We start from the raw sequence: 55,791 nt of genomic DNA, 5'->3' as shown, positions 1-55,791 counted from the left end.
CGTGCCCGTCCTCATCGGCGTCGCGGTGCGCTTCCGGCCCAACGCCGAGAGCGGCCCGCCGTTCCTCACGGCGATCAGCGAGAACGGCCTGTTCGTGTCGTTCACCGCGCTCACGGTGTCGGTGCCCCTGTTCCTGCCGCTCACCGTCGGAGTGGTGGCGGGCGACACGATCGCCGGGGAGGCGAGCCTCGGCACCCTCCGCTACCTGCTGGTCGCTCCGACGACCCGCGTGCGCGTGCTGCTCGTGAAGTACGCGGCCGCGGCGGTGTTCGCGATCGCGGCACCGCTCGTCGTGCTGCTCGCGGGCATCGCCGTCGGGGCGCTGCTGTTCCCCATCCGCGACGTCACGCTGCTGTCCGGGGTGACGGTGGATGCCGGCGGCTTCGCGGTCCGCTGTGCCCTGCTCGTCGTCTATGTCGCCGTGTCGCTGCTGGGGCTGAGTGCGATCGGGCTGTTCCTGTCGACCCTGACCACGGTTCCGGTCGGGGCGATGGCGGCGACGATCGTCCTCGCCGCGGCATCCCAGATCCTCGACTCGCTTCCCCAGCTGGACTGGCTGCACCCGTGGCTGTTCAGCCACTGGTGGTTCGGCTTCGCCGACTTCCTGCGCGAGCCGATCGTCTGGGACTCGTTCCAGAGCAACGCCCTGCTGCAGCTCGGCTACGTGGCCCTCTTCGGCGCTCTCGCCTACGGCCGCCTCTCGACGAAGGACATCCTCACCTGACCCGTCCGGCGCCCGGCGGAAGAGCTGAGTTCCGAGAGATGTCGGGATTCCGAGACGCCCGCTTCGCAGGCTCGTCAATCACCGGAAGGTGCGCATCGAAACCCGCGAGGCCCGCGCGACATGCGCTGGGTCGGGAGGCCGGGCCGCCGCGTCGGGCCGGCCGGACTGCCCACGACGCGCGCCGCAGCAGCGGCGGCGGGCCGAACTAGCACTGTGGAGACGAGGGGAATCGATCCCCGGGCACGGCCGTCACGCCGCTGCGCGGCGCGCCGGAACCGGCGCCGGGGGCCCACCCAGCGTCGGGTTTGCTCATCCCACGCCGTCAGAACGACCGAAGGCGCCGTCCTGACGGACGGCGCCTTCGCTCGTGGAGACGAGGGGAATCGAACCCCTAACCCCCTGCTTGCAAAGCAGGTGCTCTGCCAATTGAGCTACGTCCCCGAGACGGGGTCGGGATCGGGTTCGTTCCCGAAGTCTTGCGTGGGGCTACCAGGACTTGAACCTGGGACCTCTTCGTTATCAGCGAAGCGCTCTAACCGCCTGAGCTATAGCCCCGTTTTCGGCCTGATCGACATTACCGCATGCAGGCCGGTACGGCGAATCGAGCCGGGCGCCGCGGGCGGGCCGGCCCGGCTCCCCTACTGGTTGGTGAAGCCGACGAGCAGGCCGCCGCTGATCCGGACGCTCAGGTTGTAGAGCACCGCGGAGATCGCGCCGAGCGCCGTGCCGACGATGACGTTGAGCAGCGCGATGACGACCGAGAAGCCGAGCACCTGCGGAAGCCCGAACGTTGCCGTGAGGCTGAAGCTGGTGTCGCCCGAGATCTCGCCGAACAGGCCGCTCAGCCGGTCGAAGATGCCGGTCTGGGCGAGCACCATCCAGATGAGGGCGGTGCCCACGATCAGGACGATGCCGAGGGCGACCGCCACCAGGAACGACAGCTTGACCGCCGACCAGAAGTCCACGTAGACGAGCTTCAAGCGAACCTGCTTGGTTCCCCCGCTCACCGGGCGCGACGTCTTCCGTGCCAGCTTCTCCGCGACACTACTCATCCCCTGACTCGCCCTTCTCGGCTTCGACGTCGGCGGGCTCTGCGTCATCGGCAGCGGTCCCGTTCGCGTCTAGATTACGTTCACTGTTCTTCGCAACCGCGATGATTTTGTCCTCGTCGCCGAATCGGGCGAAGACGACCCCCATCGTGTCACGGCCCTTCGCCGGAACCTCGGAGACCGCCGACCGCACGACCTTGCCGCCGGCGAGCACGACGAGCACCTCGTCGTTGTCCTCGACGATCAGCGCGCCCGCCAGGTCGCCGCGGGACTCCTCGAGCTTCGCCACCTTGATGCCGAGCCCTCCGCGGTTCTGCACGCGGTACTGGTCCACGGAGGTGCGCTTGGCGTAGCCGCCCTCGGTCACGATGAACACGTACGCGGAGTCGGAGTTGCCGTTCAGCACCGAGGCGCTCAGCAGCTCGTCCTCGCCGCGGAAGTGCATGCCGATCACGCCGGAGGTGCTGCGGCCCATCGGGCGGAGCGCGTCGTCGGTCGCCGTGAAGCGGATCGACATGCCCTTGCGGGAGACGAGCAGCAGGTCGGAGTCCTCGTTCACGAGCAGCGCCGAGACGAGCTCGTCGCCCTCGCGCACGTTGATGGCGATGATGCCGCCCGTGCGGTTCGTGTCGTACTCGGGAAGGGCCGTCTTCTTGATGAGGCCCTGACGGGTGGCGAGCACGAGGTACTGGGCGACGCCGTAGTCGCGGATGTCGAGGACCTCCGCGATCTCCTCGTCCGGCTGCAGCGCGAGCAGGTTGGCGACGTGCTGACCCTTGGCGTCGCGACCGCCCTCCTGCACCTCGTACGCCTTCGCGCGGTAGACGCGGCCCTTGTTGGTGAAGAACAGCAGCCAGTGGTGCGTGGTGGTGACGAAGAAGTGGTCGACGACGTCGTCCGCGCGCAGCTGGGCGCCGCGCACCCCGCGGCCGCCCCGGTGCTGCTGACGGTAGTTGTCGCTGCGGGTGCGCTTGATGTAGCCGCCGCGGGTGACCGTGACGACCATCTCCTCCTCGGGAATGAGGTCCTCGACGCTCATGCCGCCGCCGTACCCGAGCAGGATCTCGGTGCGCCGCTCGTCGCCGAACTTCTCGACGATCTCGGCGAGCTCCTCGCTGATGATCTCCCGCTGCCGGCTGGGCGTCGCGAGGATGTGCTTGTACTCCGCGATGAGCCGCTCGAGCTCGGCGGCCTGCTCGATGATCCGCTGGCGCTCGAGGGCCGCGAGGCGGCGCAGCTGGAGGCCGAGGATGGCGGTGGCCTGCACCTCGTCGACGTCGAGCAGCTCGATGAGGCCCTCGCGCGCGTCCTCGACCGTGGGCGAGCGACGGATGAGGGCGATGACCTCGTCCAGCATGTCCAGCGCCTTGAGGTAGCCGCGGAGGATGTGCGCATCCGCCTCGGCCTTGCGCAGCCGGAACGCGGTGCGCCGGACGATGACCTCGATCTGGTGCTCCACCCACAGCGAGATGAAGCCGTCGAGCGGCAGGGTGCGGGGCACCCCGTCGACGATCGCCAGCATGTTGGCGCCGAAGTTCTCCTGCAGCTGGGTGTGCTTGTACAGGTTGTTCAGCACGACCTTCGCGACCGCGTCGCGCTTCAGCACGACGACGAGGCGCTGACCGGTGCGGCCGGAGCTCTCGTCGCGGATGTCGGCGATGCCGGCGATCTTGCCGTCCTTGACGAGCTCCGCGATCTTCACCGCGAGGTTGTCGGGGTTCACCTGGTACGGCAGCTCGGTGACGACGAGGCAGGTCCGGCCCTGGATCTCCTCGACGTTGACGACCGCGCGCATGGTGATCGAGCCGCGACCGGTCCGGTACGCGTCCTCGATGCCGTTGGTGCCGAGGATCTGGGCACCGGTCGGGAAGTCGGGGCCCTTGATGCGCTGCAGCAGGGCCGCGAGCAGCTCCTCGCGGCTCGCGTCCGGGTTCTCGAGCAGCCACTGGGCGCCGGCCGCGACCTCACGGAGGTTGTGCGGCGGGATGTTGGTGGCCATGCCGACCGCGATGCCGACCGAGCCGTTGACGAGCAGGTTCGGGAAGCGGCTCGGCAGGACGACCGGCTCCTGCGTCTTGCCGTCGTAGTTGTCCTGGAAGTCGACCGTGTCCTCGTCGATGTCCCGGACCATCTCGAGGGCGAGCGGCGCCATCTTCGTCTCGGTGTACCGGGCGGCGGCGGCGCCGTCGTTGCCGGGCGAGCCGAAGTTGCCCTGACCGAGCGCGAGCGGGTAGCGGAGACTCCACGGCTGGACGAGCCGGACCAGGGCGTCGTAGATGGCGCTGTCACCGTGCGGGTGGTACTGGCCCATCACCTCGCCGACGACGCGCGCGCACTTGCTGAACGAGCGGTCCGGGCGGTAGCCGCCGTCGAACATGGCGTAGACGACGCGGCGGTGCACCGGCTTCAGGCCGTCCCGCACGTCGGGCAGCGCCCGACCCACGATCACGCTCATCGCGTAGTCGAGGTACGACCTCTGCATCTCGAGCTGGAGGTCGACCTGCTCGATCTTGTCCGTCATGGTGTCCGTTCTTTGCTCTGTTTGCGTCGTCCGCGGTTCTCGTCTCAGAGAACGTCATCGGGTTTCGAGACGCGGCGCTGCACGCGCCGCTCCTCAACCACCGGGGTCCTCGACATTTGATCCACCGGATCAAATGTCGAGGAAACGAACGTCCTTCGCGTTGCGCTGGATGAAGCTGCGGCGGGACTCGACGTCCTCACCCATCAGCGTCGAGAAGATCTCGTCGGCGGCCGCGGCGTCCTCCACCGTCACCTGGCGGAGGGTGCGGGTCGCGGGATCCATGGTGGTCTCCCACAGCTCCTTGTAGTCCATCTCGCCGAGGCCCTTGTAGCGCTGGATCCCGTTCTCCTTGGGGATGCGCTTGCCGTTCTTCTGGCCGTCCTCGAGGAGGGCGTCGCGCTCACGGTCGCTGTACACGTAGTCGTGCGGAGCGTTCGTCCACTTGAGGCGGTACAGCGGCGGCTGCGCGAGGTAGACGTAGCCCATCTCGATGAGGCCGCGCATGTAGCGGAACAGCAGGGTGAGCAGCAGCGTGGTGATGTGCTGGCCGTCGACGTCGGCGTCGGCCATCAGGATGATCTTGTGATACCGCGCCTTCTCGGCGTTGAAGTCCTCGCCGATGCCGGTGCCGAAGGCGGTGATCATCGACTGGACCTCGGCGTTCGCGAGCGCACGGTCGAGGCGCGCCTTCTCCACGTTCAGGATCTTGCCGCGAAGCGGGAGGATCGCCTGGTGGATCGGGTCGCGGCCGGTGCCCGCGGAGCCGCCGGCCGAGTCGCCCTCGACGAGGAAGATCTCGGAGACGACCGGGTCCTTGCTCTGGCAGTCCTTGAGCTTGCCGGGCATGCCGCCGCCCTCGAGGAGGCCCTTCCGCCGCGCGGTCTCGCGCGCCTTCCGGGCCGCCATGCGAGCGGTGGCCGCCTGCAGCGCCTTGCGGATGATCTCCTTGGCCTGCGCGGGGTTCCGCTCGAACCAGTCGCCGAGCTGATCGCCCGCCACGCGCTGCACGAACGCCTTGGCCTCCGTGTTGCCGAGCTTCGTCTTCGTCTGGCCCTCGAACTGCGGCTCGCCGAGCTTCACGGAGATGACGGCGGTGAGGCCCTCGCGGACGTCGTCACCGGAGAGGTTGTCGTCCTTCTCCTTGAGGATGCCCTTCTCGCGCGCGTAGCGGTTGACGAGGGTGGTCAGCGCCGCGCGGAAGCCCTCCTCGTGGGTGCCGCCCTCGTGGGTGTTGATGGTGTTCGCGTAGGTGTGGACGCTCTCGGTGTAGGCGGTCGTCCACTGCATCGCGATCTCGAGCGAGATCTTGCGGTCCTTGTCCTCCTGCTCGAACGCGATGATGTCGGGGTTCACGACCTCGGCGCGCTTGGAGGAGTTGAGGTACTGCACGTAGTCGACGAGGCCGTTCTCGTAGAAGAAGACGTGGGACAGCGGCGCCGTCTCCTCGCCCTCCTCGGCGATGCCCTGATCCGGGTCGGTGTCGTCGGCGGCGGTCCGGCGCTCGTCCGTCAGCGAGATGCGCAGCCCCTTGTTGAGGAACGCCATCTGCTGGAAGCGGGTGCGCAGCGTCTCGTAGTCGAACTCGACGGTCTCGAAGATCTCGTCGTTCGGCCAGAAGGTGATCGTCGTGCCCGTCTCGGTCGACTCCTCCCCCTTCTCCAGGGGAGCGGTGGGTACCCCCGACCGGAAGCTCTGACGCCAGACGAAGCCCTGGCGGCGCACCTCGACGTCCAGCCGGGTGGACAGCGCGTTGACGACGGAGCTGCCGACGCCGTGCAGGCCGCCGGACACCGCGTAGCCGCCGCCGCCGAACTTGCCGCCGGCGTGAAGCACGGTGAGCACGACCTCGACGGTGGAGCGCTTCTCGACCGGGTGGATGTCCACCGGGATGCCGCGCCCGTTGTCGACGACCGTGACGGCGCCGTCGCGCCGGATGAAGACCTGGATGTCGTCGCAGTAGCCGGCGAGGGCCTCGTCGACGGAGTTGTCGACGATCTCGTAGACGAGGTGGTGGAGACCGCGCGGACCCGTCGAGCCGATGTACATGCCCGGACGCTTCCGCACCGCTTCGAGACCCTCGAGCACCTGGATGGCGCTGGCGCCGTAACTGTCGTCCGGCATCGGCTGTGTCGTGTCTGTCATATATGAGGTCCTGGCTCCCGCCGGTAGAGCCTTGATTCTATCAGTTGGCGGGTGCCGGAATCGGGCCTCTGACGGGCGTTTGAAGCGACGGTGACCAGATTTGCCCGCTCAGCCGTAGGTATCGCGTGGACCGCGCCCTGGAACCGATCTGGGGCCACGTTTCCAGTTGGGGGCCCCCGGTCCGGAAAAGGCGATGTTCTGGATGCCCGCCTCCGGGAACCTCTGCGCGATGCGCGTGAGGATCTCGGTGCGCATGAGCCGGAGCTGGGTCGCCCAGGCGGTCGAGTCGCACTTCACCCGCAGCAGGCCGTCCTCCACGCCGGTCGGCTCGGAGTGCGCCGCCGTCTCCGGTCCGGCGATCTCCTGCCAGGCGGCGATGAGCTCCGACTGGGAGAGGACGGTGTCCCAGCCGAGCGAGGAGGTCAGCCCGGACAGGGCGTCGCCCAGCTTGGCCGGGTCCCGCCCGACCCCGAAGGGCTGGGATTCCCCCTCGTCCTGCGTGCGGCGCCGGCGCTTCGTGCGGGGACCCGCCGCAGGACCGCCGAACGCGACCCGGAGACGCAGATAGACGGACCGCGCCTCCTCGACGACCGAGTCGTCGTCGTTCATCCGTCGGTGCCCGCCTGCTCGAGGATGCGGCCGGCCTGGATGCGCACCATGCTGCCGTGAAGGATCTCCGGGACGTCCTCGGCGACGGCGGAGGTGATGAGCACCTGCTCGTAGTCCTGGATGGCGGCGGCCAGTCGCCGGCGGCGCGGAGCATCGAGCTCCGCGAACACGTCGTCGAGGATCAGCACAGGGTCCCCCGCACTCGCCTCGGCCCGCAGCAGCTCGGCGGAGGCAAGCTTCAGGGAGAGCGCGAACGACCAGGACTCGCCGTGGCTCGCGTAGCCGCGAGCCGGGAGCCCGTTCAGCTCGAACACGATGTCGTCCCTGTGCGGCCCTACGAGCGTGAGCCCGCGCTCGAGCTCCTTGGGGCGTGCGGCGGCGAGCGACTCGGCGAAGTGCGTGCGGATCTGCTCGATCGGCAGCGTCTCGTCCGTCCGCTCCGTGCCCTCCTCGTCGGCGTCCGGTCGCTGGGACAGGATGCTGAGCTGGCTGGCGAGCCGCGGGCGATGGTCGGCGCCGACGATGCCCTCGTATGCCGCGGCGACGTGCGGCCGGAGGTCGTCGACGAGCGAGAGTCGGGCGGCGATGATCTGCGAGCCGAAGTCGATGAGCCGCTCGTCCCACAGGTCGAGGGTCGAGAGCGCCTTCGCGCCGGTCGCCCTCGCGGTCTTCAGCAGCGTGTTGCGCTGGCGCAGGGCGCGGTCGTAGTCGGAGAGCACGCCGGCGAGGCGCGGGGTGCGCAGTACGAGGAGCTCGTCGGCGAACCGGCGCCGGCCCGAGGGGTCGCCCCGGACCAGCGCCATGTCCTCGGGGGCGAAGAGCACGCTCGAGAAGTAGCGCGGCAGATCGCGCACCTTGGCGGGGGACCGGCCGACCTGGGCCTTGTTCGCCGATGCCGCGTTGATCTGCAGCTCGACGAGGAACTCACGGTCGCCGTTGCCGAGCAGGGCGCGGACGATCGCGCTCGTCGCCCCGCGCCGCACGAGTGCGAGATCGCTCGACACGCGATGCGAGCCGAGGGTGCTCAGGTAGCCGAGCGCCTCGACGAGGTTCGTCTTGCCCTGCCCGTTGCTCCCGACGAGGACGTTGACCCCGTCCGCCAAGACGAGGTCGGCGTTCTCGTAGTTCCGGAAGTCGACGAGGTTCAGGCGCCGGACGTGCATCTCCCGGAGGCGTCTAGCCGTCGGCGGTGCGCTTGACGGCGTGGCCGCCGAACTGCTGACGCAGGGCCGCGACCGCCTTCATCGCCTTGGAGTCGTCCTGGCGCGACACGAAGCGCGCGAAGATCGACGCGGAGATCGTGGGCACCGGCACCGAGTGGTTGAGCGCGTCCTCGATCGTCCATCGGCCCTCGCCGGAGTCGCCGACGTAGCCCTCGATTTCGGCCAGCTCCGGGTCCGCGTCGAGCGCGCGCACCATCAGCTCGAGCAGCCAGGACCGCACGACCGTGCCGCGCTGCCACGCCTTGAAGGTTCCCGGGACGTCCTTGATGAGGTCCTCGCGGGCCTCGAGCAGCTCGTAGCCCTCGGCGTATGCCTGCATGAGCGCGTACTCGATGCCGTTGTGCACCATCTTCGCGTAGTGCCCGGCGCCGACCGGCCCGACGTGGACGAAGCCCTCCTCGCGGGGGCCCTCCGGGCGCAGCGCGTCGAAGATCGGCATCGCGCGCGCGATGTCCTCATCGGCGCCGCCCACCATGAGGCCGTAGCCGTTCTGCAGTCCCCAGACGCCGCCGGAGACGCCGCAGTCGACGTAGGCGATGCCCGCCTCGGCGAGCAGCGCCTCGTGGGCGAAGTCGTCGGTGAACTTGGAGTTTCCGCCGTCGATGACGAGGTCGCCCTTCGAGAGCACCCCGGCGAGGTCCTTCACGACGGAGTCGGTGATCTTGCCGGCCGGCACCATGACCCACACGATGCGGGGGCCCTCGAGCGCGGCCGCGAGGTCACCGAGCGTTGCGACATCCGAGACGTCGGGGTTCGTGTCGTAGCCGACGACGTCGATGCCGGCGTTGCGCAGGCGGGCGCGCATGTTGTTGCCCATGCGGCCGAGGCCGACGAGACCGATCTGCATGTGGGGATACCTCCGGGATCAGCGCAGCAGCAGGTTGGGCTGCAGCAGGTAGCGGTAGTCGTCCGACGCCGCCTTGTCCTTGCTCGACTGGCTGGTGATGAGCACCGGGCCCGGCTTGTTGGGGTTCTCCGTCTTCGTGAAGGCGATCCGGACGAACTCCGAGTGCACCGCGCCGAGGCCGTCGAGCAGGAACTGGGGCTTCAGGGAGACCACGGTGTCCGTCCCGTTGAGCAGAGCTTCGATGTTCTCGGAGGCCTGGGCCTGCTCGGACCCGATCGCCTCGAGGGTGAGCCCGTCGAGGTCGAAGCTGTAGCGCAGCGCCGCCTCACGCTCGAGCACGAGCTGCACGCGCCGGGTCGCCTCGACGAGCTCCGCGGTGTTGATCACCGCGTAGTTCTCGACGTTCTCCGGGAAGAGCCGCTTCACCGGCGGGAAGTTGCCCTTGATGAGCAGCGACGTCACGGTGCGCTTCTCGGAGCTGAAGGCGATCAGCTCGCGGTCCTCGCCGCCCGTGATCGAGATCGAGATGGTGCCGGTCGAGCCGAAGGTGCGGCCGATCTCCTGCAGGGTGCGGGCGGGCACGAGCGCGGTGAGCGTCGGCTGGTCCTCGTTCGCCGGCTCCCACTGGATGCCGCGCACGGCGACGCGGTAGCGGTCGGTCGCCACGAGGCTGAGGCTGTGGTCCGAGATCTCCAGCTGGACGCCGGTGATGACGGGAGTGACGTCGTCGCGGGATGCGGCCACTGCCACCTGCGCGACGGCCTGCGAGAAGGCGTCGGCCGGGACGCTGCCGGTCGGCTCTCCCACGGTGGGCAGGTTCGGGTACTCCTCCACGGGCATGCTCAGCAGCGTGAAGCGGGCGGACCCGGCGCGGACGACGATGCGCGCGTCCTCGGAGAACACCTCCACGGGAGCGGAGGCGGGCAGCCGGCTCGCGATGTCGGCGAGGAGACGGCCTGATACCAGTGCCCGTCCCGGCTCATTGACCTCGGCGGCGATCTCAGTGCGCGCGGACACCTCGTAGTCGAAGGACGACAGCGTCAGCCCCGACTCCGACGCCTCCAGCAGCACGCCGGAGAGGATCGGGAGGGTGGTCCGCTGCGGCAGGAGCTTGACGGCGAACGACACGGCCTCGCTGAACACGTCCCTGTTCGCTGAAAACCTCACGGATGATCCCCTGTCTGTAATTACAGTCGCTCCGATGCTAGCGGGTGCCCTGCTCGCCAGCCGATGCGGTGCTCCGCCCGACGGCTCGGTCCGGGCCCTGCCTCCGACGCTCCTCCCCAAGAGGTTGTCGGACGAGGAAGAGAAGAAAGGATCTTTAACACTCTTAACGGGTGTGGAAGATGTGAGTAACCGGCCGGAGCCCAGTCATCGAGCGGGAACTACAACCGTGGAAGATGTGTGACCCGTGTGGGGGTCACCGGGGAAGGCGTGAGCAGTTCGAGCACCGGCCGAGGGCTTCTCCCACAGGCCCTGCTCAGTTGTCCCCATGCCGAGCGCGTGTCGTCCCCGGGTTCTCCACAGATTCCTCACATTCTGTGCAGAACCCCGGTGATACCACTCGACCTGGAAGGGTCTTAGGTCCCAGTTCTCCCCACAGCTGTGGACAACCAGTGGATAAGAAGCGGTGGAAAGCCAGTTCTCCACATGTGGAAACCGCATGTTGATGGGCGACGGGGATCGGAGCGATCCATTAACAGGGTGGACAACCTGTGGACAACTGGTTCGCCTCGGGGTGTGTCGTTCCGAGGATCCGGACGGCGCGGTGTTAACCGCGCGTCGAAGGTCGACCGGGGCGAGGTGGGATCGTGCCGGATAAGTGCCGGCCGCTGCTCCGTATCGATCGCGTCGCACCCGCCGCGCCCTGTTTGGAGGCATTGAGGGGGCAAGGAGGGCCAGGACGCCTTGAGGGTCGCTCCTGAGCCCGCAACAGGTCTCGGCGCCCGCCTGGACGCCGCACGCCGCTGAGAGCGCCTCGAAGCGGCAGGAACGCGCCTCTGCCTCACCGAGCGCGCCTCGAAACACCGAACGCACCCTGGGCCCAGGGTGCGCTCGGTGTTTCGGGGTGCTTCGGCGGCGGGGCAAGGCGCATTCGGGGAACAAGGGGCAGCTCACGCGGGGGCAGGGGCCTCGACAGGCCGGCGGCGCCTATCGCGAGTAGGGAGCCGCCGGCGAGTGCACCTCGAGCCGTGCCGAACGCACCTCCGTCCCGCCGAACGCACCTCCGTCCCGCCGAGCGCGCCTCTAGACACCGAGCGCACCCTGGGCACGGGGTGCGCTCGGTGCTTCGGGGTGCTCTCGGCGGACGCAGGGCGCGTTCGGCGCACGACGGAGACTGTGCGAGCGTGCCCTCCGTCCTGAGAACGCGACAGGAGCGCCGTACGCGACGACGCACCTGCGCTCTCCCCAGCCCGCCCAAGCCGCGTTCCTGGGATCGCGACCTGCAGCCGATCCCAGGAAGGCGCACAGCGGCGACGCACTCCTGTGGAGAACGCCCACTCAGGCGCCCAGACGCCACCGGATCACATGAACTCCGGCACAGGAAGCGAGGGCGCACCCCTCCCGGCTCACGTTCCTACCCGGCGGAATCAGCCCCGCGAGTACCGGTGGTTCTGCTTGATCCGGCTCGTCAGCTCGGTGACCTGGTTGTAGATGGAGCGGCGCTCCTTCATGAGCTCGCTGATCTTCTTGTTCGCGTACATCACCGTCGTGTGGTCGCGGTTGCCGAACAGCTGGCCGATCTTCGGCAGCGACAGGTTGGTGAGCTCGCGGCACAGGTACATGGCGATCTGGCGGGCGGTGGCGATCGCCTGCGACCGGGACGAGCCGTACAGGTCGTCGACGCTGAGCTTGAAGTAGTCCGCGGTGTGATTGATGATGTCGACCGGCGCGATGACGTTGTCCTCGTCGAGCGTGATCAGGTCCTTGAGGACCGTCTGCACGAGGGCCATGTCGACGGGCGTCCGGTTGAGGCTCGCGAACGCGGTGACCCGGATGAGGGTGCCCTCGAGCTCCCGGATGTTGCTCGACACCTTCGACGCCATGAACTCGAGGATGTCGTCCGGCACCTGCAGCTTCTCGTTCTGCGCGCGCTTGCGGAGGATCGCGATGCGCGTCTCGAGGTCGGGCGCCTGCACGTCGGTGATGAGGCCCCACTCGAAGCGGGAGCGCATCCGGTCCTCGAAGCCGGTCAGCTGCTTCGGCTGCAGATCGCTCGTGATGACGACCTGCTTGTTGTGGTCGTGCAGGGTGTTGAAGGTGTGGAAGAAGGCCTCCTGTGTGGAGTCCTTGCCCTGCAGGAACTGGATGTCGTCGATGAGCAGGATGTCGATGTCGCGGTAGCGGGCCTGGAACAGGGACGAGCGGTTCTGCGCGATGGAGTTGATGAAGTCGTTGGTGAACTCCTCGGAGCTCACGTAGCGCACACGGATGCCCGGGTAGAGGCTGATCGCGTAGTGGCCGATCGCGTGCAGGAGGTGAGTCTTGCCGAGCCCCGACTCCCCGTAGATGAACAGGGGGTTGTAGGCCTTGGCCGGCGTCTCGGCCACCGCGACCGCGGCGGCGTGGGCGAACCGGTTGGAGGCGCCGATGACGAAGTTGTCGAAGCTGTACTTCGGGTTGAGCCGGGTGTCGCTGCGGCCACCGGAGCCTGCCTCGGTCACCGACGGGACGGGCGCCTCGATGTACGGCTCCGCCGGCAGCGGCTCGCTGACCGTGGCGACGGGCTCGTCCTCGATGTCCGGGTTGACGACGACGGCGAAGTTCGCGATGTCGAGCGACGGGTCGAGCGAGCCGATCGCGCCGAGGAGAGGCTGGCGCATCCGCTGCTCGAGCATGCCGCGCGTGAAGTCGTTCGGCACCTCCAGATACATGGTGCCCGCCATCACGCCCTTCGGCTCGACGAGTCCGAGGAAGCCGCGCAGCTGCGGGGTGATCCTCTCGTCCGAGCCGAGAGCGCTGAGCACGGAGTCCCAGATCTCTTTCGTCTGGGTTGCGACCTCTGCCATTGCGCCTCAGCAAGCTCCCGTAGCAACCAGGACGTGGACGTCCTCGCTCCCCATGGGGGAGCCGCGCCGCCGACGGTACGGGGTTGGCCGGGCGGCTGGGTGCTCAACGTATTCTTCGAGGGGAGTTGGATCAAATCCCCCACTCAGAATATCGCCGTCGGGGCCGGCGTCCCGGCTTTCCCCACCGGAGGCTCGTTTGACCGGGGCCCCCGAGGCGCGTATTTTTAACCAGTTGCCCGCGGCCTCGAGCCGCGCAGTGCCGGCCGCCTCCTGCGCCGACACGCCCATCTTCTTCCACGGAGCATTTCCATGAGCAAGCGAACCTTCCAGCCGAACAACCGCCGTCGCGCCAAGGTGCACGGCTTCCGTCTGCGCATGCGCACCCGCGCCGGCCGCGCGATCCTCTCCGCGCGCCGCGCCAAGGGGCGCACCGAGCTCTCCGCGTAGTTGCTCTCCCGCGCTCACCGCGTCGTGAGCGGGGCGGACTACCGCAGGATCGTGCGGAAGGGCCGCCGCGTGACCGGACGCACCACCATCGCCTACCTCGACAAGGTCGTGCCGGGCGAGGACGCCCGCTTCGGCTTCATCGTGAGCAAGGCGGTCGGTGGCGCGGTCGAGCGCAATCGTGTCCGTCGCCGGCTCAAGGCGGCCTGCTACTCGCTGCTTCCTGAGGCGCCGACGCGCGCGGTCGTCATCCGCGCCCTGCCGTCGGCGGCGCGTGCGGACTGGAACGAGCTGCGCGCCGAGGTGGCTGCCGCCGTACTTCCCCGCGCATGAGCGCCCTCCGCGCGCTGCTCCTGCTGCCCCGCAACCTCGCGGTGGTGCTGCTGCGCGCGTACCGTGCTGTGATCTCGCCGCTCTACGGCGAGGTCTGCCGGTACTACCCGTCGTGCTCGCGCTACGGGCTCGAGGCCGTGCAGGAGCACGGTGTCGTCGTGGGCGGCGCCCTGACCGCGGCACGCATCTGCCGGTGCCACCCGTGGGCGGCCGGCGGTGTGGACGATGTGCCGCGTCGGCGCGTCCAGCGCTACCGCCTCACGGATTTCGGATTCGTCGTCCCGCTCCCCTCCGGGGCCGGGACATTCGTTACTGATAAGGGAAAGGCCTGACCAGGTGGACATTTTCGGAGCGATCCTCTGGCCCATCAAGTGGGTGATCGAGCTCATCCTGGTCGGCTTCCACGGCCTCTGGAGCAGCGTCGGCCTCAGCGCCGACGCCGGCGTCACCTGGGTGCTGTCGATCGTCGGGCTCGTGCTCGTCGTGCGCGCCGCGCTCATCCCCATCTTCGTGCGGCAGATCAAGAGCCAGCGGAAGATGCTGGAGGTCGCGCCGCAGCTCAAGAAGATCCAGGACAAGTACCGCGGCAAGACCGACCAGTTCTCGCGTGAGGCGATGTCCCGCGAGACCATGGAGCTCTACCGGCGGACCGGCACGAACCCGCTGAGCTCCTGCCTGCCGCTGCTCATCCAGATGCCGATCTTCTTCGGCCTCTTCTCGGTGCTCAACGACGCGCAGCACGACAAGGCGGGCGTTCAGTTCCTGACCCGCGACCTCGCGGACTCCTTCGCCAACTCCGAGCTGTTCGGCGCTCCCCTGCGCGCGACCTTCATCGGCGAGTGGAACCTGATGGTCTCCGGCAGCGCGTTCAACGGTTGGGTCATGACGATCGCCGCGGTCATGGTGCTCCTGATGACCGCCTCGCAGTTCGTGACGCAGCTGCAGATCATGGCGAAGAACATGTCGCCCGAGGCCAAGAACAGCCCGATGTTCCGTCAGCAGAAGATCCTGCTGTACATCCTCCCGCTGGTCTTCGCCTTCTCCGGCGTCGCCTTCCCGCTCGGCGTCATGTTCTACTGGCTGACCTCCAACATCTGGACGATGGTTCAGCAGTTCATCGTCATCCGGAACATGCCCACGCCCGGCAGTGAGGCCGCGAAGGCGCGTGAGGCGCGCCTGGCGAAGAAGGGCAAGCTCACCATCGAGGCGCCCAAGCCGGCCGCCGAGGGGGCGACGGACACCGCCGTGAAGCGTCAGTCCACCCAGCGCCAGCAGCCCGTCAGCAAGAACCGAGCGAAGAAGTCCGGGAGCAAGTCGTGACCGACGTCGAGACCACCACCAGCACCGCCCCCGACGAAGGGGACATCGCCGCGGACTACATCGAGGAGCTCCTCGACATCTGCGACCTCGATGGAGATATCGATATCGAGTCGGACGGTGAGCGGACGCAGGTGTCGGTGACCGCGTCCAGCGACAGCAACCTCCGCGTGCTCGCGACGCCGGACGTCGTCGCCGCTCTGCAGGAGCTCACCCGCCTGGCCGTCCAGGCCAAGACCGGAGAGTTCTCCCGACTCATCCTCGACGTGGGGGGCAGCCGCGAGGCCCGCCAGCGAGAGCTGGCCGAGCGCGTGGATGCCGCGCTCGCCACCCTCGAGAAGGGTGCCAGCCGCTACGAGTTCGAGCCGATGTCGTCCTACGAGCGCAAGCTCGTGCACGACCTCGCTTCCGAGCGCGGCCTCGTCTCGCACTCCGAGGGTGAGGGCAAGGACCGCCACACGGTTCTCACCCGCGACTGATGGTTCCACGTGAAACATCCGTGGAGGTCGAGCCCGAGATCGCAGCCGAGCTCTTCGGCGATCGGATCGAACTCGCGCGCGCCTTCACCGACGACCTCGCCCGCCGTGGCGAGGAGCTGGGCCTGATCGGCCCTCTGGAGCTGCCGCGGCTCTGGACCCGGCACATCGTCAACTCGGCGCTCCTCGCTCCCCTGCTGTCGGGCCGGGTCGGCGACGTCGGCAGCGGGGCAGGACTCCCGGGGATCCCCCTCGCGATCGCCCGACCGGACGTCTCCCTGGTGCTCATCGAGCCGATGGAGCGCCGCGTCGCCTGGCTTGAGGAGCAGCGCGACCGGCTGGGCCTCGACAACGTCCAGGTCGTGCGCGCCCGGGCGGAAGAGGCGCCGTTCGAGCGATCCCTCGATCAGTCGACGGCCCGCGCTGTCGGCGCGCTCAGCAAGCTCATCCCCCTCACCGCCCGCCTCGTCCGCGCCGGTGGCGAGCTGCTCCTGCTCAAGGGGGCGGCGGTCCAGGACGAGGCTCGCAAGGCGGAGAAGACCATCGCCAAGTGGCGGCTCACGGATGTTCGAGTGGAAGAGCTCGGCACCGGTATGGCGACGGAGGGCACGCGTGTCTTCCGGGCTACAGTGAACTGAGCCGGCGGCGACTGCCCCCTCTCCCCTGGCCCTCCCGGTACTTCCCTCGGAAGGTTCCACGTGAAACATCACGATGCACCCGCGGCCCCCGCGGACTTCGACAGCACCACTCCCCTCGCCCGTGAACTGGCAGACCTCACCCGTCGCCGGCATCAGGTCGAGATCACGAAGCTGCCGAAGCCCCCGCAGACGCGGGTCTTCACCGTCGCCAACCAGAAAGGCGGCGTCGGCAAGACCACCACCGCCGTCAACCTGTCGGCCGCTCTCGCGCGGCACGGCGCTCGGGTGCTCGTGATCGACCTCGATCCGCAGGGCAACGCGTCGACCGCGCTGGGCGTGGAGCACCGCGCTGAGACCGCGAGCGTCTACGACGTCGTCGTCGGCGAGACGCCGATGGCGGACGTCGTGCAGCCCAGCCCCGAGTTCGGCGGTCTCTTCTGCGTGCCGGCCACCATCCACCTGGCCGGCGCGGAGATCGAACTCGTATCCCTGGTTGCGCGCGAGCAGCGCCTGCGCACTGCACTTAACGAGTTCCTCGAGGCCTCGACGCCGCGGTTCGACTACGTCTTCATCGACTGCCCGCCCTCGCTCGGTCTGCTCACCATCAATGCGTTCGTGGCCGCGCGCGAGGTGCTGATCCCGATCCAGTGCGAGTACTACGCGCTGGAGGGCCTCAGCCAGCTGCTGCGCAACATCGAGCTGATCGAGAAGCACCTCAATCCGAAGCTGCGCGTGTCCACGATCCTCCTGACCATGTTCGACGGCCGCACCAACCTGGCTCAGCAGGTGGCCCAGGATGTGCGCTCGCACTTCCCTGCGGAGACGCTCGACACTCTCATCCCCCGCTCCGTGCGCATCTCCGAGGCGCCGAGCTACGGGCAGAGCGTCATCAGCTACGACACCAACTCACCCGGCTCGCTCTCCTACCTGGAGGCAGCCGCCGAGATCGCACGACGAGGAGCATGATGGCGACGCCCAAGAGAACCGGTCTGGGACGCGGAATCGGCGCACTCATCCCCGTGGCGGAGGAGGGCGGCGGTCCCCGGCCCGTCGACGTCTTCTTCCCCGAGCCTGCGCGGGAGGCGGAAGACGATCTCGTCGCGGTCCCCGGCGCCCGACTCGCGAGCATCGAGCTCGACCAGATCGTGCCCAACCCGCACCAGCCCCGCAAGGAGTTCGACCAGGAGGCCCTCGACGAGCTCGTCATCTCGATCCGGGAGAACGGCGTCCTGCAGCCCATCGTCGTGCGTCCGGCGCCCGACGGCTCCGAGGCCAAGTACGAGCTCGTCATGGGCGAGCGCCGTCTGCGCGCGAGCAGAAGGGCTGGTCTGAGCACGATTCCGGCCGTCGTCAAGGAGACCTCCGACGATGCGATGCTGCAGAACGCCCTCCTCGAGAACCTCAACCGTTCGCAGCTCAACCCGCTCGAGGAGGCGTCGGCCTACCAGCAGCTGCTCTCCGACTTCGGCATCACGCACGAGCAGCTCGCCACTCGGATCGGCCGCTCGCGACCGCAGATCAGCAACACCATCCGGCTGCTCAAGCTCCCATCCCCCGTCGCCAGCCGCGTCGCGTCGGGCGTCCTCACCGCCGGTCACGCCCGCGCGATCCTCTCGCTGACCGACGAGGAAGAGATGCAGCGCCTCGCCGACAAGATCGTGAACGAGGACCTCTCGGTGCGCGCCGCCGAGACAGTCGTCAGCCAGTCCACGAAGCCGCGGCGCACCAAGCCGGCGTCCGGACGCCGCCACGAGGGCCTGGATGAGATCGCCGGCCGCCTCGGCGACCGGCTGAACACGCGTGTCAAGGTCAATCTGGGTGCCAGCAAGGGCCAGATCGTCATCGACTTCGCTACCATCGCCGACCTCAACCGGATCCTGAGTGAGATCGGCGACGAGGGGTTCGCGGGAGCCTGATCCCTGCTGTTTCACGTGAAACAGCGCCAGGGTGCGAGTCGAGCGGCCTCGGACCCATCGTCTAGACAGCTCGGCGACGCTCCTCGTGCTCTTGAGGTCGACGTCTGCGCGTGGGTGACCGCGCCATGTTGTCGGCCTGCCGGTGTTTCACGTGAAACAAAGCGAGCCGACGGAGGTCCGTTGCGGATTGCGCTCCGCGCTCGAGTCTGTTCTGTTCGTTCCAGTAGCAAGTGGCCGGTGGTTGAGGTGCGAGCGTAGCGAGCCTCGAAACCACCACCACGGGCGGACCCACTCGTGGGGCTCGCCGATATGCCGTTGGTCGTCGAACAACTCCGACCGGGTCGAGGACGTGCCGCGGGGTGTCGCTCCGCGTGGTGGTTTCGAGACGGCCGCTGCGCGGCCTCCTCAACCACCGGAGCTTGTGCTGCTCGTACCGTGACCGCGGAGCCGGTGGTTGAGGTGCGAGCGGAGCGAGCCTCGAAACCACCACCAGGGGCGCGCGGATGCGCTCGGCGCACGGCTTGTCGTAGGTCGTGCGTGAGAATCGACGGATCAGGGCACACGCCGCTTCGCCGACCCCGCGTGTTGGTTTCGAGACGGCCGCTGCGCGCCCTCGTCAATCAGCGGTGACTGTCCTACTCGGACTGTGCCAGAGGGGCCGGTGGTTGAGGGGCGAGCGGAGCGAGCCCCGAAACCACCACCGTAGGGGCTGGCCTAGGGTGCGGATGGCTAGTGCTCCCTGAATCCATCTCCGCGTACCTCGGACATCGAGGCATAGCGGCCACGCTGACGGCGCCGTCAGGGTTTCACGTGAAACAGCACCGCCCGGACTTCGCGTCCCTTTGTTTCGCGTGAAACAGCACAGCACTCAGGCGGGCTGGTCCGCGGTTTCCATCGCATGGCGGGCAATCGACTCGTAGACCTCGCCCAGCGTCTCGCCCTCGGCCTCAACTGCGAGGGGAAGCAGCGAAGTTTCCGTGAGGCCGGGGATGACGTCGACCTCGAGGAACCACGCGCGGTCCTCGCCATCGATGATCATGTCCGTGCGGGAGTAGTGCCGCAGTCCGAGCGCGCGATGCGCCAGCAGAGCCAGCTCTGCGGCGTTGCGTGCGCCGGCCTCGGAGATGCGGGCGGGGGCGAAGAAGCGCGTCTCCCCCGCGTTGTACCGCGCCGCGAAGTCGTAGTCGCCCGCTACGGGCACGATCTCGACCGCGGGCAGGGCGCGGGGTCCATGGCCTGTGTCTACGACTCCCACGGCCACCTCGGTGCCTGCGATGTGGTGTTCGACGAGGACGTCGTCGCCGTAGGTGTACGCGTCCACCATCGCGCGCGGCAGGGCGTCGGTCTCACGCACGATGCCGACTCCCTGCGCCGAGCCGCCGCGGGAGGGCTTCACCACGAGCGGCAGCGGGAACGAGCTCCGCAGCATCTCGAGGACGGCAGGAGCGCCGAGCTCGCGGAACGTGTCGCGCGAGAGCGCGATGCCGTGCGGTGTCACTCCCCCGGCGTTGGCGACGAGCGTCTTCGCGACCGGCTTGTCCCAGGCGAGCCGCGCGGCACGGTGGTCGGACCCGACGAAGCGCGTACCCGACGACTCGAGCAGGGCCAGCAGCGCTCCGTCCTCACCGCTCGCTCCGTGCAGCGCGGGCCAGACGATGTCCCACTCGCCGGTCGCCAGCGAGCCGAGCAGCTGTGCATCCGGTTCGCGGACGGTGACCCTCCAGCCTCGCTCCAGCAGCGCGTCCGCGACACGGCGGCCGGACCGGAGGGACACGTCACGTTCGTGCGAGATGCCGCCGGCGAGGACGAGGACGGAAGGGGATTCGCTGGTCATGTGATCCTTTCGGGACTCAGTCGAGGTCCGGCGGTGGCGCGGTGACGTGACGCTCGGGGCGGGACGAGCGCAGAGGCCCGGTTCCCGAGAAGGTGTCGAGCAGATCCAGCTCTCCGCCGACCACGGTCGCTAGACGGCGCACCCCTGTGCGGATGCTGGCGGGCGTGGGATGGCAGAACGAGAGCCGCATGTGGTCCTGCCCCGTCCCGTCCGCGTAGAAGGCCGTACCGGGCGTGTAGGCGACCAGCTCGGTCACCGCGCGGGGCAGCATCTGCTTCGCATCGAGCTCGGGGGGCAGTGTCACCCAGACGTAGAAGCCGCCGTCCGGCCTCGTCCAGCTCAGTTCCGGGAGGTGCTCCCCCAGAGCGGACAGCATGGCGTCCCGGCGCTCCCGGTACACGTCTCGGAAGGTGGCGATCTGGCCCCGCCAGTCCGCAGTCTCCAGGTACTGGTTGACGACGAGCTGCGAGAAGGAGCTGGGCGACAGAACGGCGGACTCGGCCGCCAGCACGAGCTTCTCCCGTATGGCGTGCGGTGCCAGCGCCCAGCCGACGCGGAAGCCCGGCGCCAGGGTCTTCGAGAACGAGCCGAGGTAGACGACACCGTCCTCGTCGAGCGTGCGGATCGGCGGCGGCGGCGGAGCGTCGAAGTAGAGCAGCCCGTACGGGTTGTCCTCGACCACGAGCACTCCGCTGCTGCGGCAGATCTCGAGGATCTCGGCTCGGCGCGGACCGCTGAGGGTGATGCCGGCCGGATTGTGGAAATCGGGAATCGTGTAGAGGAACTTGATGGTGCGGCCCGCGGCCCGCTCGCGGGCGATCGCCTCCCGCAGCGCCTCCGGGATGAGCCCGTCGTCGTCCATCGCCACGTGCACCGTGCGCGCCTGGTACGAGCGGAAGACGCCGATGGCGCCGACGTAGCTGGGCGACTCGGCCAGGACGACGTCACCCGGGTCGAGGAACAGCTTGGCGACCAGATCGATGGCCTGTTGCGAGCCCGTGGTCGTCACGACGTCGTCGACGCTCGCCCGGATGCCCTCCTCGCCCATCACCTCGAGGATGTGCTCGCGCAGCGCGGGCACGCCCTGACCGGATCCGTACTGCAGCGCGGTGGCGCCCTGGTTGGTCATCACCGCATCAAAGGCGCTTCTGATCAGGTTATCCGGCAGAGCCGACACGTACGGCATGCCCCCGGCCAGCGACACGACCTCGGGACGCGATGCGACGGCGAACAGTGCCCGGACCTCGGATGCCGAGAGGCCCGAGGTGCGCTCCGCATAGAGCTCGTACCAGGGGTCGAGGTTGTTGCCGTTGCCGCTGAGTGGTGACACTGATCCTTCTTCCCGGGTGCAGTCCCGTGGGTTCAACGATAGTGAGAACGAAAAAAGGACCCGCCCGGCCGTGCCGAGCGGGTCCTTGGAAGAGTCCGGTCGGTCAGGCCAGGAATGCGGCCAGCTCGGACTCGAGTGCGGGCTTCGGCTTCGCGCCGATGACGGACTTGACGACCTCACCACCGCGGTACACCTTCATCGCCGGGATGGAGGTGATGTGGTACTTCGCAGCCGTCTCCGGGTTGTCGTCGACGTTGAGCTTGACGATCTCGATCTTGTCGCCGTTCTCCTCGGCGATCTTCTCGAGCACGGGGCCAACGGCGCGGCACGGAGCGCACCACTCGGCCCAGAAGTCGACGAGGACCGGCTTGTCCGAGTTCAGGACGTCCTGCTCGAACGTCGCGTCGGTGACCTGCTTCAGGTTGGACATGTTTCTCCTTGGAACGAGCGCCAGTGTATCGGCGCACAGCGGCGGGGCGGCGCGGGCCGCCTCAGGGAAGGTTGACGAGCTCTCCGTCGGCGTCGACCGTGCTGCCGGCGACCGGGGCGGATCCCTCCTCGACGCTGCCCTTCGCGGGCGCCAGGAGCGCCTCCGGAAGGGATGCGAGGTAGTGCTCCGCGTCGAGGGCGGCCACGGTCCCGGACGCGGCAGCCGTGATGGCCTGCCGGTACGTGGGGTCGATGACGTCGCCCGCGGCGAAGACGCCGGGGAGGTTCGTGCGGGAGCTGCGGCCCTCGACGGCGAGGGTCCCCTCCAGGGTGAGATCGATCTGCCCGTGGAACAGGTGGACGCGCGGGTCGTTGCCGACGGCGATGAACAGGCCCGTCAGCTCGAGCTCGCGCTCCTCGCCCGTGATGGTGTCGCGCAGGGTGACGCTCTCCACGGCGGTCTCGCCGGAGATGGCCGCCACCTCGCTGTTCCAGAGGAACTCGATCTTCGGGTTGTCGAAGGCCCGCTGCTGCATGATCTTCGACGCCCGCAGGCTGTCCCGGCGGTGGATGATGTACACCTTGTCCGCGAACCGCGTGAGGAAGGTCGCCTCCTCCATCGCGGAGTCACCGCCGCCCACGACGGCGACGACGCGCTTGCGGAAGAAGGCGCCGTCGCAGGTGGCGCACCAGGAGACGCCGTAGCCGCTGAGGCGGTCCTCGTCGGGCAGTCCGAGCTTGCGGTAGGCCGATCCGGTCGCCACGACGACGGACAGCGCCTCGTGCACCTCGCCGGAGCCGAGGGTGACCCGCTTCACGTCACCGGTCAGGTCGACCTCGGTGACGTCGTCGTAGACGACCTCCGTGCCGAAGCGCTCGGCCTGCAGACGGAACTTGTCCATCAGGTCGGGGCCCATGATGCCCTCGGGGAAGCCGGGGAAGTTCTCGACCTCGGTCGTGTTCATCAGCTCGCCGCCGGCCTCGACCGAGCTGGCGATGAGCAGCGGCTCCAGCTCCGCGCGGGCCGCGTAGATGGCGGCCGTGTAACCCGCAGGACCGGATCCGATGATGATCATCTGACGCACTGGAAATGCTCCTGACTTCGCCGACGACGGGCTCTCCGCGCCGCTCCCGAGTCAACACATCCTAGCCTCGGGCTATTCCGCGGCCCGGAGCGTCAGCCCCGTTTCAGCCGCGCGATGATGCGGGCCAGAACGGGCATGAGATCGGGCGAGCGGAGCAGCACGAGCGCACCGCCGTACACCGACGTCATGGCCGCGGCGATGGCCGCCAGGGAGAGGATGGCGGGCAGCTTCCCGGAGAGCGCGAAGCCGTCCTCGACGGTGCCGCCGAGCAGGAACAGCAGCGCGGCGCCGACGGCGCCCGCCGGCACCACCGCACCGAGGTCGATGAGGAGCGAGCGACCCACGCCGCGCGCCGCCCCCCGCCCGATCCGGCGGGCGAGGAGCCACGAGGCGAGGAGCAGCTGCAGGGTGCCGGCGACCGACACCGCGGTCGCGATGCCGACGCCGATCCACTCCGCCGGCAGCAGTCCGCTCAGGAGGACGCCGGTGATGACGACGACCACCTGGGCCATCGTGAAGGCGAAGGGGGTCCGGGTGTCGGCCAGGGCGTAGAACGAGCGCTGGACGACGAACAGGAGGCAGAAGGGCACGAGCCCGATCACGTACGCGGTGATCACCGCCGCCATGATCTGCACCTCGGCGAACGGGGTGTTGAACACGCGCGCGAACGGGAGTGATACCACCACGAGGACCGCGGTCGCGAGCACCATCGCCAGGGTCACCGAGCGCATGGCGATCGAGATGTCCGACTTGAGGGCCGGGGTGTCGCCGTGCGTCGCGTGCTCGCTCATCCGCGTGTAGAAGGCGGTCACGAGCGACACCGTGATCACGGAGTGCGGAAGCATGAAGATGAGCCAGGCGTTGCCGAGCGCCGCCGGCCCCGCGCCCTCCGCGGTGCCGAGCGTCGCCACGTTGGTCTGGATGATCCCGGCGATCTGCCCGGCGACGAGCATGCCGAACGTCCACCCGGCCGCCCTGCCCACGTGGCCGAGGCCGACTCCGCGCCACGCGAAGTCCGGGCGGAAGCGCAGGCCGACGCGGCGCCAGAAGAAGAACAGCAGGATCGCCTGCGCGGCGAGACCCAGCGTGCCGCCGCCGGCGAAGAGCGCGATCATCCCGGGCGTCCAGTCGCTCCCGGTGCGGTCCGCGTCGGCGCCGAACACCGCCACGAAGGTCAGCACGGAGGCGATCCCGACGAGGTTGTTCGCGACGGGAGCCCAGGTGAACGGCCCGAACGCCTTGCGGGCGTTGAGCACCTCGCCGAGCAGCGCGTACATTCCGAGGAAGAACACCTGCGGCAGCGACCAGAACGCGAACGCGGTGGCGAGGCCGAGGTCCAGCTTGTCGGTCGCGAACAGCCGCACGAGCAGCGGTGCCGCGAGGGTCGCGAGCGTCGCGACGAGGAGGAAGCCGGTCAGCCCGAGGGTGACGAGCTTGTTCACGTACGCGTTGCCGCCGTCCGGGGCGGTGCTCGCCCGCACGATCTGCGGCACGAGGATCGCGCTCAGCAGGCCCCCGCCGATGATGGCGTAGATGCTGTTCGGCACGGCGGTGGAGACCGCGTACGCGTCGGCGCTCACGCTCGCGACGTTGCCGATCGCGTCGGCGATCACGATCGCCTTGACGAAGCCGAGCACCCGCGAGACGACCGTGCCCGACGCCAGCAGCGCACTCGCCCGGCCGATCCCGCTCATTCGGCTCCCTCTCGCGACGCCCTGCGGCGTCGGCGGATGTTTCGCCACAGCCCGAACCCGAACAGCGCGACGACGAGACCGATGACGACGCCCGTGCCGACGGCCTCCCACTCGGCCTGGACGTCCAGGTCGATCGTGGCGGGGTCGCCCACCTGCACGCCGGTCGGGCTCCAGGCCGTGACGGTCAGCGTGACCCGTCCGTTGGCGATGGACCGGGCCGGAAGGCTGACCCGCTGGCTGGACAGCGCGTCGATCGTGGCCGTGGCGGGGTCCACCAGCAGGCGCCCGTTGCTGGGCCTGCCCTCGAGGCGGATGGTGACCGGGAAGTCGAGATCGTTCTGCACGAAGACCGGCACCGGCACCTCGGGGCTCACCACGAAGACGCTGGTCTGGGTGATGCGCACGGAGTGCAGCACGCGGTCGTACGAGGCGTGCAGGTCCGCCGCGGCGGTCTGCCAGGCCTCCGGTGCGTCCAGCCACTGCGCGGAGAGGACCGCGAGGAGGCGCAGCCGCTCCCGCCCGGTGAGCAGCTCGGGGCGCTCCAGCACCGACGAGAAGCGGGCGATGGCGGCGTCGTCCTGCAGCAGCTGCGCGGCCGTCGGCACGCGCCCGTCCGCCGCCTGGTCGCCGCGGACGGCCAGCTCCGTCCCGGACCCCGCGATCGCGTCGAGCCGGAGGGGGGCGACCCACGGCAGGGTGCGGAGAGCGGTCAGCGCCGCCGCGGTGGAGGCCGTCGACTCCGGCCAGGCGCGGTCGAGCCCGACGAGGACCGCGGCGCCGGGCTCGGCATCCTCCGCGGTGGCGGCGAGCAGGGCGATCGCGTCCGCCAGTGCGGCTCGGCCCGCAGCCTCGCCCGAGGAGAACGCCGCCTCGGACACGGCGTCCGAGAGCCGGCTGTCGAGCACGAGCGCGGTGCTCCCCTCGAGGGATCCGCTCACCGGCAGGGGATCGGGGGTGTCGGCGAGGGAGGAGCTCGGCACGATGGCGCGGGTCAGCCCGGATGCGGCATAGAAGGGCAGGTCGCCGGGCAGCACCCGTGTCGGCCAGGCGAGGTCGGTGGTCGTGTAGTCCCAGCGGAGGAGGTCGTCGCCCGTCGGCAGAGCGCCGGGCTCCGCATCGGTGGGCGTGGGGGACGGGGTCGCCGTGCCGGACGAGGAGGGCGAGGGCGAGGGCGGCGTCTCCTCCGCGATCGGGCCGTTCGCGAAGACGTCGCGGTCGAGGGACGACTCGAACGACCCCGGCCCGAGGACCGACGGTGCGCCGGCCGCGCGTTCGAGCGCGACATCCGAGTCTGCATAGCTGAGCGGGAATACGACGTTGTCGACCGTTCGCAGCTCGTTCAACCAGTCCACGGCGCTGTCCGGGGCATCCGTCCCGAGCGCGCGGATCGAGGCGAGGATCCGCGGGTCGAGTGCGATGGCGTCCGCGGAGCCGCGCACGGCGTCGAGCTTCCGGCGCAGCACTCCCCCGGCCGATGTGTAGGCCTCGAGCGAGTCGGCGTCGAGCAGCCCTTCGGAGATGCCCGGCGTCGTGAACGGCACCACCGTCGAGACCGCGATCGGCGCCGGCGCCGCGCCGTCGGCCCACACGAATCCGGAGCTCGACCGGGCGATCACCGAGCCCTCGGTGTCGAAGGAGCCGAGCAGGGCGTGCGTGCCCCAGTCGGCATCCGCCAGCGTGCGGTCGACGTCGGCAGCGGGGATGGTGAGGGAGACCGGCACGCTGGAGCCCGCGGGCAGCGCCGCGATGGGCAGCGTCCCGACGACGGCGCGGTCGGCGTCCTCGTCCGCCGCATCGTCGAGGAGCACCTGCAGCTCCGAGCGGTCGAGTCCGTCCTCCGTCAGCTCGACTCGGAGGGTGCCGCCCGAGACCGGGCCGGTCCCGGTGTTGGCGACGCTTCCGGTGACGACGAGGTCCTCGCCGGGGCGGGCGATGCCCGAGCCCGCTGCGAGCGTGAGGCTGACCTGAGGCGGTTCCTCCGCGGTCGTGGCGGCCATGGCCGGGGCGGGCAGGCCGGCGGCGAGGAGCGCCACGGCGAGGGCCGGGCGCAGCATCCCCCTCACGCCGGGTCGACGGAGCCGGCGGTCGTCCTCCACGCTCCCATGGACAGCGAGTCTAGGCGGTGGGGTTCCGCGTGCCCTGGTCCCCCGCTCCGCGAACTAGCATGGATGCCCATGGACAGCGCGGCGGCCGCTCTCGACCGCCTGACGGCGATCGCGCTCTCGCCTCCCGTCGCGAAGCTGGCCGCGGCGTTCGAGGCCGCGGGCGCCGAGCTCGCCCTGGTCGGCGGCCCCGTCCGCGACGCCTTCCTCGGCCGCACCGCGTTCGACCTCGATTTCACCACCGACGCGCGGCCGGAGCGCATCCTCGAGATCGTCACACCTATCTCCTCGGCTCGCTGGGACGTCGGCCGCGCCTTCGGCACGATCGGCGCCCGTATCGCCGGCGAGCAGGTCGAGATCACGACCTACCGCTCGGACGCCTACGAGCCGGAGTCGCGCAAGCCGGAGGTCCGCTTCGGCGACACCCTCGAGGACGACCTGGTGCGCCGCGACTTCACGGTCAACTCGATGGCCCTCCGGCTGCCGGCCCGCGTCCTGGTGGACCCGACCGGCGGGATCGAGGACCTGCTCGGCCGCCGCCTGCGCACGCCTCAGCGGCCCGAGGTGTCGTTCACTGAGGACCCCCTTCGTATGCTTCGAGCGGCACGCTTCGCCGCACAGCTCGGCTTCGCGGTGGAGGACGAGACCCGGGCTGCGGTCACCGCCCTCGCCGGGCGGCTGTCGATCGTGTCCGCCGAGCGGATCAAGGACGAGCTCTCGAAGCTCCTGCTCGCCGGATCGCCACGCGCCGGCCTCGAGCTGCTCGTCGAGTCCGGCATCGCGGACCTCGTGCTGCCCGAGCTCCCCGCCCTCAAGCTGACCGTGGACGCCGAGCACCGGCACAAGGACGTCTACGAGCACTCCCTCACGGTGCTCGAGCAGACGATCGACCTCGAGCGGCGCCGCGGCCGCGCGCCCGACCTCGTCCTGCGCCTCGCCGCTCTGCTGCACGACATCGGCAAGCCCGCCACCCGCCGGTTCGAGAAGGGCGGCGCGGTCACCTTCCACCACCACGACGTCGTCGGCGCGAAGCTCGCGCGGAAGCGGCTGCGCACGCTGCGCTTCGACAACGACACCATCGACCGCACCGCGAAGCTGATCGAGCTGCACCAGCGCTTCTTCGGCTACACGGAGGGCGCCTGGACCGACTCCGCGGTCCGCCGGTACGCGCGGGACGCGGGCGACCAGCTCGAGCAGCTGCACATCCTCACCCGCGCCGACGTCACCACCCGCAACCGGCGCAAGGCGGAGCGGCTGGCGGGCGCCTACGACGACATCGAGCGCCGCATCGGCGAGCTCGCGGAGCAGGAGGAGCTCGCCGCGGTCCGGCCCGACCTCGACGGCGAGCAGATCATGTCGATCCTCGGCATCCGCCCCGGTCCGGACGTGGGCCGCGCGTACAGGCATCTCCTCGAGCTGCGGCTCGACGAGGGTCCGCTCGGCGAGGAGGAGGCCACACGCCGCCTGCTCGACTGGTGGTCCGCCTTGCCGCAGGGCGGCGGAAGCCGCTAAGCTACTGCGGTTGTCCGCGCATCGCGTGGCACCACAGCCCGCCTCGCGCGGGCGTGCACACACCCTCCTGCTGCAGAGAGCCTGCAGCCGTTCTAGTCCGAAGGAGGTGGGTCAGTGACGCACAAGTACGAACTCATGGTCATCCTCGATCCCGAGATCGATGAGCGCACGGTCGCCCCGAGCCTCGACAAGTTCCTCGGCGTCATCCGCAACGCGGGTGGCTCGATCGAGAACGTCGACATCTGGGGCCGTCGCCGTCTCGCGTACGAGATCAAGAAGAAGAGCGAGGGCATCTACGCCGTCGTGAACCTCACCTCGACGCCCGAGGCCGCGAAGGAGCTCGACCGGCAGCTGAGCCTGTCGGAGGCCGTCCTCCGCACCAAGGTCCTCCGCGCCGAGGAGGCCGTGGCGCGCGCCGCCGCGACCGCCGCTGCCGCGGCCGAGAAGCCCGCGAGCTGACGTGGCCGGCGAGACCATCATCACGGTGGTCGGCAACCTGACCGCCGACCCCGAGCTGCGCTACACGCAGGGCGGCCTCGCGGTGGCGAACTTCACGATCGCCTCCACGCCCCGCACCTTCGACCGCCAGGCGAATGACTGGAAGGACGGCGAAGCGCTGTTCCTCCGTGCCTCGGTCTGGCGCGACTTCGCCGAGCACGTCGCCGGCTCGCTGAGCAAGGGCTCCCGCGTCATCGCGACCGGTCGCCTCAAGCAGCGGTCGTACGAGACGAAGGAAGGCGAGCGCCGCACCGCGATCGAGCTGGAGGTCGACGAGATCGGCCCCTCGCTCCGGTACGCGACCGCCCAGGTCACCCGCACGTCGGGTGGCGGTGGCGGTGGTGGAGGCCGCGGCGTCTCCTCCGGTGCCGACGAGCCGTGGGCGCCCAGCGCGCCGGCTGCCTCGGGTGGCGCGGACGTGTGGAACACGCCCGGCTCCTACGACGACGACACCCCGTTCTGATCCGGGCCGTCGTCTCCCCCCTCTTCTCCTCTTCACACAGTTAGGAATTCCGCATGGCTGGGAAGTCCCGCGGCGACAGCCGCAAGCCTCGCGTGAAGGGCGGCAAGACCGCCGCTCCCGCGAAGGCGATCAAGGTCGGCGTCATCGACTACAAGGACGTCGCGACGCTCCGCAAGTTCATCTCGGAGCGCGGCAAGATCCGCGCCCGCCGCATCACCGGTGTCTCGGTGCAGGAGCAGCGCCTTATCGCGCGGGCCGTCAAGAACGCCCGTGAGATGGCCCTGCTTCCGTACGCCGGTTCCGGACGCTAGGAGTCACCGATGTCGAAGCTCATCCTCACCCACGAGGTCACCGGCCTCGGTGCCCCCGGCGACGTCGTCGACGTCAAGGCCGGCTACGCGCGCAACTACCTCGTCCCGTCGGGCCTCGCGGTTCAGTGGACCCGCGGCGGCGAGAAGCAGATCGAGTCGATCAAGGCGGCCCGCGCCGCCCGCGAGCTCGCGACGGCCGAGGAGGCCCAGCAGCTCAAGCAGCGCCTCGAGCAGTCCCCCGTCACCCTCCGGGTGAAGGCGGGCGCCGAGGGCCGTCTGTTCGGCTCCGTGAAGTCCTCCGACGTCGCGTCCGCGGTGTCCGCGGCCGGTCTCGGCGAGATCGACAAGCGCAAGATCGAGCTCCCCGCGGTGATCCGGTCCACCGGGTCGCACGAGGCGACGGTCCGCCTGCGCGAGGACGTCGTGGCGACGATCGCCCTCACGGTGGTCGCGGCCAAGTAGCCTCCCTCTCAGAAGCGGCGGTGCGGGTCCCCCCGCCCCGCCGCTTCTCGTGTTCCCACAGGGTTGTGCACAGGTTCCACAAGACGCAAACCTTCAATGTCTGCTTCAAGGCAGTTTTCCCCAGGAAGGCGATGTGGGAACAGAACCGCTGATCGGGAGCGCCTCTCGGTTCTCTTGAGCACGGAGTCACCGGCGCGTCCCCACAGGTTGTGCACATGTGAATGGCGCTTTCCCGCACGTTCTCCCCAGATCTGTGCACACCCTCCCCGCCCTGTGTGCGGGTAGCGTCGAGAGGCGCCGGACGGGGGGTCCCGGCGTCGTTTCCGGTGTCGGTGGCCCGCGCTGGAATGAGCAGGACGCTTGCGTCGGGGAGGAACACATGTCGATCGCTCATCTGGGGCTCGCCAGCGAAGCCCGCGGCGACGGGCGCGGCGCGGAGCGCACTCCCCCGCACGACCTGCTCGCCGAGCAGAGCGCGCTCGGCGGCATGCTGCTCAGCAAGGATGCGGTCGCCGACGTCCTCGAGGCCGTCAAGGGCATGGACTTCTACGTGCCGAAGCACGAAGTCATCTTCGAGGCGATCCTCGACCTCTACGCCCACGGCGAGCCGACCGACGTCATCACCGTCACCGACCAGCTCACGAAGACGGGCGATCTCTCCCGCGCCGGCGGCGCCGACTACCTGCACACGCTGACGAGCATCGTCCCCACCGCGGCGAATGCCGGCTTCTACGCCGAGATCGTCGCGGAGCGGGCCGTCCTCCGGCGCCTGGTCGAGGCCGGCACCCGCATCGTCCAGATGGGCTACGCCAGCGAGGGCGAGGTCACCGACCTCGTCAACAACGCCCAGGCGGAGATCTACTCGGTGACGCGCGAGAAGGAGGCGGAGGACTACGTCCCGCTCACCGAGGCCATCACCGCCGCGGTGGACGAGATCGAGGCCGCCCAGGGCAAGGACGGCTCGATGTCGGGCGTCCCCACCGGCTTCACCGAGCTCGACGACCTCACGAACGGCCTGCACCCGGGCCAGATGATCGTCGTGGCCGCCCGACCCGCGATGGGAAAGTCGACGCTCGCGCTCGACTTCGCGCGTGCCGCGTCGGTGAAGCACAACCAGCCGTCGGTCTTCTTCTCGCTGGAGATGGGGCGCAGCGAGATCGCGATGCGCCTCATGTCCGCCGAGGCCGCCATCCCGCTGCAGCACATGCGCAAGGGCACCCTCCAGTCGGACGACTGGACCAAGCTCGCGCAGACGCGCGGCCGCATCAACGACGCCCCCCTCTACATCGACGACAGCCCCAACATGACGCTCGTCGAGATCCGCGCCAAGTGCCGACGGCTCAAGCAGAAGGTGGGCCTCAAGCTCGTCGTCATCGACTACCTCCAGCTGATGACCTCGGGCAAGCGGGTCGAGAGCCGCCAGCAGGAGGTCTCGGAGTTCTCCCGCGCGCTCAAGCTGCTCGCCAAGGAGCTGCAGGTGCCCGTCATCGCGCTGTCCCAGCTCAACCGTGGTGCCGAGCAGCGCGCCGACAAGATGCCGGCCATCTCGGACCTGCGTGAGTCCGGCTCGATCGAGCAGGACGCCGACATGGTGATCCTGCTGCACCGCGAGGCCGCCTACGAGAAGGACAGCCCGCGAGCGGGCGAGGCGGACCTCATCGTCGCCAAGCACCGCAACGGTCCCACCCGCACCATCACGGTCGGCTTCCACGGCCACTACTCGCGCTTCGTCGACCTGCCGCCGGGGCACTGACGGGTTCCGGTGTGAGGACCCCGCCGCAGGGTCAGGGCACGACGGGGCCGGCGGCGATCCGGTCCGCGAGGGCGGCCGTGTCCCAGGGGTCGGCGAGGGCCGGCCAGTCGACGCCGAAGCGCAGGGGGCTGATGTCCTCCAGCCACCACGTTCCGATGTCCTGGAAGCCGGCGATCCTGTCCGCCGAATCCGCGTCGTGCTCGGAGCGCCCGCTGACGACCACGTCGAAGGCCTCGTCCGAGCTCCGGTGCGCGCGCACGTAGTCGACCACGTCCTGGAGCTCCTGCCGACCGGCGGCAGCACCGCCGAAGGGGACGACACCCTGGTAGCGGGCGGCTCGCCGGAACGGCCTCCGGTGCGGCCACGCGCCGCCCACCCAGACGGGGATCGGGGCCACGGGCGCCGGCAGGAACGTCACCGGCTCCAGGCGGTAGTGCGCGCCGTCGAAGGCGAACTGCTCGCCTGACCAGAGACCCTCGAGCACCTGGAGGCCCTCATCGAGCTGCTCGGCGCGGATCCGGGGATCGGTGGGATCGCCGAAGTGCCGGAAGTCCCACTCGGTCGGGTCGCCCAGACCGACGCCGAGGACCAGCCGCCCTTTCGAGAAGTTCTGCAGGGAGACCGTCTGGCGGGCGAGCTCCCACGGGCGCCGTCGGGCGAGAGGCGTGACCAGCGTCCCGATCCTGAGAGTCGACGTTTCCGCTGCGATCGCGGTGAGTGCGATCCAGGGATCGACGTGGTCGTTCCGGTCGAGCTCGCAGAAGAGCAGGTGATCCCAGAGGAACAGCCCGTCCCATCCGGCGCCTTCGGCGAGCACGGCCAGGTCCGCCAGCACTTCGGCCGAGCCGAACGCGCCGAAGTTGGGAAGGTGCAGCCCGAATCTCACGATCGCCTCCACAGACGGCTCCGATGTCTCGTCACCGATCATCAAACTCCTCGGTGCTTCGAACTCGGGCGGTGGACGGAGCAGAACCGGGCCCGTTCCTCGCCCTGTCCCCCACGGGGTACGGACAGCACCGGTGGCGTAGGCTGGACCGGGCCGCCGCAGGGGTGGTCGCAGACGGAGGCGGCAGTGACTCGCGAGCGGTACGACGGGCGCGGATACTGGTCCGTCCTGCTCATCCGCGGCGTGCTGGCGGCCGTCCTGGCCGTGGTCATCACGTTCTCGCAGGATCACACGCCCGTCTTCGGTCTCGCGGTGTACGGCGTGTTCGCGCTGCTGCAGGGCCTCGTCCTCGCACTGTCCGCGTCCCGCTCGGCGCCCACCCAGACCGGCGTCGCGATCACCCTCGCCTCCGGCGTCGTCGGGCTCGCGTCCGGTGTGCTCGCGATCGCCCTGCTGTTCGTCTCGACCGGCGCCGCCGCCGCGGCCCTGGTCCCGGCCGTGGCCGTCTCCGCGGGTCTCGCGGGGACCCTCGAGCTCGTGCTCGGCGTGCGGGACGTCGACGCCGGCCCGCAGTCCCGCGACCGCGTCGTCGTCGGAGTCGCCTCGCTGCTGCTCGCCGTCGCCGTGCTGCTGCCCGCCAGCCCCGTCGTCACCGTCGGCCTGATCGGCGCGTACGGCGCGATCGTCGGCGTCTACCTGATCATCGCGGCACTGTCGCTCCTCTGGTCGACCCCGACCGGGACGCCGGCGCCCGACTCCGAGGAGGTTCCGAGCGCATGAGCGCCAAGCCGTCCCGGCGCGACCGCTTCCGGCCCGCCGAACTCGTCGGACTCGCCCTCGCGGTGGGCCTGTTCGCCGGCCTGGTGGTCCTGTTCACCGCTCGCGACCTCGGGCTCGCCGCGATCTTCCTCGGCATCGCCTTCATCGCGTCGCTGCTGATCCTCGCCATGCTCGCGCTGGTCACGGGCGACACGACCACCCCGCCCGGCGACCGCCGCGACGGGCACTAGACCTCCCGCGCCACCAGCCCGGTCAGCTCGTCGGCCAGCCCGACGTAGGTCGCCGGGGTCAGCGTGCCGAGCCGCTCCTTCGCCGCCTCCGGCAGGTCGAGTCCGGCGAGGAACTCCCGGAGCCCCGCGGCATCCAGCCTGCGGCCGCGCGTCAGCTCCTTGAGCAGCTCGTACGGGTTCGCGATCGAGCTGGTGCCCGCCGCCACCTCGGCCCGGATGACCGTCTGCACCGCCTCCGCGAGCACCTCCCAGTTGCCGTCGAGGTCGGCGGCGAGGCGGTCGACGTCGAGCTCCAGCTCCCCGAGGCCGCGCACGATGTTGTCCAGCGCGAGCAGCGAGTGGCCGATGCCCACCCCGATGTTCCGCTGCGTGCTGGAGTCGGTGAGGTCGCGCTGCAGGCGGCTGGTGACGAGCGTCGCCGACAGCGAGCCGAGCACCGCCCCGGACAGCTCGAGGTTGGCCTCCGCGTTCTCGAAGCGGATCGGGTTCACCTTGTGCGGCATCGTCGACGAGCCGGTGGCGCCGGCGACCGGGATCTGCCGGAAGTAGCCGAGGGAGATGTACGTCCACACGTCCGTGCAGAGGTTGTGGAGCACCCGGCCGATGTGGACCATCAGGTCGTAGAGCTCGGCCTGCCAGTCGTGCGACTCGATCTGCGTCGTCAGCGGGTTCCACGTGAGCCCGAGCGAGGTCACGAACTCGCGGGACACCCGCTGCCAGTCGACGTCGGGCGCCGCCGCGACGTGCGCCGCATAGGTGCCCGTCGCACCGTTGAACTTGCCGAGGTACTCGGCGCGGTCGAGCTTGGCGACGAGCCGGTCGAGCCGGGCCACGAACACCGCGAGCTCCCGGCCCATCGTGGTGGGCGTCGCCGGCTGCCCGTGGGTGCGGGCGAGCATCGGGACGGCGCGGTGCCGCAGCGCGAGCTCGCGGAGGGCGTCGACCACGGTCACGAGCCGCGGACGCCACACGGTGGTGACCGCATCGCGCACGGTGATCGCGTAGGCGAGGTTGTTGATGTCCTCGCTCGTTGCGGCGAAGTGGGTGAGCTCGGCGATCGCGGAGAGCCCGAGTGTGTCGAGCCGGCGGCGGAGGAAGTACTCGACCGCCTTCACGTCGTGACGTGTGGTGGCCTCGAGAGCGGCCAGCTCGGCGATCTCGTCCGGGCCGAACTCACTCGCGGCGGCGCGCAGCGACTTCGCCTGCTCTGGAGTGAGGGGCCGGGTGCCGAACATGCCGTGCGAGGTCAGATAGAGGAGCCACTCCACCTCGACCACGATCCGCGCCCGGTTGAGGCCTGCCTCGGACAGATGCTGGGACAGCTGGCCCATCGCACCGCTGTAGCGGCCATCGAGAGGGCTGAGGGGCTGCTGCGGCAGGGAGGTCATCTGCTCCGGCTCCGTTTCCGATCGTGGCGCCGCGCGACGCCGCCGACCATTCTTCCCCACCCTCCCCAGCGCCCATGCCCGCGCCGACGACACGGAAGCGGGCGCGGCAGTGCGAGCCCCCCACCCGCAGGTCATAGTCGGCGGGTGGCGCCCGACCCCCTGACCCCCGAGTCGTCGCGGGCGGCGGCCGCCGCGGCCGCGGAGCTCCGGCCACTGGCCGTCGCGGTGGCCGCGCTCGCCGACGTCGAGTGGCACTCCCCCGCCGGGACGGCGTACCGGCGGGTCGTCGAGAACCTCGCCGGCCGCACCGCCGGCGTGGCCGCTCTGCTCGACCAGGCCGCGGTGCCGTGAGCGACGCCCTCGTCGTCTCGGGAGGCGGGCGCATCACGGTCGCGCCGGAGGACCTGCTCGTCGCCGTCGCGCACTGCAGAGTCCTCGCGGATCGTGTCGAGGCCGTCGGTGCGTCGCTCGCCCGCGAGCCCACGCTGGCGGCAGCGGTGGCGGATCTCGAGGAGATCGCGGGAGGGCTGCGCGCCACCGGCGTGCTGCTCGCCGTCGCGCTCGACGCGTACTCGATCGCGGAGGCGGGCATCGCGCGTCTCTCCGGCGAGGCCGTGGAGCAGGCGGCGTACTGGGGAGGAGTCCTCGGCCCGGCGGTCCTCGCGCTGACTCCGCCGGGCGTGCTGCTCGCGGCGGCGGCACTCGCCGCCGGCGGTGGGGCGGCCCTCCACTCCGGGAATCGGGGCATCCTCTCCGATCAGCGCCTGGTGTCCGTGGTGCGGCTCCTCGCCGGCGGAGCGGATGACGCCCTTCGAGGCATGCTCCGCGTGCCTTGGGCCGTGTCGCAGCTGGCGGACGACGACGGCGCCGGATTCGGCGGACGCGAGGCGGCCGCCGGCGTCCTGCTCGGGGGCCTCCTCGCCGCGGGCGGCCCGCCGGTCGGGCCGGTGCGGATCATCTCGACCGCGCCCGTCCCGACGCGGGCGCCACGCTCCCTCGCCGAGCTCTCGGGGCGCATCCCGCCCGCCGACGGCGGACCTCAGGTGCGGGTGGAGCGCTATCGGGGCGGCCGGGAGGACGTCGTGGCGGTGTACATCTCCGGCACGGCCGACTTCGGCCTCGATGCCGGGCCTGAGCCGTGGGACCTGCGCTCCGATGCGGCCGCGATGAGCGGGGAGCGCGGCGACGCCCTCGCGGCGACCGCTGCGGCGCTGCGGGCGGCAGGAGTCGGGCCGGACGACGTCGTCGTGCTCGTCGGCTACTCGCAGGGCGGGCTGGTGGCGTCGCGGCTCGCGCAGTCGGGCGACTACCGGGTCGGCGGGGTGGTGACCCTCGGCTCCCCCGGCGCGAACGTGCCCGTGCCGGAGGACGTGCCCGTGCTCGCAGTCGAGCACGCGGAGGACCTCGTCCCGGCGCTCGCCGGTCCCGTCGTCGGCACCCGGGCGGCCGTCACCGTCACGCGGTCGCTCTACGACGGACGACCGCCCGACTCACGCCGAGCGGTGCCCGCACACGAGCTCGGCCAGTACCGGACCACCCTCGCGATGGCCGACCGCAGCGAGGAGGCCCGGGTGGCGAGGGTGCGGTCCGAGGTGCTCGGCAGGTTCCCGGCCGGCTCCGGCACCGCCGTCAACGTGCGGGCCGAGCGGATCCGGTGAGGTCAGCGGCGGCGGCGTCCTGCGAGCGGTCGCAGCACGAGCCCGATCGCCCAGTTGATGATCGCCATGACGAGCGCGGCGAGGACACCCCACCAGAAGCCGTCCACGTCGAGGCCGAAGCCCAGCAGATCGCTGATCCAGGCGACGAGGAGGAATAGGAGGCCGTTCACGAGCAGGGCGATGAGGCCGAGGGTGAGGATGTAGAGCGGGAACGCGACGATGCGGATGGCGTTGCCGATGACGCCGTTGACGACGCCCCAGATCAGTCCCAGCAGCAGGTAGGTGAGCACGGTCGCCACCCAGTCGTCCGGTCGGTACGGCGTGACGCCGATTCCGGACACGATCAGGGTGGTGAGCCAGAGCGCGATCGCGTTGCCGATGACGGTGATCACGAACCTGCGCATCGCTCCACTATGGCATCCCCCGGAAGGGCGCGAAATAGACTGGATCGCCGTGACCGATGCCCCGCGTACCCCCGTCCGGCTCCGCCCCGAGATCATGGCGCTGCCGGCATACAAGCAGGGCAGGCCGGCCGCCGAGGGCGGCTACAAGCTGTCCTCGAACGAGAATCCGTTCGAGCCGCTGCCCGGTGTCCTGGAGGCCGTCGCGCGCGCCGCCGCCATCAACCGCTACCCCGACGCGGCCGCCGTCGACCTGCGGGCGAGGCTGGCCGAGCGCTACGGCGTCACCCCCGATGAGGTGCACGTGGGGGCCGGGTCGGTGGCGCTGCTGTCGCAGTTCATCGACGCCGCAGCGGGACCGGGCGACGAGGTCCTCTACGCCTGGCGCTCGTTCGAGGCCTACCCGGGCCTCGTCACAGTCGCGGGGGCGACCAGCAGGCGCGTGCCCCTCCTGCCCGACGGCCGGCATGACCTCGACGCGATGACGGCCGCGGTCACCGAACGCACGAGGGCCGTGCTCGTCTGCTCCCCCAACAACCCGACCGGCTGCGTCGTGACCGCGGACGAGTTCGAGCGGTTCATGGCCGCGGTGCCGGAGACCCTCCTCGTGCTGCTCGACGAGGCCTACGTCGAGTTCGTCCGCGACGCCGCCGCCGTGGATGGCGCCACCCTGCTCGGGCGCTACCCCAACCTCGTGATCCTCCGCACCTTCTCGAAGGCGTGGGGGCTCGCGGGACTGCGCCTCGGCTACGCGATCGGGCCGGTCCCGCTGCTCGACGCCGCTCGCGCCGCCGCGATCCCGCTCTCGGTGACGGCGGCGGCGCTCGCCGCGGGCGACGCGGCGCTCGACGCCGAGGAGGAGCTCACCGCTCGCGTGGACATCCTCGTCGGCCGCCGCGAGCGGCTCTCCGCAGGGCTCGCGGCCGCGGGCCTCTGGATCCCGGTGTCCTCCGGCAACTTCGTGTGGCTGGCGGCGGGCGCCGGAACCGAGGCGGTGGCCGACCTGCTGCACGAGTCCGGAATCTCGGCACGGGCCTTCCCACCCGAGGGGATCCGCATCTCCGTCGGCGAGGAGGAGTCGGTGGACAAGCTCCTAAGCGTCGCGAGCGAGATTGTGCGCATCCTCCCCGAGGGCGCTCCGGCCCGGCGGATAGGTTAGGTCCGGTGCCGACACCCGACCTCGCCCCGCGGCGCTCCCGCGACCCGCACGACGACACGAAGGATCGGATGGGAACTGTGCCCGAGACCGCGGACGACGCCGTGTCCGTGCAGATGATCGCTCCGGACGGCCGGTTCGAGCCGAACGCGGCCGCCGAGGAGTTCCTGCCCTACCTGGAGCGGCTCGACGACGACCTGCTCCGCCGGTTCTACCGCGACATGGTCGTGGCCCGGCGTTTCGACACCGAGGCGGGTCACCTGCAGCGCCAGGGCCAGCTCGCGCTCTGGCCCCCCAGCCTCGGACAGGAGGCCGCTCAGGTCGGCTCCGCGCACGCCGCCCGGCCGCAGGACACGATCTTCCCGGCGTACCGCGAGCACGCGGTCGCGATGATCCGCGGCGTCGACGTCGTCGACATCATCCGGATGATGCGCGGACTGACCCACGGAGGATGGGTGCCGGCGGAGCACGGCAACTTCCACCTCTACACGCTCGTCATCGGGTCGCAGACGCTGCACGCCACCGGCTACGCCATGGGCGTCGGCTTCGACGGCGCCGCCACCGGCGATCCCGCGCGCGACGAGGCGGTCATGGTCTACTTCGGCGACGGCGCCACCTCCCAGGGCGACACGAACGAAGCGTTCATCTGGGCCGCCAGCTATCAGACTCCGCAGGTCTTCTTCCTGCAGAACAACCACTGGGCGATCTCGGTGCCGGTCACCCGGCAGTCCCGCACGCCGCTCGTCGCCCGCGCCGCCGGGTTCGGGCTGCGCGCCACGCGCATCGACGGCAACGACGTGCTCGCCAGCTACGCGGTCACGGCGAAGCAGCTCGACGACGCCCGCGCCGGCCGCGGCCCGGGGTTCATCGAGGCGATGACGTACCGCCTCGGCGCGCACACCACCTCCGACGACCCCACGCGCTACCGCGGCGCCGACGAGCTGGCGGAGTGGGAGGCGCGCGACCCGATCGCCCGGTACCGCCACCACCTCGAGTCGCGCGGCATCGTGGATCCCGCCTACCTCGCCGAGGTGGACCGGGAGGCCGCAGACTTCGTCGCGGACGTCCGGCGCCGCACCCTCGCGCTCGGCCCGGCCGACGTGGGGCTCATCTTCGACAACGTCTACGCGGAGGACCACCCGGTGACCCGTGAGCAGAAGCAGTGGCTGCAGGGCTACGAGGCCGGCTTCGGGGAGGCCCGATGAGCGCGACCACCTGGACCATGGCGAAGGCCCTCAACCAGGGACTCGCGAAGGCGCTCGCGGATGACGACCGTGTCCTGCTGATGGGCGAGGACGTCGGTGCGCTCGGCGGCGTGTTCCGCGTGACGGAGGGTCTCTCGGCCCGCTTCGGCACGGGACGGGTGCTCGACACCCCGCTCGCCGAGTCGGGCATCGTGGGCGCCGCGATCGGGCTCGCCATGCGCGGCTACCGCCCGATCTGCGAGATCCAGTTCGACGGTTTCATCTATCCGGCGTTCGACCAGATCACCTCCCAGCTGGCGAAGATCACCGCCCGGCACGAGGGCTCCGCCCGCTTCCCGGTCGTCATCCGGGTGCCCTACGGCGGACACATCGGTGCGGTGGAGCACCACCAGGAGAGCCCCGAGGCCTACTTCGCGCACACCGCCGGGCTGCGGGTCATCTCGCCGAGCACCCCCAACGACGCGTACTGGATGATCCAGCAGGCCGTCGCCTCCGACGACCCGGTGATGTTCTTCGAGCCGAAGAGCCGCTACTGGCCGAAGGGCGAGGTGGAGCTGGAGTCGCCGGCCGCCGGGATGCACACCACCCGCGTCGCGCGAGGCGGCACCGACGCCACGGTGCTCGGGCACGGCGCCATGGTGAGCGTGCTCCTGCAGGCCGCCGAGGTCGCGGCGAAGGAGGGCACGAGCCTCGAGGTGCTCGACCTGCGCTCCCTCTCCCCCATCGACTACGGCCCGATCCTGCGCTCCGTGGAGAAGACCGGCCGCCTGGTCGTCGCCCAGGAGGCGCCCGGCTTCGCGAGCCTCGGCTCCGAGATCGCCGCCACCGTGGCGGAGCGGGCGTTCTACGCGCTGCAGGCGCCCGTCCTGCGCGTCTCGGGCTTCGACGCGCCCTTCCCACCGGCGAAACTGGAGTCGGTCTACCTCCCCGATGCCGATCGCGTCCTCGACGCGGTCGACCGGGCACTGGACTACTAGGAGGGCCCGATGAGCACGGCGAAGTTCACGCTGCCGGATGTCGGCGAAGGCCTCACCGAGGCCGAGATCGTCTCGTGGAAGGTCGCGCCGGGCGATCCGGTGGAGATCAACCAGGTGATCGTGGAGATCGAGACCGCGAAGTCGCTCGTCGAGCTGCCCTCGCCGTACGCGGGCGTCGTCGGCGAACTGCTCGTCGCCGAGGGCGACACGGTCGAGGTGGGCACCGCCATCATCACGGTCGCCGCCGAGGGCGAGCACCGCCTCGCCGCCACGCTCTCCACCCCCGCACAGGCCGCGGTGGGCGTCGAGGCCCAGGTCACCGAGGGCAACGAGGAGGACGCGCCGGTCGCCGGCGCCGTGCTCGTCGGCTACGGCACCGGCGGCCACGCGGCGACGCGGCGCAGCGGGCGGCGCCCGCGGAAGGCCCCGCCGGCCCCGGCCGCCGGCGGGAGCGTGCTCGCGAAGCCGCCCGTCCGCAAGCTCGCCAAGGAGCTCGAGGTCGATCTATCCACCGTCACCGCGACGGGCGAGCGCGGCGAGGTGACGCGCGACGACGTGCTGCGGCACGCGCAGCAGGCGAGCGTGTTCCGGAACATCCAGACCCCGGAGCGCCCGCAGCTCCGCGAGGAGCGCATCCCCGTCAAGGGCGTGCGCAAGGCCATCGCGAACGCCATGGTGACGAGCGCATTCTCCGCTCCGCATGTATCGGTGTTCGTCGACATCGACGCCAGCCGGACGATGGAGTTCGTCAAGCGGCTGAAGGCCTCGCCGGACTTCGCCGGGGTCAAGGTCTCTCCCCTGCTGATCATGGCGAAGGCGATCATCTGGGCGGTCCGCCGCAACCCGACGGTCAACAGCACCTGGACCGACACCGAGATCATCGTCCACTACTTCGTGAACCTCGGGATCGCTGCGGCGACGCCGCGCGGCCTGATCGTGCCGAACGTCAAGGACGCCCAGGACATGTCGCTCCTCGAGCTGGCGAAGGCGCTCGAGCAGCTCACCCTCACCGCCCGCGAGGGCAGGACGACGCCCGCCGACATGGCGGACGGCACGATCACGATCACGAACATCGGCAGCTTCGGGGTGGACACGGGAACGCCGATCCTCAATCCGGGCGAGGTCGCGATCGTCGCGCTCGGTGCGATCAAGCAGCGTCCGTGGGTCGTCGACGGCGAGGTCCTCCCCCGCTACGTCACCACGGTCGGTGCAAGCTTCGACCACCGCGTGGTCGACGGCGATGTGGCGAGCCGCTTCGTGGCCGACGTGGCGAGCGTGCTCGAGGAGCCGGCGCTGCTACTGGACTGAGCAGGCGCCGCCTCTCGGCGCTTTTGACAATCATTATCAATAGCGGATAGCGTCGCATCAGCGGCCGCTCCCGGTCGCACCCCGACCTGGAAAGCCACCCGTGAAGCGTCCCGTCCTCCCCGCCCTCACCCTCGCCGCCGTCCCCGCCCTCCTGCTGGCGGGCTGCGCCGGCGCCAGCAGCGACGCCGCGACCGACGGAACGATCAACGTCGTCGCGTCGACCGACGTCTGGGGCGACATCGCGGCCGCCGTCGGCGGAGACCGGATCGTGGTGACGAGCATCATCGACAGCCCGGACAAGGATCCGCACGAGTACGAGGCGACCGGGCGCGACCAGCTCGCGGTCTCCCGGGCGGACCTGCTCGTCGAGAACGGCGGCGGCTACGATCCCTTCCTCGACACCCTCATCGCCGCGGCCGAGACGGAGGCTCCGGTCGTCTCGGCGGTCGACCTGTCCGGCTTGGCCGGCGAGCACACCGAGGAGCACGCCGAGGAGCACGGGGAGGAGAGCGGCGAGGACGACCACGGGCACATCGAGGGCGTCAACGAGCACGTCTGGTACGACCTGCACGCCGCCGAGGCGGTCGCCGAGAGCGTGGCGGAGGAGCTGACGCGACTCGACCCGGCCGGCGAGGACGCGTACGCGAGCGGGCTCGCCGAGTTCCAGGAGGGCGTCGCCGCCCTCGAGTCCCGGGTCGAGGAGCTGCACGCGACGCTCGAGGGCCGCCGGGTGCTCGTCACCGAGCCCGTCCCCGTGCACCTCCTCACCGAGCTCGGGATGACGGACGCCACCCCCGCCGAGTTCTCCGAGGCGGTCGAGGAGGACAGCGACGTGCCCCCGAAGACCCTGCAGGAGGTCCTCGACCTCGTGGCGGCAGGCGATGTCGCGCTGCTCGGCTACAACACCCAGGCCAGCACGACGCAGACCGAGACCGTGCGCAGCGCCGCCGAGGACGCGGGGATCCCCGTCGTCGACTTCGCGGAGACCCTTCCCGAGGGCATGGACTATGTCGAGTGGATGACTGCGAACGTCGACGCCGTGGCGGCGGCCCTCGCGGAATGACCGCGGTAGCGGGAACTCGCTATCCTCCGGAGGTGAGCACGGCGAGCGACGAGGCACGAACGCCCCTCGAGCTCACCGGCGCCGCGCTCGAGCTGGGCGGGCGGCGCCTCTGGTCGGGGCTCGACCTCCGGCTCGCGCCCGGCGAGCTCGTGGCCGTGCTCGGCCCGAACGGCGCGGGGAAGAGCAGCCTCCTGCGCGCCGTGCTCGGGCAGCTCCCGCTCACGGAGGGGACCCGCCGGGTCCTCGGCAAGCCCGCCGAGCGCGGGGGCCCGCACATCGGGTACGTCCCGCAGCAGCGGCTCTTCGACCGCGGCGCGCCGATGCGGGCACGCGACCTCGTCGCGCTCGGCCTCGACGGGACCCGGTTCGGCTTCCCCCTCCCGTCCCGCGAGCGGAGGGCGGCGGTCGACGCGGCCCTCGAGGCGGTCGGCGCCCTGCCGTATGCGCGGCGCCCGGTCGGGCTGCTCTCCGGCGGGGAGCAGCAGCGGCTCCGGATGGCGCAGGCGCTCGTCGGGAGCCCCGGGCTGATCCTCGCCGACGAGCCCCTCCTCTCGCTCGACCTCGCCCACCAGCGCGCGGTGCTGGACGCGCTCGACGCCTACCGTCGTACCGAGCGTGCCGGCGTGCTCCTCGTCACCCACGACGTCAATCCCCTGCTCGGCATGGTCGACCGGGTGCTCTACCTCGCCCCTGCCGGGCACCGCCTCGGCACCCCGGCGGAGGTGCTCACGGGCGAGGTGCTCTCCCGCCTCTACGGCGTGCACGTCGACGTCCTCGACGTGCACGGCCGCGTCGTCGTGGTCGCCGCGGAGGCCGCCGCGGCGGACGGCGCGCATGCCGGCGTAGCGCCAGGACACGGAGACGCGACGTGAGCTTCGACGAGCTGTGGGGGACCCTCTTCGACTTCACCGACTACGCCGAGCTGCTCGCGCTCCTCGGCAACACCGTCCTGGCCGGGGCGGTGCTCGGGGTCCTCGGCGGGCTGATCGGCTACTTCGTGATGGCGCGCGACCTCGCGTTCGCGGTGCACGGCATCAGCGAGCTGTCGTTCGCGGGCGCGTCGGCCGCGCTGCTGCTCGGCGTCAACGTGGTGGCCGGGTCGATCGTCGGCTCTCTGGTCGCGGCGGTGCTGATCGGGCTGCTCGGCGTGCGTGCCCGCGACCGCAACTCGATCATCGGCGTCCTGATGCCCTTCGGGCTCGGCCTCGGCATCCTCTTCCTCGCGCTCTATCCGGGGCGCAGCTCCAACAAGTTCGGGCTGCTCACCGGGCAGATCGTGGCCGTGGACAGCCCGCAGCTCGCCTCCCTCGTGACGGTGGCCGTCGTCGTGGTGGGTGCCCTCGCGGTGATCTGGCGCCCCCTGCTCTTCGCGAGCCTGGACGAGGACGTCGCGACCGCACGCGGCGTGCCGGTACGCGGCCTGTCGATCGGCTTCATGGTGCTCCTCGCGCTCGCGACGGCCGTGTCCCTGCACATCGTCGGCGCGCTTCTCGTGCTCGCCCTGCTCGTCACCCCCGCCGCCGCCGCGCTGCGGGTGGCCGCCAATCCCCCGCTGGTCGTCGCCCTCAGCGTGCTGTTCGCGACGGTGTCCACGGTGGGCGGCATCCTCCTCGCCCTCGGGTCGTCCATCCCGATCAGCCCGTACATCACCACCATCTCGTTCACCATCTACCTGGTCTGCCGCATCGTCGGCCGGGTGCGCCGCCGCCCGCGGGCGCTCGCGACGGCGGCCTGAGCGATGCCTCCCCTTCCCCAGCCGCCCGTCGAGCGCTCGCACCTACACTGGTCGCGATGAAGCGGAACACGTGGCAGCGCCAGGCGGTGCGCGATGCGCTGGGCGACGCGGGCGGCTTCGTCAGCGCCCAGGACCTGCACGCCGCGCTGCGGCAGGGCGGCTCGCCGATCGGTCTCGCCACCGTCTACCGTGCCCTCGCCGACCTCGCCGGCGAAGGCGACGCCGACTCCCTGCAGTCGGTGGACGGCGAGAGCCTCTACCGGGCCTGCGAGAGCTCCGCGCACCACCACCACCTCATCTGCCGCTCGTGCGGCACAACGGTGGAGATCGAGGCCGACGACGTCGAGCAGTGGGCCGCCGCGACGGCCGCCCGCCACGGATTCACGGCACCGCAGCATGTCATCGACGTGTTCGGGCTCTGCCCCGCCTGCTCCTCAGCCTGATCCGGCGAGGCCCCGCAGATCCGGTGCAGTTGCAGGGACACCCCGCAGTCCGTACGATTGACGTTTGGCCGCCGGGCCCGACCCGGTTCGGCAGTGCGCATATCCCCCTCGATCTCCATTCGCGGGGCTGCTGTGCGCGCAGACAAGCGATCTTGGGCGGAGCCGTCGTGCTCCGCGGTATTGGAGGAATCGTGGCAGCAGTCTGCCAGGTCACCGGGAAGGTTCCCGGCTTCGGCCACAACATCTCGCACTCGCACCGCCGCACCAAGCGGCGCTTCGACCCGAACGTGCAGAAGCGCACCTACTACGTGCCGTCCCTGCGCCGGAACGTCACGCTCAATGTCAGCGCCAAGGGCATCAAGGTGATCGACGCCCGCGGCATCGAGTCCGTGGTCAAGGACATCCTGGCCCGTGGGGAGAAGATCTGATGGCCAAGCAGCAGGACGTCCGTCCCATCATCAAGCTCCGTTCGACGGCCGGCACCGGGTACACGTACGTGACCCGCAAGAACCGTCGCAACAACCCCGACCGGATCGTGCTCAAGAAGTACGACCCGGTGATCCGCAAGCACGTCGATTTCCGCGAGGAGCGGTAAGCATGGCCAAGAAGAGCAAGATCGCGCGCAACGAGCAGCGCAAGGTGATCGTCAACCGCTACGTCGCGAAGCGCGCCGAGCTCAAGAAGGCGCTGGTCGACCCGGCGTCCACGGATGAGCAGCGCGAGGCCGCCCGCATCGGCCTGCAGAAGCTGCCGCGCGACGCGTCGCCGGTCCGCCTCCGCAATCGCGACGCCGTCGACGGCCGTCCCCGCGGCAACATCAAGAAGTTCGGGATCTCCCGCGTGCGGTTCCGCGAGATGGCCCATCGGGGCGAATTGCCGGGCATCACGAAGTCAAGCTGGTAAGTTACTGGGCGGTCAACCTTGACCGCCGGGCTTTCCTGCCCCCATCGTGATACACGACAAGACAGATGGCCGTCTTTCCTAGGATGGCGACAGTCCCGAGGAGGACTTATATGGCATCGCTGAACCGCACCGATCTCGTCGCCGCCGTCGCGGCGGAGTCCGGCCAGTCGCAGGCCGCCGTCAACGGCGTCCTCGACGCGCTCTTCTCCACGCTCGCCAAGAGCGTGGCCGAGGGCACCAAGGTGACGATCCCGGGCTGGCTCGCCGTCGAGCAGACCTCCCGGGCCGCCCGCACCGGCCGCAACCCGCAGACGGGTGAGCCGATCGAGATCGCCGCCAGCAAGGGTGTCAAGATCAGCGCCGGCAGCAAGCTGAAGGCTGCCGCCCGCTAGTCGGACGAAGGTACGAGAAGGGGATGCGCGGTTCGCCGCGCATCCCCTTCGTCGTTCCCGGTGGTCGTCCGGTCGCCGCCCCGTAGGCTTGCGGACGTGCTCCCCGGATCCCGCGACGCTCCGGCGCCGCCCGTCCTCGGAGGCGGATCGCTTCTCGGCACGGGGGCTCTGCTCGTCGCCGCGCTGCTCGCGCTGTTCGCGGCCCTCGCTCTCGGCGGGGGAGCGGCGGCGCTCCTCATCGACGATCCGGGTCCCGTTGTCCGGGTGGGGCTGCCCGTCGCGAAGCTGCTCGTCAACCTCACCGTCTCGGTGACGCTCGGGGCGCTCGCGCTCGTCGCCTTCGCGCTCGGGGGAGAGCGCGAGATCGGCCGGGCCCTCGACATCGCCGCGGCGGCGGCCGCGGCCTGGACCATCGCGGCGGCCGCGACGGGGCTGCTGACCTTCCTCAGCGTGACGGGCATTCCGCTGTCGCTCGACGAGACGTTCGGCGCACAGCTCGGCTTCTTCCTCACCTCGGTCGGCACCGGCCAGTCCTGGCTCATCACGACCCTGCTCGCCGCGTCCGTCACGGTGCTCTGCTTCGCGGTCCGCTCGCGCCCCGTGCTCCTGCTCGTCCTCGCGCTCGCCGTCGCGGGCCTGCTGCCCATGGCCGGTGAGGGGCACAGCGCCGGCGCGGGCAACCACGAGGAGGCGGTTGCGGCGCTCGGACTGCACCTCGGCTTCGCCGCCGCCTGGCTCGGCGGGCTCCTCGTGCTGCTCCTGCTGCGCCCGATCCTCCCTTCCGCCGCCCTTCGGGCCGTCGCGGGCCGGTACTCGTCGATCGCGCTGCTGTGCTTCTGCGTGGTGGCCGTCTCCGGCTACGTGAGCGCTGAGCTGCGGGTGGGCTCCCTCGACCGGTTGGCCAGCCCGTACGGACTCCTCGTCGTCGTGAAGGTGGTCGCACTGCTCGCGCTCGGTGCCGTCGGGGCGCTCCACCGGCGCTTCGCCCTGCGCCGGCTGGACGGGGGTGCGGCACGCTCGTTCTGGCTGCTGGTCGTCGGCGAGCTCGCGGTGATGGGCATCGCCTCAGGAGCCGCCGCTGGACTCGCCCGCACATCGCCTCCCGTCGACGACGAGGAGCTCTCGATCGGCACGTCCCCTTCCGAGCTCCTGACCACCTACCCGCTGCCGCCCGCTCCGGACCTCGGCTCGCTGCTCACCGCCTTCCGGCTCGACCTGCTGTGGCTCGTCGTGGCGGGCATCGCCGCGGCGTACTACGTCGCCGGAGTGATCCGACTGGCACGGCGGGGGGAGCGCTGGCCCGGCGCGCGCACCGCGTCCTGGCTCGCCGGCCTGGTCGTGCTCGTCGTGGGGACGAGCGGCGGCGTCGGTGTCTACGCGCGCCACCTCTTCAGCGCGCAGATGATGCTCGAGGCCGCCCTGGCCGTGCTCGTGCCGATCCTCCTTCTGGCAGGCGCCCCGCTGCGACTGCTCGATGCCGCCGCCGAGGCACGGACCGACGGCAGCCGCGGGGTGCGCGAGTGGGCGGGCGCCGTTCGCTCGGCGCCGATCGTGCGTGCGCTGGGCGCGCCCCTGCCGGTCACGGTGCTCGCGGCGCTCCTGCCCTGGCTGCTCGTCTTCACCCCCGCGTTCCGCTGGATCGTCACCGACGCCGCCGGGCGGCAGTGGGGCGAGGCTCTGCTTCTCGCGGGCGGGCTGATCGTCGTGCGCGCGGCGCTGCACGGAGCCGGATCGGGACGGCGGCGGGCGCTGCCCGCCGCGGTCGCCGCGGTGGCCTGGGCCGCGGCGGGTGCCGTGCTGCTCGCATCCGACTCCCTGCTGCTCGCCGACTGGTACGGCGCGATGGGCTGGGGAACGGACGCCCTGGCCGATCAGCGGGCCGGGGGAGCCGTGCTGCTCGTCGCCGCCGTGCCGGCGCTGCTCGCGCTCGCCGTGCTCGCCACCCGTCGCGGCCGGACGGAGCGCACGGCGCCGAAGCAGCCGGCGCCGGTCGACTCCCGCTACCGCGCGATGCTCGAGCGGGCCGGCCGCCGCGGCTGAGTCAGGTGCCGCGGATGTCCAGTCCGCCGTCCCCCCGCATCGTGAGGACGAAGGAGACGTCGAACGGGACGTCCTCGTCGACCGTGTACACCGAGCCGTCGAAGAGCGAGACGACGCGCACCCGGATGTGCGCGGTGCCGGGCGTGGGCGGAACCGACCACGCGAAGGTGCCGTCCGGGGCGAGCCCTGGTTGTATGCCGATCTGGGGATATGCCGTCACGGACCATTCCGGCGCGTCGAGCACGCGATCCTCGATCAGGCGCCGGAAGGGGCAGCCGGCGGGCTGCAGCACGGTCTGCTCGGCGCACGCGTCGAGGAACTCGTTCACCTCGTCCTGAACCGCGCGGTTGAAGCGGCGGTTCGCCTGCACGTCGACGTTCGCCTCAACGGTGCTGCCCGCCTCCGTCACCGCCGCGGTCACCGGCTCGGCCGTGAGGTAGGCGGTGTCCTGGTCGAGGACGAGGCGCACCGGTGCGAGGACGGCGAGGTCGAGCACGGTCTCGGCCGCCGGCGTGCCGTCCGCCGCGGAGACCGGCTCGCCGTCGATCCGGAAGCCCGTGTCGTGCAGCACCCGGACGCGCAGCACGGCGGTGGGCGACTCCGCGAACCGCCAGCCGGAGAAGAGGAGCGCGATCGGTGAACCGCTCTCCACGAGGAACTCGGTGCGGGCGCTCTCGCTGCCGAGTCGATACTCCGCGGTCACCCGGTGGAGCCCGTCGTCGCCGACGCGGTCCTCGACGATCCGGGCGCCGCTCAGCGTCCCCATGGTCTCCCGGGTCAGGGCCGCGTCCGAGACGCCCTCCGGCAGCCGCACGCCAGGCGTCGCCAGCGCGACTGCGAGATCCCTGCGCTCGAGCGAGTCGAGGTAGCGGGAGACGAAGCCGCCGGCGCTGTAGTACGACGCGTTGAGCACGAGCACGACGACGGCGAACACCAGGGGCACCAGGGCGGTGAGCACGGCCCAGGGGAGGACGCCGCGGGGGATGCGCCGCTCCGGGGCGCGGGGGGCGTCGCCGTCCCAGCCCCCCATGCCGCCATCCTATGCACCGACCGCCTCGGCGCCCGGGAAGGCGGGGGCGGAGCGGGTAGATTGACCGGATGCCTCCCGCACTGTCGGCCGAGCAGCAAGCCGTCTTCGACGTGATCGAGGGCACCCGCCGGCACATCTTCGTCACCGGTCGGGCGGGCACCGGCAAGTCGACGCTCCTCAACCACCTCTCCTGGCACAGCGAGAAGCAGCTCGTCGTCTGTGCGCCGACCGGGGTGGCCGCACTGAACGTCGGTGGCCAGACCATCCACTCCCTGTTCAAGCTGCCCATCGGCGTGATCGCCGACCGCGACCTCGACGACGACCGCGACCTCCGCAAGCTGCTGAGCGCCGTCGACACCGTCGTCATCGACGAGGTGTCGATGGTGAACGCCGACCTCCTCGACGCGGTGGACCGGCGCCTCCGGTGGGCCCGACAGCGGAAGGAGCCGTTCGGCGGCGTCCAGATCGTGCTCTTCGGCGACCCGTTCCAGCTCGCGCCGGTGCCCGGCGACGGAGACGAGCGGGCCTACTTCGCCGACAACTACCGGTCGATGTGGTTCTTCGACGCCAAGGTGTGGGACCAGACGGAGCTGTCGGTGCTCGAGCTGCGGCAGATCCACCGGCAGCAGGACGACGGCTTCAAGGCGATGCTCAACGCGGTCCGCGCCGGACGGGTCACCGCGGAGATCGCCGGGATGCTCAACGGCGCGGGCGCGCGTCCCGTCCCCAGCGATCCGCCCATCACCCTCGCCACCCGCAACGACAGCGTCACCCGCATCAACGCGAGGGCGCTCGCCGCGCTGCCCGGCAAGACGTCCACGGCCAGGGCGGAGATCAACGGCGACTTCGGCGGCCGAGCGTTCCCCGCCGAGGAGGCGCTCGAGCTCAAGCCGGGCGCCCACGTGATGTTCCTCCGCAACGACCCGGATCAGCGCTGGGTGAACGGCACGGTCGGAGTGGTGCGGCGGGTGCGCAACCCGGTGGTCGTCGTCGAGGTGGACGGCGAGGAGCACGAAGTGGGCCCGGCTGTCTGGGAGCGGCAGCGCTACACCTACTCGCCGGCCACGAAGAAGCTGACCCGCGAGGTGGTGGCGGAGTTCACGCAGTTCCCGCTCCGGCTGGCGTGGGCGGTCACGATCCACAAGTCCCAGGGGAAGACCTACGACGCCGCCGTTGTGGACCTCGGCACGCGGGTGTTCTCGGCCGGTCAGACGTACGTGGCGCTGAGCCGGCTCACGTCGCTCGACGGCCTCTACCTGACGCGGCCGCTCGTGCCGCGGGACATCATCGTCGACAAGGACGTCATCCGGTTCATGACGAGCGCGGCGCGCGTCCGCGTGGAGCCGGCGCCCGCTGCCCTCTAGTGGCCCTCGTGCTCGGAGACCCCGGGCAGGTCGACCTGCGAGTGATTGTGCGGGCCGTCGAGGGCCGCGATGCCGGCCTGAGTCTGGCCGAGGGCGGGCAGCGTGAGCGCGCTCATCACGATCGCGCCGCCTGCGATGCCGAGCACCGTCCAACCGGCCGCGGGCTCCGCGGCGGGGCCGGGGGAGACGTCGGGCGAGCGGCGCAGCGAGAGCGCCATGGCGACGGCCACCACGAGGTCGAGCACCGTGGCGCTCGCGAGCGGCAGGATCGGCAGGGTCTCGGGGGTCACGCCGATCGCCTCGCCGGCCACGAGAGCCGACGCCCACGCCACGAGGGGGAGCAGTGCTCCGACGAGCGCCAGCTGCCGGAGGGCGTAGCGCGCCTTGAGCATGGTGGTCACGCTCCAGGCGATCTCGGCTGCGCCGAGGATGAGGAACACCACGAGCAGGACAGGGGGCGCGCCGGCGGCCACGGCGAGGTGGATCAGGCCGGCGCCGAGGGCGGCGAAGGCGATCCAGATCCGGGTCAGGGCGAGCACTGCGCTCCTCGGGGTCGAAGGGGAGTGCGGCCGGCGCTTCCGCGCCGGCCGCACCGGGGAGAGATCAGGCCACGCGTGCGCGGGCCGCGGACTTGTCCGCGCCGATCGCGACGCCGAGCAGGACGACGGCGCTCACGAGGTGCAGGAAGTGGTCCGCCGTGTTGAGGGCGAGGATGTTGGCGCCGGTGTTCTCGATGAAGAACCCGAGGATGCCGACGAGCAGGTAGACCGCGCCGACGATGCCGTTGACCGACTTGGCGGCGGAGACGCTGCTCAGGCCTCCGATGAGCAGGGCGATGCCGATCAGGAGGTGGACGATGTTGTGCAGGGGGTTCACCTCGAATCCGAGGAGGCTCGCACCCTCGGTCCCGGCGAAGTCGACCCCGCCGGTCACGAAGAAGCCGACCAAACCGACCAGCGTGTAGACCGCGCCGAAGATCGTCGCGACGAGCCGGTTGGGAGACCGAGTAAGGGGGGCTCTTGCGGAGCCGGATGCTGTGCTCATTTCGTACCTTCCGTTGTCAGCGCGACTTCGAGCCGCACACGGTATTCGACACAGCAGACGCTACGGTTTGGCGCAGGATCCTCGCAGGGGCTTGCCCTTTGCGCACCGGTAGATCACCCTGTGCAGTTACGGGCGCTTTCACAGTGAACCGGAGGGCTACTTTCAGGGCTTCTCCCCGCTCGCCCGTCTCCGCGCACCGCTTCCTCGCGGCGGGACGACCCCCCCCCAATTCGGGGGTGCTGCCGCCGCCGATGATCTTCTCGCGTGGCACTGGCCGAGTCACGGCCGCGGGCGCGAGGATCGGAGGACCATGCGCACCCTCCGGCTCCTCCTCCCCGCCGCGGTGGCCGCGGTCGTGTGGCTCCTGAGCGGCTATCTCGAGCTCCTGGGCCGGCAGCTCCTGCCGGGACCCGTGCGCCACGTGCTGTCGCTGCTGACACCGGAGACGGTCCCCCTCCTCGACCTGACCGCGCCCGCTCCCTGGAGTGCGCTCCTCACCGCCCTCTCCGCGCTCGCTCTGGCCGCCGCATACGCCACCTTCTTCTCACTCGTGCGGGGCGACCATCGAGGTCACGAGGGCCGCGGCTCGCGTGACTTCGCCGCCTTCTGGTTCTGCGCGGTCGCGGCGGGCAGCTGCGTCGCCGCCGTGCCCGCGTTCGTCGTGGTGGTGGTCGCACTCCGCGAGCGTCAGGCCCCCTTCGCCCTCGCCGCCGAGCATCTCGTGGCGGTCGCGCACTGGGGACTCGTGTGGGGCTGGCTGCCGGCGCTCCTCGCCGTCCTCCTCGACCGCCGCTCGCCGACCGGCCTCAGGATGCGCCGCATCGCGCCGATCGCGGCGGGGGTGTTCCTCGTGGCGGCGATCGGACTGATCATGGCCCAGCCGGGTGCGAATGCGGCCCGCCAGGAGCAGTCCTCGGAGGCAGCAGGCCTGGTGCAGGTCGAGGTCGGCCCAATGGAATTGATCGCCCTGAACCGATAACCGGAGAAAGGGACTTCCGGCCCTTTTGCGCGCGCTTATCGGGGCGGTGACAAATCCTTGTGAACCCCGTACTGGGGTCCTCCTGATCCGGGTCCGGATATTCTCCGGTTACTTGCTGTTTGCTATCGTCGCAGGCGCCGCCACCCACCCGATCGGCGGCCCTGAGGTAGGCAATGCACACTTCCCCGACCGGCGACGCCCCGAGCCTCGTCGTGGCCATTCCGACGTTCAAGCGACCGGAGCGACTGGCGCAGCTGCTGCCGCTCGTGGGAGCGCAGCTGTCGGAGCTGTGCGCCGAAGGACTCGTCTCCCGCGGCGGCATCGTCGTCGTCGACAACGACAGCGCGGGCTCCGGCCAGAGCGCGGTCGAGCCGTCGTTCTCGGGGATCCCCACGAGATATGCGATCGAGACGACGAAGGGCATTCCCGCCGTCCGCAATCGTGCCATGGATGAATCGAAGGACTTCCGGCTGCTCTCATTCATCGACGACGATGAGCTGCCGCGAGCGGAATGGCTGCGCTCTCTCGTTCTGACCTGGAAAGAGCACGGCCGCCCGACCGCGGTGATGGGACGGGTGGTGTCGATCTTCGCCCCGGACGTCGATCCCTGGGTGACGCATTCCGGGCTCTTCCAGCGCCCCGAGCGTCCCACCGGCACCGAGATCTCCGTCGCCGCGACGGGCAACCTGCTGCTCGACCTCGATCAGGTGCGTGCGAGCGGCGTCCGCTTCGACGAGTCGATCGGGCTCGCCGGAGGGTCCGACACGCACTTCAGCATGACCCTCATGCGCACCGGCGCTCGCATGGTCTGGTGCAACGAGTCGGTCACCGAGGACACCGTCGAGATCGACCGCCAGACCCGCGCCTGGGCGCTGAAGCGCGCCTACAGCCACGGCAACGTGTCCGCCGGGGTCCACGTCAAGCTCGAGCCGAACCGCGTCCGCCGCGCCGTCCTCCGCGCCAAGGGCGTGGCGGGAGGCGTCGCGCGCATCGTCGTCGGCATCCTCCGCGCCGCCTTCGGCCTCGTGTCCCGGTCGCAGCGGCACCACGCCCGCGGCCTCCGCCTCGCCTATCGCGGTGCGGGCATGATCGCCGGGAGCCTCGGGCGCTCCTACGCTGCCTACGCCGGCGCGCACGCGGCGCCGGTGAGCGCGTGAGCGGAGCGACGCGACTCCTGCCGGGGAGCGCTCGCCGATTCCTGCGCACGCACGGGGGACCACTCGGGTCCGTCGTCGCCGTGCGCACCGAGGCGCCCGAGTTCGTCCTGACCTATGACGACGGGCCGGAGCCGGGCGGCACGGACGCGATCCTGCCCGTGCTCGAGGCGCGCGGCGCCCGCGCCACCTTCTTCGTCCTGCTGACCCGCGTGCGCCGGTATCCCTCGCTGCTGAAGGACGTGCTGGAGGCGGGGCACGAGATCGCCCTGCACGGCGTCGACCACCGGTCCATCTCCCGCATGCCCTACCGCAAGGTGCTGCAGCGCACCGCGGACGGGAAGGCGGAGCTCGAGGACGCGATCGGCCGGCCGGTGCGGTGGCTGCGTCCCCCCTACGGACACCAGTCGCTCACCTCGTTCCGCGCCGTCCGCGCCGCCGGGCTGGAGCCGGTGCTCTGGGGGCCGACCGCCCTCGACTCGCGCGACGCCACCACCGAGGAGCGGCTGACCCGCGTCCGCTCCGGCGCCGGCCGCGGCGCCATCGTGCTCTCCCACGACGCCTACGCGGAAGCCGAGGACGGAGGCCGTGGCGGTGGCCGCCCCCATCTCGACCGCGGGGAGCTGGCGTCCCTCGTCCTCGACGCGTACGAGCAGCTCGGCCTGCGCGCCACCACACTGTCCGATGCGCTCGCATCGGGGACCCCCACTCGCGGACTCTGGTTCCGCCGTTGAAAGGAACATCGATGGAAGGCACTGGGAAGGACAGCGGAGCCGTGGAGTCGAGGAATCAGACGGTCGCCGTCATCGGACAGGGCTACGTCGGCCTGCCCGTCGCGATGCGAGCGGTCGAGGTCGGCTACGACGTCGTCGGCATCGACCTCGACCAGCGGAGGATCGCCTCGCTCGGCGCCGGCCGCTCGCACGTCGACGACATCCCGGACGCCCAGCTGCAGGAGGCGCTGTCCTCCGGTCGCTACCGCATCACCGACGACTACGACGTGGCGAACGGCTTCGACATCGCCGTGATCAGCGTCCCCACGCCGCTCAAGGAGACGCTGCCCGACCTCTCGTTCATCGAGAGCGCCGCGCACTCCCTCGCCGCCCGGCTGAAGCCCGGCGCGACGGTCATCCTCGAGTCGACCACCTACCCGGGCACCACCCAGGAGCTCCTCGTGCCGATCCTCGAGGAGGAGTCGGGCCTCACCACCGGCGAGGACCTCTTCGTCGGCTACAGCCCGGAGCGCATCGACCCGGGCAACCCGACGTGGGGCCTCAAGGAGACGCCGAAGATCATCTCCGGCACCGATCCGGCCTCCCTCGAGCGCGTGAGGGAGTTCTACGACGCGATCGTCGACCGCACCGTGCCGGTCAGCTCGCCACGCGAGGCCGAGATGGCGAAGCTCCTCGAGAACACCTTCCGTCACGTGAACATCGCCCTCGTCAACGAGCTCGCGGTGTTCGCCAATCAGCTCGGCGTGAACGTGTGGGAGTCGATCGACGCGGCGGCGACGAAGCCCTTCGGCTTCATGAAGTTCACGCCCGGTCCCGGCGTCGGCGGCCACTGCCTCCCCGTCGACCCGAGCTACCTGTCCTGGCAGGTGCGCCGCAAGCTCGGCAAGAGCTTCCGGTTCGTCGAGCTCGCGAACGACGTGAACGACAACATGCCGACCTACGTGATGCAGCGCGTCCAGCGCCTGCTGAACGAGTCGCAGCGGGCGCTCGGCGGCGCGAAGATCCTGCTCCTCGGGCTCGCCTACAAGAAGAACACGGGCGACATCCGCGAGTCCCCGGCGCTCCACCTCGTCGACCTCCTCAACGAGCACTCGGCCGCCGTATCGGCCGTCGACTCGCACGTCGAGGATCACCAGTGGCCCGCCACCGTGACCCGGGTCGCGCCGACCGAGGTGAGGTACGACGACTACGACCTCGCG

The 55,791-nt window shown here is 70.5% G+C and carries 57 protein-coding genes and 2 tRNA genes (2 of these 59 cut by a window edge); 37 read left to right on the top strand and 22 right to left on the bottom strand.

Annotation, left to right across the window (positions count from 1 at the left end):
* A protein-coding gene (locus tag J3P36_RS11015; RefSeq protein ID WP_210508079.1) for an ABC transporter permease crosses the window boundary here: on the top strand, positions 1–724 show its 3' portion. 116 nt of this gene lie to the left of the window's left edge; 724 of the gene's 840 nt are visible here — the last part of the coding sequence; its start codon lies beyond the left edge, outside the window; it ends in the stop codon at positions 722–724.
* Between the two features lie 368 nt (positions 725–1,092).
* On the opposite strand, the gene J3P36_RS11010 is transcribed toward J3P36_RS11015, so the two are convergent.
* From J3P36_RS11010 to dnaA, 10 genes are all read right to left on the bottom strand, one after another.
* A tRNA-Ala gene (locus tag J3P36_RS11010) sits at positions 1,093–1,165 on the bottom strand.
* A gap of 40 nt (positions 1,166–1,205) precedes the next feature.
* Positions 1,206–1,279 (bottom strand) — tRNA-Ile (locus tag J3P36_RS11005).
* A gap of 83 nt (positions 1,280–1,362) precedes the next feature.
* Positions 1,363–1,776 (bottom strand): DUF3566 domain-containing protein, encoded by a 414-nt coding sequence (locus J3P36_RS11000; protein WP_210508078.1) that lies wholly within the window; start codon positions 1,774–1,776, stop codon positions 1,363–1,365.
* Positions 1,769–4,294 carry a DNA gyrase subunit A gene (gyrA, locus tag J3P36_RS10995; protein WP_210508076.1) on the bottom strand — a complete coding sequence of 842 codons (2,526 nt, stop codon included), beginning with the start codon at positions 4,292–4,294 and terminating at the stop codon, positions 1,769–1,771. Before gyrA ends, J3P36_RS11000 begins: the two co-directional genes overlap by 8 nt.
* Before the next feature lie 129 nt (positions 4,295–4,423).
* Positions 4,424–6,436 carry a DNA topoisomerase (ATP-hydrolyzing) subunit B gene (gene gyrB, locus J3P36_RS10990; RefSeq protein WP_210508074.1) on the bottom strand — a complete coding sequence of 671 codons (2,013 nt, stop codon included), beginning with the start codon at positions 6,434–6,436 and terminating at the stop codon, positions 4,424–4,426.
* Between the two features lie 108 nt (positions 6,437–6,544).
* Positions 6,545–7,045 carry a DUF721 domain-containing protein gene (locus tag J3P36_RS10985; RefSeq protein WP_210508072.1) on the bottom strand — a complete coding sequence of 167 codons (501 nt, stop codon included), beginning with the start codon at positions 7,043–7,045 and terminating at the stop codon, positions 6,545–6,547.
* Positions 7,042–8,208, bottom strand: a complete 1,167-nt coding sequence (recF, locus tag J3P36_RS10980; protein ID WP_210508070.1) for a DNA replication/repair protein RecF — start codon at positions 8,206–8,208, stop codon at positions 7,042–7,044. The genes J3P36_RS10985 and recF overlap by 4 nt, the downstream gene beginning before the upstream one ends.
* A 13-nt stretch (positions 8,209–8,221) precedes the next feature.
* Positions 8,222–9,115 carry a phosphogluconate dehydrogenase (NAD(+)-dependent, decarboxylating) gene (gnd, locus tag J3P36_RS10975; RefSeq protein ID WP_210508069.1) on the bottom strand — a complete coding sequence of 298 codons (894 nt, stop codon included), beginning with the start codon at positions 9,113–9,115 and terminating at the stop codon, positions 8,222–8,224.
* Between the two features lie 18 nt (positions 9,116–9,133).
* Entirely contained in the window at positions 9,134–10,282 is a 1,149-nt protein-coding gene (dnaN, locus tag J3P36_RS10970; protein ID WP_210508068.1) for a DNA polymerase III subunit beta, read from the bottom strand.
* Positions 10,283–11,706: 1,424 nt separating this feature from the next.
* The gene (dnaA, locus tag J3P36_RS10965) at positions 11,707–13,125 is read right to left on the bottom strand and encodes a chromosomal replication initiator protein DnaA (protein ID WP_210508062.1); all 1,419 of its coding nucleotides are present in this window, start codon (positions 13,123–13,125) and stop codon (positions 11,707–11,709) included.
* Between the two features lie 309 nt (positions 13,126–13,434).
* On the opposite strand from dnaA, the gene rpmH reads away from it, so the two are divergent.
* From rpmH to J3P36_RS10925, 8 genes are read left to right on the top strand one after another with little or no spacing between them, the layout of a single operon-like run.
* Entirely contained in the window at positions 13,435–13,572 is a 138-nt protein-coding gene (rpmH, locus tag J3P36_RS10960; protein WP_027692766.1) for a 50S ribosomal protein L34, read from the top strand.
* Entirely contained in the window at positions 13,573–13,902 is a 330-nt protein-coding gene (gene rnpA / locus J3P36_RS10955; protein WP_210508060.1) for a ribonuclease P protein component, read from the top strand.
* Positions 13,899–14,234, top strand: a complete 336-nt coding sequence (yidD, locus tag J3P36_RS10950) for a membrane protein insertion efficiency factor YidD (protein WP_210508059.1) — start codon at positions 13,899–13,901, stop codon at positions 14,232–14,234. The genes rnpA and yidD overlap by 4 nt, the downstream gene beginning before the upstream one ends.
* Positions 14,235–14,238: 4 nt before the next feature.
* Complete coding sequence (gene yidC, locus J3P36_RS10945) at positions 14,239–15,222, top strand: membrane protein insertase YidC (RefSeq protein WP_210508058.1); 984 nt, start codon at positions 14,239–14,241, stop codon at positions 15,220–15,222.
* The gene (locus J3P36_RS10940; RefSeq protein ID WP_210508057.1) at positions 15,219–15,698 is read left to right on the top strand and encodes a R3H domain-containing nucleic acid-binding protein; all 480 of its coding nucleotides are present in this window, start codon (positions 15,219–15,221) and stop codon (positions 15,696–15,698) included. The genes yidC and J3P36_RS10940 overlap by 4 nt, the downstream gene beginning before the upstream one ends.
* Positions 15,698–16,333, top strand: coding sequence for a 16S rRNA (guanine(527)-N(7))-methyltransferase RsmG (gene rsmG / locus J3P36_RS10935; RefSeq protein WP_210508056.1), 636 nt, complete (start codon positions 15,698–15,700; stop codon positions 16,331–16,333). Before J3P36_RS10940 ends, rsmG begins: the two co-directional genes overlap by 1 nt.
* A 60-nt stretch (positions 16,334–16,393) precedes the next feature.
* Entirely contained in the window at positions 16,394–17,299 is a 906-nt protein-coding gene (locus J3P36_RS10930; protein WP_210508055.1) for a ParA family protein, read from the top strand.
* Complete coding sequence (locus tag J3P36_RS10925; RefSeq protein ID WP_210508053.1) at positions 17,299–18,249, top strand: ParB/RepB/Spo0J family partition protein; 951 nt, start codon at positions 17,299–17,301, stop codon at positions 18,247–18,249. The genes J3P36_RS10930 and J3P36_RS10925 overlap by 1 nt, the downstream gene beginning before the upstream one ends.
* A gap of 868 nt (positions 18,250–19,117) precedes the next feature.
* Here J3P36_RS10925 and J3P36_RS10920 read toward each other — a convergent pair.
* The 6 genes from J3P36_RS10920 to J3P36_RS10895 form a co-directional block, all read right to left on the bottom strand.
* Positions 19,118–20,083 (bottom strand): D-alanine--D-alanine ligase, encoded by a 966-nt coding sequence (locus tag J3P36_RS10920; protein WP_210508049.1) that lies wholly within the window; start codon positions 20,081–20,083, stop codon positions 19,118–19,120.
* 16 nt (positions 20,084–20,099) lie between these two features.
* The gene (locus J3P36_RS10915; RefSeq protein ID WP_210508048.1) at positions 20,100–21,413 is read right to left on the bottom strand and encodes a PLP-dependent aminotransferase family protein; all 1,314 of its coding nucleotides are present in this window, start codon (positions 21,411–21,413) and stop codon (positions 20,100–20,102) included.
* Positions 21,414–21,516: 103 nt separating this feature from the next.
* Positions 21,517–21,843, bottom strand: a complete 327-nt coding sequence (gene trxA, locus J3P36_RS10910) for a thioredoxin (protein WP_210508047.1) — start codon at positions 21,841–21,843, stop codon at positions 21,517–21,519.
* 61 nt (positions 21,844–21,904) lie between these two features.
* Positions 21,905–22,927, bottom strand: coding sequence for a thioredoxin-disulfide reductase (trxB, locus tag J3P36_RS10905; protein WP_210508046.1), 1,023 nt, complete (start codon positions 22,925–22,927; stop codon positions 21,905–21,907).
* Positions 22,928–23,019: 92 nt separating this feature from the next.
* The gene (murJ, locus tag J3P36_RS10900; protein WP_210508045.1) at positions 23,020–24,621 is read right to left on the bottom strand and encodes a murein biosynthesis integral membrane protein MurJ; all 1,602 of its coding nucleotides are present in this window, start codon (positions 24,619–24,621) and stop codon (positions 23,020–23,022) included.
* Positions 24,618–26,717 carry a DUF6049 family protein gene (locus tag J3P36_RS10895; RefSeq protein ID WP_210508044.1) on the bottom strand — a complete coding sequence of 700 codons (2,100 nt, stop codon included), beginning with the start codon at positions 26,715–26,717 and terminating at the stop codon, positions 24,618–24,620. The genes murJ and J3P36_RS10895 overlap by 4 nt, the downstream gene beginning before the upstream one ends.
* Before the next feature lie 78 nt (positions 26,718–26,795).
* Between J3P36_RS10895 and J3P36_RS10890 the strand changes: the two genes are divergently transcribed.
* The 6 genes from J3P36_RS10890 (at position 26,796) to dnaB (ending at position 31,722) form a co-directional block, all read left to right on the top strand.
* Positions 26,796–28,235: a CCA tRNA nucleotidyltransferase gene (locus J3P36_RS10890; RefSeq protein ID WP_210508042.1), complete on the top strand. Its 1,440-nt coding sequence runs from the start codon at positions 26,796–26,798 to the stop codon at positions 28,233–28,235.
* Between the two features lie 114 nt (positions 28,236–28,349).
* Complete coding sequence (gene rpsF, locus J3P36_RS10885) at positions 28,350–28,694, top strand: 30S ribosomal protein S6 (protein WP_210508040.1); 345 nt, start codon at positions 28,350–28,352, stop codon at positions 28,692–28,694.
* A 1-nt stretch (position 28,695) separates the two neighbouring features.
* A complete protein-coding gene (locus J3P36_RS10880; RefSeq protein WP_210508038.1) occupies positions 28,696–29,196 on the top strand; it encodes a single-stranded DNA-binding protein in 501 nt (166 codons plus the stop codon).
* 53 nt (positions 29,197–29,249) lie between these two features.
* Entirely contained in the window at positions 29,250–29,507 is a 258-nt protein-coding gene (rpsR, locus tag J3P36_RS10875) for a 30S ribosomal protein S18 (protein WP_210479984.1), read from the top strand.
* A 9-nt stretch (positions 29,508–29,516) separates the two neighbouring features.
* Positions 29,517–29,969 carry a 50S ribosomal protein L9 gene (rplI, locus tag J3P36_RS10870; RefSeq protein ID WP_210508036.1) on the top strand — a complete coding sequence of 151 codons (453 nt, stop codon included), beginning with the start codon at positions 29,517–29,519 and terminating at the stop codon, positions 29,967–29,969.
* A gap of 379 nt (positions 29,970–30,348) precedes the next feature.
* Positions 30,349–31,722: a replicative DNA helicase gene (gene dnaB, locus J3P36_RS10865; protein ID WP_210508034.1), complete on the top strand. Its 1,374-nt coding sequence runs from the start codon at positions 30,349–30,351 to the stop codon at positions 31,720–31,722.
* Positions 31,723–31,753: 31 nt separating this feature from the next.
* Here the strand turns inward: dnaB and J3P36_RS10860 are convergent, their stop codons facing one another.
* Positions 31,754–32,608 carry an LLM class flavin-dependent oxidoreductase gene (locus J3P36_RS10860; RefSeq protein ID WP_210508033.1) on the bottom strand — a complete coding sequence of 285 codons (855 nt, stop codon included), beginning with the start codon at positions 32,606–32,608 and terminating at the stop codon, positions 31,754–31,756.
* Positions 32,609–32,794: 186 nt separating this feature from the next.
* Here J3P36_RS10860 and J3P36_RS10855 point away from each other — a divergent pair, with 186 nt between their 5' ends.
* Positions 32,795–33,388 carry a hypothetical protein gene (locus J3P36_RS10855; protein ID WP_210508031.1) on the top strand — a complete coding sequence of 198 codons (594 nt, stop codon included), beginning with the start codon at positions 32,795–32,797 and terminating at the stop codon, positions 33,386–33,388.
* Positions 33,385–33,618: a hypothetical protein gene (locus J3P36_RS10850; RefSeq protein WP_210508029.1), complete on the top strand. Its 234-nt coding sequence runs from the start codon at positions 33,385–33,387 to the stop codon at positions 33,616–33,618. Before J3P36_RS10855 ends, J3P36_RS10850 begins: the two co-directional genes overlap by 4 nt.
* On the opposite strand, the gene purB is transcribed toward J3P36_RS10850, so the two are convergent.
* Complete coding sequence (gene purB / locus J3P36_RS10845; RefSeq protein WP_210508028.1) at positions 33,615–35,006, bottom strand: adenylosuccinate lyase; 1,392 nt, start codon at positions 35,004–35,006, stop codon at positions 33,615–33,617. The genes J3P36_RS10850 and purB overlap by 4 nt on opposite strands.
* A gap of 144 nt (positions 35,007–35,150) precedes the next feature.
* On the opposite strand from purB, the gene J3P36_RS10840 reads away from it, so the two are divergent.
* Positions 35,151–35,357, top strand: a complete 207-nt coding sequence (locus J3P36_RS10840; RefSeq protein ID WP_210508026.1) for a hypothetical protein — start codon at positions 35,151–35,153, stop codon at positions 35,355–35,357.
* On the top strand, positions 35,354–36,664 hold the full coding sequence (locus J3P36_RS16810) for an alpha/beta hydrolase (protein ID WP_210508025.1): 1,311 nt from the start codon (positions 35,354–35,356) through the stop codon (positions 36,662–36,664). Before J3P36_RS10840 ends, J3P36_RS16810 begins: the two co-directional genes overlap by 4 nt.
* 2 nt (positions 36,665–36,666) lie before the next feature.
* On the opposite strand, the gene J3P36_RS10830 is transcribed toward J3P36_RS16810, so the two are convergent.
* Entirely contained in the window at positions 36,667–37,068 is a 402-nt protein-coding gene (locus tag J3P36_RS10830) for a phage holin family protein (protein ID WP_210508024.1), read from the bottom strand.
* A 49-nt stretch (positions 37,069–37,117) separates the two neighbouring features.
* On the opposite strand from J3P36_RS10830, the gene J3P36_RS10825 reads away from it, so the two are divergent.
* The 13 genes from J3P36_RS10825 (at position 37,118) to J3P36_RS10765 (ending at position 48,287) form a co-directional block, all read left to right on the top strand.
* Complete coding sequence (locus J3P36_RS10825; protein ID WP_307807054.1) at positions 37,118–38,224, top strand: histidinol-phosphate transaminase; 1,107 nt, start codon at positions 37,118–37,120, stop codon at positions 38,222–38,224.
* A gap of 68 nt (positions 38,225–38,292) precedes the next feature.
* Entirely contained in the window at positions 38,293–39,426 is a 1,134-nt protein-coding gene (locus J3P36_RS10820; RefSeq protein ID WP_210508573.1) for a thiamine pyrophosphate-dependent dehydrogenase E1 component subunit alpha, read from the top strand.
* A complete protein-coding gene (locus J3P36_RS10815) occupies positions 39,423–40,403 on the top strand; it encodes an alpha-ketoacid dehydrogenase subunit beta (RefSeq protein WP_210508022.1) in 981 nt (326 codons plus the stop codon). Before J3P36_RS10820 ends, J3P36_RS10815 begins: the two co-directional genes overlap by 4 nt.
* Positions 40,404–40,412: 9 nt before the next feature.
* Positions 40,413–41,711 (top strand): dihydrolipoamide acetyltransferase family protein, encoded by a 1,299-nt coding sequence (locus tag J3P36_RS10810; protein ID WP_210508021.1) that lies wholly within the window; start codon positions 40,413–40,415, stop codon positions 41,709–41,711.
* A 100-nt stretch (positions 41,712–41,811) separates the two neighbouring features.
* Positions 41,812–42,774: a metal ABC transporter solute-binding protein, Zn/Mn family gene (locus J3P36_RS10805; protein WP_210508020.1), complete on the top strand. Its 963-nt coding sequence runs from the start codon at positions 41,812–41,814 to the stop codon at positions 42,772–42,774.
* Positions 42,775–42,806: 32 nt separating this feature from the next.
* Positions 42,807–43,646: an ABC transporter ATP-binding protein gene (locus tag J3P36_RS10800; protein WP_307807053.1), complete on the top strand. Its 840-nt coding sequence runs from the start codon at positions 42,807–42,809 to the stop codon at positions 43,644–43,646.
* On the top strand, positions 43,643–44,509 hold the full coding sequence (locus J3P36_RS10795) for a metal ABC transporter permease (RefSeq protein WP_210508016.1): 867 nt from the start codon (positions 43,643–43,645) through the stop codon (positions 44,507–44,509). Before J3P36_RS10800 ends, J3P36_RS10795 begins: the two co-directional genes overlap by 4 nt.
* Before the next feature lie 56 nt (positions 44,510–44,565).
* Complete coding sequence (locus tag J3P36_RS10790; protein WP_210508011.1) at positions 44,566–44,952, top strand: Fur family transcriptional regulator; 387 nt, start codon at positions 44,566–44,568, stop codon at positions 44,950–44,952.
* A 191-nt stretch (positions 44,953–45,143) separates the two neighbouring features.
* Complete coding sequence (gene rpmB / locus J3P36_RS10785) at positions 45,144–45,380, top strand: 50S ribosomal protein L28 (protein WP_210508010.1); 237 nt, start codon at positions 45,144–45,146, stop codon at positions 45,378–45,380.
* Entirely contained in the window at positions 45,380–45,547 is a 168-nt protein-coding gene (gene rpmG / locus J3P36_RS10780) for a 50S ribosomal protein L33 (RefSeq protein ID WP_136427824.1), read from the top strand. The genes rpmB and rpmG overlap by 1 nt, the downstream gene beginning before the upstream one ends.
* Before the next feature lie 2 nt (positions 45,548–45,549).
* Positions 45,550–45,855, top strand: coding sequence for a 30S ribosomal protein S14 (gene rpsN / locus J3P36_RS10775; RefSeq protein WP_210508009.1), 306 nt, complete (start codon positions 45,550–45,552; stop codon positions 45,853–45,855).
* A 110-nt stretch (positions 45,856–45,965) separates the two neighbouring features.
* Positions 45,966–46,247: an HU family DNA-binding protein gene (locus J3P36_RS10770; RefSeq protein ID WP_210508008.1), complete on the top strand. Its 282-nt coding sequence runs from the start codon at positions 45,966–45,968 to the stop codon at positions 46,245–46,247.
* 96 nt (positions 46,248–46,343) lie between these two features.
* Positions 46,344–48,287: a cytochrome c oxidase assembly protein gene (locus J3P36_RS10765; protein WP_210508007.1), complete on the top strand. Its 1,944-nt coding sequence runs from the start codon at positions 46,344–46,346 to the stop codon at positions 48,285–48,287.
* 1 nt (position 48,288) lies between these two features.
* Here the strand turns inward: J3P36_RS10765 and J3P36_RS10760 are convergent, their stop codons facing one another.
* Positions 48,289–49,317: a hypothetical protein gene (locus J3P36_RS10760; protein WP_210508006.1), complete on the bottom strand. Its 1,029-nt coding sequence runs from the start codon at positions 49,315–49,317 to the stop codon at positions 48,289–48,291.
* A 68-nt stretch (positions 49,318–49,385) separates the two neighbouring features.
* On the opposite strand from J3P36_RS10760, the gene J3P36_RS10755 reads away from it, so the two are divergent.
* Entirely contained in the window at positions 49,386–50,681 is a 1,296-nt protein-coding gene (locus tag J3P36_RS10755; RefSeq protein ID WP_210508005.1) for an ATP-dependent RecD-like DNA helicase, read from the top strand.
* Here J3P36_RS10755 and J3P36_RS10750 read toward each other — a convergent pair.
* Together J3P36_RS10750 and J3P36_RS10745 are read right to left on the bottom strand one after the other, a co-directional pair.
* Positions 50,678–51,220: a hypothetical protein gene (locus J3P36_RS10750; protein ID WP_210508003.1), complete on the bottom strand. Its 543-nt coding sequence runs from the start codon at positions 51,218–51,220 to the stop codon at positions 50,678–50,680. The genes J3P36_RS10755 and J3P36_RS10750 overlap by 4 nt on opposite strands.
* Before the next feature lie 64 nt (positions 51,221–51,284).
* Entirely contained in the window at positions 51,285–51,725 is a 441-nt protein-coding gene (locus J3P36_RS10745) for a DUF4383 domain-containing protein (protein ID WP_210508001.1), read from the bottom strand.
* Positions 51,726–52,035: 310 nt separating this feature from the next.
* Here J3P36_RS10745 and J3P36_RS10740 point away from each other — a divergent pair, with 310 nt between their 5' ends.
* From J3P36_RS10740 to J3P36_RS10730, 4 genes are all read left to right on the top strand, one after another.
* Entirely contained in the window at positions 52,036–52,704 is a 669-nt protein-coding gene (locus J3P36_RS10740; protein ID WP_210507999.1) for a hypothetical protein, read from the top strand.
* Positions 52,705–52,877: 173 nt separating this feature from the next.
* A complete protein-coding gene (locus tag J3P36_RS16380; protein WP_246854623.1) occupies positions 52,878–53,861 on the top strand; it encodes a glycosyltransferase family A protein in 984 nt (327 codons plus the stop codon).
* Entirely contained in the window at positions 53,858–54,592 is a 735-nt protein-coding gene (locus J3P36_RS16375) for a polysaccharide deacetylase family protein (RefSeq protein ID WP_307807052.1), read from the top strand. The genes J3P36_RS16380 and J3P36_RS16375 overlap by 4 nt, the downstream gene beginning before the upstream one ends.
* 11 nt (positions 54,593–54,603) lie before the next feature.
* Positions 54,604–55,791: the 5' portion of a nucleotide sugar dehydrogenase gene (locus J3P36_RS10730; RefSeq protein WP_210507997.1), read on the top strand. It continues 111 nt past the right edge of the window; the window shows 1,188 of its 1,299 coding nt (coding positions 1–1,188); its start codon is at positions 54,604–54,606; the stop codon falls past the right edge of the window.

Origin of the sequence: Naasia sp. SYSU D00057 (assembly GCF_017916505.1) — a bacterium.
Lineage (GTDB): Bacteria > Actinomycetota > Actinomycetes > Actinomycetales > Microbacteriaceae > Naasia.
The sequence above is the reverse complement of the archived record's forward strand: the minus strand, read 5'-3'. Positions and strand labels throughout refer to the sequence as shown.

Bases quoted from the DNA above. Each gene is read 5' to 3' on its own strand.
- J3P36_RS10830 (WP_210508024.1), bottom strand. From the start codon at position 37,068: ATGCGCAGGTTCGTGATCACCGTCATCGGCAACGCGATCGCGCTCTGG.
- J3P36_RS10790 (WP_210508011.1), top strand. From the start codon at position 44,566: ATGAAGCGGAACACGTGGCAGCGCCAGGCGGTGCGCGATGCGCTGGGC.
- J3P36_RS10925 (WP_210508053.1), top strand. From the start codon at position 17,299: ATGGCGACGCCCAAGAGAACCGGTCTGGGACGCGGAATCGGCGCACTC.
- murJ (WP_210508045.1), bottom strand. From the start codon at position 24,621: ATGAGCGGGATCGGCCGGGCGAGTGCGCTGCTGGCGTCGGGCACGGTC.
- rpmH (WP_027692766.1), top strand. From the start codon at position 13,435: ATGAGCAAGCGAACCTTCCAGCCGAACAACCGCCGTCGCGCCAAGGTG.
- purB (WP_210508028.1), bottom strand. From the start codon at position 35,006: ATGACCTCCCTGCCGCAGCAGCCCCTCAGCCCTCTCGATGGCCGCTAC.
- rpmG (WP_136427824.1), top strand. From the start codon at position 45,380: ATGGCCAAGCAGCAGGACGTCCGTCCCATCATCAAGCTCCGTTCGACG.
- J3P36_RS16380 (WP_246854623.1), top strand. From the start codon at position 52,878: ATGCACACTTCCCCGACCGGCGACGCCCCGAGCCTCGTCGTGGCCATT.
- J3P36_RS10810 (WP_210508021.1), top strand. From the start codon at position 40,413: ATGAGCACGGCGAAGTTCACGCTGCCGGATGTCGGCGAAGGCCTCACC.
- J3P36_RS10890 (WP_210508042.1), top strand. From the start codon at position 26,796: ATGGACAGCGCGGCGGCCGCTCTCGACCGCCTGACGGCGATCGCGCTC.
- J3P36_RS11000 (WP_210508078.1), bottom strand. From the start codon at position 1,776: ATGAGTAGTGTCGCGGAGAAGCTGGCACGGAAGACGTCGCGCCCGGTG.
- recF (WP_210508070.1), bottom strand. From the start codon at position 8,208: ATGCACGTCCGGCGCCTGAACCTCGTCGACTTCCGGAACTACGAGAAC.
- J3P36_RS10815 (WP_210508022.1), top strand. From the start codon at position 39,423: ATGAGCGCGACCACCTGGACCATGGCGAAGGCCCTCAACCAGGGACTC.
- trxA (WP_210508047.1), bottom strand. From the start codon at position 21,843: ATGTCCAACCTGAAGCAGGTCACCGACGCGACGTTCGAGCAGGACGTC.
- rpsN (WP_210508009.1), top strand. From the start codon at position 45,550: ATGGCCAAGAAGAGCAAGATCGCGCGCAACGAGCAGCGCAAGGTGATC.
- J3P36_RS10820 (WP_210508573.1), top strand. From the start codon at position 38,293: ATGGGAACTGTGCCCGAGACCGCGGACGACGCCGTGTCCGTGCAGATG.
- J3P36_RS10745 (WP_210508001.1), bottom strand. From the start codon at position 51,725: ATGAGCACAGCATCCGGCTCCGCAAGAGCCCCCCTTACTCGGTCTCCC.
- rplI (WP_210508036.1), top strand. From the start codon at position 29,517: ATGTCGAAGCTCATCCTCACCCACGAGGTCACCGGCCTCGGTGCCCCC.
- J3P36_RS10740 (WP_210507999.1), top strand. From the start codon at position 52,036: ATGCGCACCCTCCGGCTCCTCCTCCCCGCCGCGGTGGCCGCGGTCGTG.
- gnd (WP_210508069.1), bottom strand. From the start codon at position 9,115: ATGCAGATCGGTCTCGTCGGCCTCGGCCGCATGGGCAACAACATGCGC.
- dnaB (WP_210508034.1), top strand. From the start codon at position 30,349: ATGTCGATCGCTCATCTGGGGCTCGCCAGCGAAGCCCGCGGCGACGGG.
- rpsR (WP_210479984.1), top strand. From the start codon at position 29,250: ATGGCTGGGAAGTCCCGCGGCGACAGCCGCAAGCCTCGCGTGAAGGGC.
- J3P36_RS10850 (WP_210508029.1), top strand. From the start codon at position 33,385: ATGAGCGCCAAGCCGTCCCGGCGCGACCGCTTCCGGCCCGCCGAACTC.
- J3P36_RS10920 (WP_210508049.1), bottom strand. From the start codon at position 20,083: ATGACCAGCGAATCCCCTTCCGTCCTCGTCCTCGCCGGCGGCATCTCG.
- dnaA (WP_210508062.1), bottom strand. From the start codon at position 13,125: ATGGCAGAGGTCGCAACCCAGACGAAAGAGATCTGGGACTCCGTGCTC.
- J3P36_RS10760 (WP_210508006.1), bottom strand. From the start codon at position 49,317: ATGGGGGGCTGGGACGGCGACGCCCCCCGCGCCCCGGAGCGGCGCATC.
- gyrA (WP_210508076.1), bottom strand. From the start codon at position 4,294: ATGACGGACAAGATCGAGCAGGTCGACCTCCAGCTCGAGATGCAGAGG.
- yidD (WP_210508059.1), top strand. From the start codon at position 13,899: ATGAGCGCCCTCCGCGCGCTGCTCCTGCTGCCCCGCAACCTCGCGGTG.
- J3P36_RS10755 (WP_210508005.1), top strand. From the start codon at position 49,386: ATGCCTCCCGCACTGTCGGCCGAGCAGCAAGCCGTCTTCGACGTGATC.
- rsmG (WP_210508056.1), top strand. From the start codon at position 15,698: ATGGTTCCACGTGAAACATCCGTGGAGGTCGAGCCCGAGATCGCAGCC.
- J3P36_RS10770 (WP_210508008.1), top strand. From the start codon at position 45,966: ATGGCATCGCTGAACCGCACCGATCTCGTCGCCGCCGTCGCGGCGGAG.
- J3P36_RS10985 (WP_210508072.1), bottom strand. From the start codon at position 7,045: ATGAACGACGACGACTCGGTCGTCGAGGAGGCGCGGTCCGTCTATCTG.
- gyrB (WP_210508074.1), bottom strand. From the start codon at position 6,436: ATGACAGACACGACACAGCCGATGCCGGACGACAGTTACGGCGCCAGC.